At 44.0% G+C, this 57,671-nt stretch carries 50 protein-coding genes (1 of these 50 running past the window's edge); 20 read left to right on the plus strand and 30 right to left on the minus strand.

Annotation, left to right across the window (positions count from 1 at the left end):
* Positions 1-106: 106 nt before the first annotated feature.
* Both B3Q63_RS11985 and B3Q63_RS11990 read right to left on the minus strand, forming a co-directional pair.
* On the minus strand, positions 107-625 hold the full coding sequence (locus B3Q63_RS11985) for a DUF302 domain-containing protein (RefSeq protein ID WP_296177060.1): 519 nt from the start codon (positions 623-625) through the stop codon (positions 107-109).
* 168 nt (positions 626-793) lie between these two features.
* Positions 794-1,675 carry a LysR family transcriptional regulator gene (locus B3Q63_RS11990; RefSeq protein WP_296177063.1) on the minus strand — a complete coding sequence of 294 codons (882 nt, stop codon included), beginning with the start codon at positions 1,673-1,675 and terminating at the stop codon, positions 794-796.
* Positions 1,676-1,870: 195 nt separating this feature from the next.
* Between B3Q63_RS11990 and B3Q63_RS11995 the strand changes: the two genes are divergently transcribed.
* Entirely contained in the window at positions 1,871-2,995 is a 1,125-nt protein-coding gene (locus B3Q63_RS11995) for an S-(hydroxymethyl)glutathione dehydrogenase/class III alcohol dehydrogenase (RefSeq protein WP_296177065.1), read from the plus strand.
* Between the two features lie 106 nt (positions 2,996-3,101).
* On the opposite strand, the gene B3Q63_RS12000 is transcribed toward B3Q63_RS11995, so the two are convergent.
* Positions 3,102-3,350 (minus strand): DUF2164 domain-containing protein, encoded by a 249-nt coding sequence (locus tag B3Q63_RS12000; protein WP_271133619.1) that lies wholly within the window; start codon positions 3,348-3,350, stop codon positions 3,102-3,104.
* Positions 3,351-3,468: 118 nt separating this feature from the next.
* Complete coding sequence (locus tag B3Q63_RS12005; protein WP_296177069.1) at positions 3,469-4,143, minus strand: DsbA family oxidoreductase; 675 nt, start codon at positions 4,141-4,143, stop codon at positions 3,469-3,471.
* A gap of 491 nt (positions 4,144-4,634) precedes the next feature.
* Here B3Q63_RS12005 and B3Q63_RS12010 point away from each other — a divergent pair, with 491 nt between their 5' ends.
* The 5 genes from B3Q63_RS12010 (at position 4,635) to B3Q63_RS12030 (ending at position 11,168) form a co-directional block, all read left to right on the plus strand.
* Entirely contained in the window at positions 4,635-5,786 is a 1,152-nt protein-coding gene (locus tag B3Q63_RS12010) for an acyl-CoA dehydrogenase family protein (protein WP_201624844.1), read from the plus strand.
* A 108-nt stretch (positions 5,787-5,894) separates the two neighbouring features.
* Positions 5,895-7,100 (plus strand): acetyl-CoA C-acetyltransferase, encoded by a 1,206-nt coding sequence (locus B3Q63_RS12015; RefSeq protein WP_296177215.1) that lies wholly within the window; start codon positions 5,895-5,897, stop codon positions 7,098-7,100.
* Between the two features lie 56 nt (positions 7,101-7,156).
* Positions 7,157-9,343, plus strand: a complete 2,187-nt coding sequence (locus B3Q63_RS12020) for a 3-hydroxyacyl-CoA dehydrogenase NAD-binding domain-containing protein (protein WP_296177072.1) — start codon at positions 7,157-7,159, stop codon at positions 9,341-9,343.
* Positions 9,344-9,413: 70 nt separating this feature from the next.
* Positions 9,414-10,481 carry a CaiB/BaiF CoA transferase family protein gene (locus tag B3Q63_RS12025; RefSeq protein ID WP_414706353.1) on the plus strand — a complete coding sequence of 356 codons (1,068 nt, stop codon included), beginning with the start codon at positions 9,414-9,416 and terminating at the stop codon, positions 10,479-10,481.
* Between the two features lie 165 nt (positions 10,482-10,646).
* Positions 10,647-11,168 (plus strand): HdeD family acid-resistance protein, encoded by a 522-nt coding sequence (locus B3Q63_RS12030; RefSeq protein ID WP_296177079.1) that lies wholly within the window; start codon positions 10,647-10,649, stop codon positions 11,166-11,168.
* Positions 11,169-11,287: 119 nt separating this feature from the next.
* On the opposite strand, the gene B3Q63_RS12035 is transcribed toward B3Q63_RS12030, so the two are convergent.
* The 6 genes from B3Q63_RS12035 to B3Q63_RS12060 all read right to left on the minus strand — a co-directional run bounded on the left by B3Q63_RS12035 (position 11,288) and on the right by B3Q63_RS12060 (position 15,872).
* Positions 11,288-11,947 carry a class I SAM-dependent methyltransferase gene (locus tag B3Q63_RS12035; RefSeq protein ID WP_201619701.1) on the minus strand — a complete coding sequence of 220 codons (660 nt, stop codon included), beginning with the start codon at positions 11,945-11,947 and terminating at the stop codon, positions 11,288-11,290.
* A gap of 432 nt (positions 11,948-12,379) precedes the next feature.
* Positions 12,380-12,994, minus strand: coding sequence for a hypothetical protein (locus B3Q63_RS12040; protein ID WP_201619700.1), 615 nt, complete (start codon positions 12,992-12,994; stop codon positions 12,380-12,382).
* A gap of 54 nt (positions 12,995-13,048) precedes the next feature.
* Positions 13,049-13,675 carry a hypothetical protein gene (locus B3Q63_RS12045; protein WP_201563180.1) on the minus strand — a complete coding sequence of 209 codons (627 nt, stop codon included), beginning with the start codon at positions 13,673-13,675 and terminating at the stop codon, positions 13,049-13,051.
* Between the two features lie 136 nt (positions 13,676-13,811).
* Complete coding sequence (locus B3Q63_RS12050) at positions 13,812-14,561, minus strand: PhnD/SsuA/transferrin family substrate-binding protein (RefSeq protein WP_296177084.1); 750 nt, start codon at positions 14,559-14,561, stop codon at positions 13,812-13,814.
* A gap of 3 nt (positions 14,562-14,564) precedes the next feature.
* Positions 14,565-15,059 carry a PAS domain-containing protein gene (locus B3Q63_RS12055; protein WP_201619697.1) on the minus strand — a complete coding sequence of 165 codons (495 nt, stop codon included), beginning with the start codon at positions 15,057-15,059 and terminating at the stop codon, positions 14,565-14,567.
* 450 nt (positions 15,060-15,509) lie between these two features.
* Positions 15,510-15,872: a roadblock/LC7 domain-containing protein gene (locus B3Q63_RS12060; protein ID WP_010201036.1), complete on the minus strand. Its 363-nt coding sequence runs from the start codon at positions 15,870-15,872 to the stop codon at positions 15,510-15,512.
* Between the two features lie 691 nt (positions 15,873-16,563).
* On the opposite strand from B3Q63_RS12060, the gene gdhA reads away from it, so the two are divergent.
* The 4 genes from gdhA to B3Q63_RS12080 all read left to right on the plus strand — a co-directional run bounded on the left by gdhA (position 16,564) and on the right by B3Q63_RS12080 (position 20,746).
* A complete protein-coding gene (gdhA, locus tag B3Q63_RS12065) occupies positions 16,564-17,910 on the plus strand; it encodes an NADP-specific glutamate dehydrogenase (protein WP_201619695.1) in 1,347 nt (448 codons plus the stop codon).
* 440 nt (positions 17,911-18,350) lie between these two features.
* The gene (locus tag B3Q63_RS12070) at positions 18,351-19,187 is read left to right on the plus strand and encodes an amino acid ABC transporter substrate-binding protein (protein ID WP_296177091.1); all 837 of its coding nucleotides are present in this window, start codon (positions 18,351-18,353) and stop codon (positions 19,185-19,187) included.
* A gap of 53 nt (positions 19,188-19,240) precedes the next feature.
* On the plus strand, positions 19,241-19,924 hold the full coding sequence (locus B3Q63_RS12075) for an amino acid ABC transporter permease (protein ID WP_201624882.1): 684 nt from the start codon (positions 19,241-19,243) through the stop codon (positions 19,922-19,924).
* A 78-nt stretch (positions 19,925-20,002) separates the two neighbouring features.
* Positions 20,003-20,746 carry an amino acid ABC transporter ATP-binding protein gene (locus B3Q63_RS12080; protein ID WP_296177095.1) on the plus strand — a complete coding sequence of 248 codons (744 nt, stop codon included), beginning with the start codon at positions 20,003-20,005 and terminating at the stop codon, positions 20,744-20,746.
* 156 nt (positions 20,747-20,902) lie between these two features.
* On the opposite strand, the gene B3Q63_RS12085 is transcribed toward B3Q63_RS12080, so the two are convergent.
* The 10 genes from B3Q63_RS12085 to uraD all read right to left on the minus strand — a co-directional run bounded on the left by B3Q63_RS12085 (position 20,903) and on the right by uraD (position 29,878).
* Entirely contained in the window at positions 20,903-21,850 is a 948-nt protein-coding gene (locus tag B3Q63_RS12085; protein ID WP_296177098.1) for a DMT family transporter, read from the minus strand.
* Between the two features lie 262 nt (positions 21,851-22,112).
* A complete protein-coding gene (locus B3Q63_RS12090) occupies positions 22,113-22,775 on the minus strand; it encodes an anthranilate synthase component II (RefSeq protein WP_296177101.1) in 663 nt (220 codons plus the stop codon).
* Positions 22,776-22,808: 33 nt separating this feature from the next.
* Positions 22,809-24,227 carry an anthranilate synthase component I family protein gene (locus B3Q63_RS12095; RefSeq protein WP_296177103.1) on the minus strand — a complete coding sequence of 473 codons (1,419 nt, stop codon included), beginning with the start codon at positions 24,225-24,227 and terminating at the stop codon, positions 22,809-22,811.
* 72 nt (positions 24,228-24,299) lie between these two features.
* Positions 24,300-24,605 carry a Trp family transcriptional regulator gene (locus B3Q63_RS12100; protein ID WP_296177106.1) on the minus strand — a complete coding sequence of 102 codons (306 nt, stop codon included), beginning with the start codon at positions 24,603-24,605 and terminating at the stop codon, positions 24,300-24,302.
* 195 nt (positions 24,606-24,800) lie between these two features.
* Positions 24,801-25,322, minus strand: coding sequence for an ureidoglycolate lyase (locus tag B3Q63_RS12105; protein WP_296177108.1), 522 nt, complete (start codon positions 25,320-25,322; stop codon positions 24,801-24,803).
* Between the two features lie 152 nt (positions 25,323-25,474).
* On the minus strand, positions 25,475-26,311 hold the full coding sequence (locus B3Q63_RS12110) for a bifunctional allantoicase/(S)-ureidoglycine aminohydrolase (protein ID WP_296177111.1): 837 nt from the start codon (positions 26,309-26,311) through the stop codon (positions 25,475-25,477).
* A 107-nt stretch (positions 26,312-26,418) separates the two neighbouring features.
* Positions 26,419-27,399, minus strand: coding sequence for an allantoinase PuuE (gene puuE, locus B3Q63_RS12115; RefSeq protein WP_296177112.1), 981 nt, complete (start codon positions 27,397-27,399; stop codon positions 26,419-26,421).
* A gap of 106 nt (positions 27,400-27,505) precedes the next feature.
* Entirely contained in the window at positions 27,506-28,864 is a 1,359-nt protein-coding gene (locus B3Q63_RS12120; RefSeq protein WP_296177114.1) for a urate hydroxylase PuuD, read from the minus strand.
* 66 nt (positions 28,865-28,930) lie between these two features.
* Positions 28,931-29,299: a hydroxyisourate hydrolase gene (gene uraH / locus B3Q63_RS12125; protein WP_296177116.1), complete on the minus strand. Its 369-nt coding sequence runs from the start codon at positions 29,297-29,299 to the stop codon at positions 28,931-28,933.
* 57 nt (positions 29,300-29,356) lie between these two features.
* Positions 29,357-29,878: a 2-oxo-4-hydroxy-4-carboxy-5-ureidoimidazoline decarboxylase gene (uraD, locus tag B3Q63_RS12130; protein WP_296177119.1), complete on the minus strand. Its 522-nt coding sequence runs from the start codon at positions 29,876-29,878 to the stop codon at positions 29,357-29,359.
* Positions 29,879-30,271: 393 nt separating this feature from the next.
* Here uraD and B3Q63_RS12135 point away from each other — a divergent pair, with 393 nt between their 5' ends.
* Complete coding sequence (locus B3Q63_RS12135; RefSeq protein WP_201624863.1) at positions 30,272-30,946, plus strand: TetR/AcrR family transcriptional regulator; 675 nt, start codon at positions 30,272-30,274, stop codon at positions 30,944-30,946.
* A 205-nt stretch (positions 30,947-31,151) separates the two neighbouring features.
* Here the strand turns inward: B3Q63_RS12135 and B3Q63_RS12140 are convergent, their stop codons facing one another.
* Positions 31,152-32,585 (minus strand): nucleobase:cation symporter-2 family protein, encoded by a 1,434-nt coding sequence (locus B3Q63_RS12140; protein WP_296177123.1) that lies wholly within the window; start codon positions 32,583-32,585, stop codon positions 31,152-31,154.
* 726 nt (positions 32,586-33,311) lie between these two features.
* Between B3Q63_RS12140 and B3Q63_RS12145 the strand changes: the two genes are divergently transcribed.
* Together B3Q63_RS12145 and B3Q63_RS12150 are read left to right on the plus strand one after the other, a co-directional pair.
* Positions 33,312-35,408 (plus strand): TonB-dependent receptor domain-containing protein, encoded by a 2,097-nt coding sequence (locus B3Q63_RS12145; RefSeq protein WP_296177126.1) that lies wholly within the window; start codon positions 33,312-33,314, stop codon positions 35,406-35,408.
* A gap of 156 nt (positions 35,409-35,564) precedes the next feature.
* Positions 35,565-36,917, plus strand: a complete 1,353-nt coding sequence (locus B3Q63_RS12150; RefSeq protein ID WP_296177129.1) for a PepSY-associated TM helix domain-containing protein — start codon at positions 35,565-35,567, stop codon at positions 36,915-36,917.
* Positions 36,918-36,934: 17 nt separating this feature from the next.
* Here B3Q63_RS12150 and B3Q63_RS12155 read toward each other — a convergent pair whose 3' ends face one another.
* The 4 genes from B3Q63_RS12155 to B3Q63_RS12170 all read right to left on the minus strand — a co-directional run bounded on the left by B3Q63_RS12155 (position 36,935) and on the right by B3Q63_RS12170 (position 41,327).
* Positions 36,935-37,705, minus strand: a complete 771-nt coding sequence (locus B3Q63_RS12155) for an ABC transporter ATP-binding protein (protein WP_271134551.1) — start codon at positions 37,703-37,705, stop codon at positions 36,935-36,937.
* Between the two features lie 169 nt (positions 37,706-37,874).
* Positions 37,875-38,852 carry an iron chelate uptake ABC transporter family permease subunit gene (locus B3Q63_RS12160; RefSeq protein WP_227692294.1) on the minus strand — a complete coding sequence of 326 codons (978 nt, stop codon included), beginning with the start codon at positions 38,850-38,852 and terminating at the stop codon, positions 37,875-37,877.
* A 251-nt stretch (positions 38,853-39,103) separates the two neighbouring features.
* Positions 39,104-40,204, minus strand: coding sequence for an ABC transporter permease (locus tag B3Q63_RS12165; RefSeq protein WP_296177132.1), 1,101 nt, complete (start codon positions 40,202-40,204; stop codon positions 39,104-39,106).
* 70 nt (positions 40,205-40,274) lie between these two features.
* A complete protein-coding gene (locus tag B3Q63_RS12170; protein WP_296177134.1) occupies positions 40,275-41,327 on the minus strand; it encodes a siderophore ABC transporter substrate-binding protein in 1,053 nt (350 codons plus the stop codon).
* 421 nt (positions 41,328-41,748) lie between these two features.
* Here B3Q63_RS12170 and B3Q63_RS12175 point away from each other — a divergent pair, with 421 nt between their 5' ends.
* The 3 genes from B3Q63_RS12175 to B3Q63_RS12185 all read left to right on the plus strand — a co-directional run bounded on the left by B3Q63_RS12175 (position 41,749) and on the right by B3Q63_RS12185 (position 44,109).
* Positions 41,749-42,717 (plus strand): TonB family protein, encoded by a 969-nt coding sequence (locus B3Q63_RS12175; RefSeq protein ID WP_296177137.1) that lies wholly within the window; start codon positions 41,749-41,751, stop codon positions 42,715-42,717.
* 175 nt (positions 42,718-42,892) lie between these two features.
* A complete protein-coding gene (locus B3Q63_RS12180) occupies positions 42,893-43,600 on the plus strand; it encodes a MotA/TolQ/ExbB proton channel family protein (RefSeq protein ID WP_296177139.1) in 708 nt (235 codons plus the stop codon).
* Between the two features lie 107 nt (positions 43,601-43,707).
* Entirely contained in the window at positions 43,708-44,109 is a 402-nt protein-coding gene (locus B3Q63_RS12185) for an ExbD/TolR family protein (protein ID WP_296177144.1), read from the plus strand.
* 240 nt (positions 44,110-44,349) lie between these two features.
* Here the strand turns inward: B3Q63_RS12185 and B3Q63_RS12190 are convergent, their stop codons facing one another.
* On the minus strand, positions 44,350-44,889 hold the full coding sequence (locus tag B3Q63_RS12190; RefSeq protein ID WP_296177146.1) for a DUF2799 domain-containing protein: 540 nt from the start codon (positions 44,887-44,889) through the stop codon (positions 44,350-44,352).
* A gap of 341 nt (positions 44,890-45,230) precedes the next feature.
* On the opposite strand from B3Q63_RS12190, the gene B3Q63_RS12195 reads away from it, so the two are divergent.
* The gene (locus tag B3Q63_RS12195; RefSeq protein WP_271134556.1) at positions 45,231-45,791 is read left to right on the plus strand and encodes a hypothetical protein; all 561 of its coding nucleotides are present in this window, start codon (positions 45,231-45,233) and stop codon (positions 45,789-45,791) included.
* Between the two features lie 282 nt (positions 45,792-46,073).
* Positions 46,074-48,743: a type I DNA topoisomerase gene (gene topA / locus B3Q63_RS12200; RefSeq protein WP_296177149.1), complete on the plus strand. Its 2,670-nt coding sequence runs from the start codon at positions 46,074-46,076 to the stop codon at positions 48,741-48,743.
* A 130-nt stretch (positions 48,744-48,873) separates the two neighbouring features.
* Here the strand turns inward: topA and B3Q63_RS12205 are convergent, their stop codons facing one another.
* From B3Q63_RS12205 to lon, 3 genes are all read right to left on the minus strand, one after another.
* The gene (locus B3Q63_RS12205) at positions 48,874-49,431 is read right to left on the minus strand and encodes a superoxide dismutase family protein (protein ID WP_183620600.1); all 558 of its coding nucleotides are present in this window, start codon (positions 49,429-49,431) and stop codon (positions 48,874-48,876) included.
* Between the two features lie 171 nt (positions 49,432-49,602).
* Entirely contained in the window at positions 49,603-50,679 is a 1,077-nt protein-coding gene (locus tag B3Q63_RS12210; RefSeq protein WP_290187756.1) for an META domain-containing protein, read from the minus strand.
* A gap of 142 nt (positions 50,680-50,821) precedes the next feature.
* Positions 50,822-53,440: an endopeptidase La gene (gene lon, locus B3Q63_RS12215; RefSeq protein ID WP_296177153.1), complete on the minus strand. Its 2,619-nt coding sequence runs from the start codon at positions 53,438-53,440 to the stop codon at positions 50,822-50,824.
* 331 nt (positions 53,441-53,771) lie between these two features.
* Between lon and B3Q63_RS12220 the strand changes: the two genes are divergently transcribed.
* The gene (locus B3Q63_RS12220; protein ID WP_296177156.1) at positions 53,772-55,133 is read left to right on the plus strand and encodes a Na+/H+ antiporter family protein; all 1,362 of its coding nucleotides are present in this window, start codon (positions 53,772-53,774) and stop codon (positions 55,131-55,133) included.
* A 140-nt stretch (positions 55,134-55,273) separates the two neighbouring features.
* Here the strand turns inward: B3Q63_RS12220 and B3Q63_RS12225 are convergent, their stop codons facing one another.
* Entirely contained in the window at positions 55,274-56,251 is a 978-nt protein-coding gene (locus tag B3Q63_RS12225; protein WP_296177160.1) for a 5-formyltetrahydrofolate cyclo-ligase, read from the minus strand.
* A gap of 141 nt (positions 56,252-56,392) precedes the next feature.
* Here B3Q63_RS12225 and fumC point away from each other — a divergent pair, with 141 nt between their 5' ends.
* Positions 56,393-57,671 carry the 5' portion of a class II fumarate hydratase gene (fumC, locus tag B3Q63_RS12230; RefSeq protein WP_296177163.1) on the plus strand. Its footprint extends 125 nt past the window's final position, so the window shows 1,279 of its 1,404 coding nt (coding positions 1-1,279); it begins with the start codon at positions 56,393-56,395; its stop codon lies beyond the right edge, outside the window.

Here is a 57,671-nt window from a genome sequence, read left to right on the forward strand (position 1 = left end):
TGAATTGAAGACACGCTCTAATACGTGAATCTTTTAAAGGCATAGAAAAGGTGGGTTATGCTTTTGCATCCCACCTTTTTTATTTGTTCAGATTTGCATTTATAGCTTATTTTGCAATAGCTGCTTTACTAACACCATCAAGGGCTTTTGCGATGTTATCAATAGCAGTATCACAACCTTTTATATTATGACGCTCTTTGAGATATTCAGGATTGTTGTACGACAACCAAACTTTTTTATCGGCATCTTCACTGATGAGGATTTTTTGCGGTAAGTCAATGGCGACGCTTTGCTCGCAATTCATCAATGGCGTGCCCGCTTTCGGATTACCAAACATAATCACTTGCGTCGGTCTTAATGTTAAATCAACACCTTGCGCATTTTTCTGATGATCGACGCGCGCAAATACTTTCATGCCTTTGCTTTCGATAATCGCCGCCAGCTTATCAGCGGTATCTTGCACGGAGTGATGACTTTGCATCGTCACCAAACCCTTTTCAGTATTGATAGCAGTCATCGTTTTTGGCGTTGACTGCCCATTATCCGGCGCGTTTAAAATATTTTCAACACTGGCGCAAGAGGATACGGCCAAAGCTAGGGCCATAATAGAGATGATTTTAAGCATAAAAAGTCCTTTTTTATGGTGGTTGTTTATTCAGCGATTGATGGTTAGCAACATCGAATATTCATTGTGAGCTATAACATTACGCTTCATAGCATTGTGCGTAATAAACTGCGCATAGTAAAGGGTCGCATTACCACACCTCTTAAAGAATTAATAAGCCAAAACTAATTACACAGTCAAACGCTCTGCCAGATAATCTACGAGCAATCTAATCTTTGGCGATAAATGACGATTATGCGGATAAATAGCCCAAATGCTTTCTTCAGGCTCTCTATAGTTATCCAATAAGCTGACCAGCTCGCCTAATGCTAAGTACTGTTGCACATAATAGTCAGGCAGCTGCACGATACCCAGACCTTTTAACGCCGCATCGACTAGACTGTGACCGCTGTTATATTGCACCGTGCCAGACACGCGCAGGTTTTTTTCTTTATCAGCGTTCTTACCGTTTTCTATAAAATGCCAATAATCACGCGTGCCAAGTAAGCAGTTATGTTGACTCAGATCGCTCAAAGAATGCGGTGTGCCGTATTTTTCAAGATAAGCAGGTGCGGCACAGACAAAGTTGGTACGACGGCTGAGTTTTTTTGCCATCATGGTTGAGTCGCTTAATTTACCAATGCGAATCGCCAAGTCATAACCGCCATCAATTAGATCGATTTTTTGATTGCTCAAAAAAGCCGTCACTTCGATATCACTATATTGCACCATGAAATTATTGATTAGTGGCAACAGTTGCTGCTCACCATAAGTGACAGGGGCGGTCAGTTTAATCCTGCCTTGCGGCTTTGCTTGTAAGTTACTCACTGCTTGCTCAGCAGCATCCAGGCCATCGAGCACACCGCGGCAGTGCTGATAAAACACGCGGCCTTCTTCTGTCAGTGATACCTTGCGCGTCGTGCGATACAGCAATTTAATATTTAGTCGTTTTTCTAAAGCGCTTATCTGCCGACTAACCTGCGCGGTAGAAATGCCCAATTCTTTTGCGGCACGCGTAAAGCTCTCGTGTTCTGCTACATAGACAAACTCGCTAATACCATCCCAGCGCATGATTATTACCACTGTGTAAAAGATATTTGCAAATATAGCACATTGTTATCATTTCAGAAACGACTATAATGGTCATTATAAAATCAAACTTTTTACAGACCGCAACAATGGTGGCTTGCCTCTATTCAATAAGCCCTATAAGCTAAATTGGTCTGCGCTTAGTCAATGATAAAATTAATTAAAAGAGAGAATATTATGTCAGATAAATTTATTAAATCTAAAGCCGCCATCGCTTGGGGCCCGAACCAACCACTATCTATCGAAGAAGTGGATGTGATGCTGCCACGTAAAGGCGAAGTATTGGTAAAAATCATCGCCAGTGGCGTTTGTCATACCGATGCCTTTACCTTATCTGGTGAAGACCCAGAAGGCGTATTCCCAGCTATCTTAGGTCACGAAGGTGGTGGTATCGTTGAGCAAATCGGTGAAGGTGTTACTAGCGTGCAAGTGGGCGATCATGTCATTCCTTTATACACCGCAGAGTGCGGCGTCTGTAAAATGTGTACTTCAGGTAAAACCAATTTGTGTTCAGCCGTACGCGAAACCCAAGGCAAAGGCTTAATGCCAGACGGTACCACGCGTTTTTATAAAGATGGTGAGCCTATTTATCATTATATGGGCTGTTCAACCTTCTCTGAATATACGGTGTTGCCTGAGATTTCCTTAGCAAAAGTCAATAAAGAAGCACCGTTAGAGGAAGTTTGCTTACTTGGTTGTGGCGTCACAACTGGTATGGGCGCAGTGATGAACACCGCAAAAGTCGAAGAGGGCGCGACCGTTGCTATCTTTGGTCTAGGCGGTATTGGACTATCGGCGGTTATCGGTGCACAAATGGCAAAGGCCAGCCGTATTATTGCGATTGATATTAACGAAAGCAAGTTTGAGCTTGCCAAAAAATTGGGCGCAACAGATTGTATTAATCCAAAAGATTATGACAAACCAATCCAAGACGTTATTGTTGAATTAACCGATGGCGGCGTTGATTATTCGTTTGAATGTATCGGTAATGTCGATGTCATGCGTTCAGCACTTGAGTGCTGCCATAAAGGTTGGGGCGAATCGGTTATCATCGGTGTTGCTGGTGCTGGGCAAGAAATCTCAACCCGTCCATTCCAACTAGTAACTGGTCGCGTCTGGCGCGGCTCAGCATTTGGCGGTGTAAAAGGTCGCTCAGAGCTGCCAGGCTATGTTGAGCGTTATTTAGCAGGTGACATCCCACTACAGGATTTCATCACCCATACCATGCCATTAGAAGACATCAATGAAGCCTTTGATTTGATGCATAAAGGCGAGAGTATCCGCACGGTTATTCATTTTTAAGCATCATTATTAATTATAGGGATTGTAAATTTAGCCTTATAAAATAACAGTGTTATAAAACAAAAATGCCGCTCTTATTATGGGGCGGCATTTTTATGTTTATCGTTTAGTCTTTCTTAAAGCTATGCATATCTTCTAGCACTGCCGTGAATCTATCGTATAGCCAAGGTTCAATATCATCAATCACTTGACTATATAAATGTGGACCTATGGTTTCGATAATAAAGTCTAATAAAAACTTAGCGGGCAGATTACCAATATCGACATCAAACTCCGCGTTCATATAATCTCTCAGCTTATCCAAAACGATTTCTTCTGCTTCATCTGATAAGGTAATCAGTTTGTCTTTGCTCATATAAAACTATTCCTAAGAGACATGCCAATGACGATGTCCAATGTTTAAATGTTTACTGAAATTTCAATGACAGCTAAATGTTAAATAACCGTTAAATTAAGCAGTGCTCCTTTATTATCTACTCTTGCATAGTGGCCAATTGCTCTAAAATATTGACGTAATTTTCCACGCCCTGCGCGCCGCTGACCAAATGTCGCTCGTTAAAAATCATCGCCGGTACACTTTGAATGCCTTGCTGTTGCCAATGCTGCTCTTCTGCGCGCACCTCTTTAGCAAAACGCTGCTCTTCTAATACCGCGAGCGCCTCGCTACGATCAAGTCCTACTTCCGCGGCAATATCAGCAAGCACCGTATGGTCAGAAATATTGCGACCCTTGGTAAAGTGAGCGCTGAATAACGCCTGCTTTAAATCATGCATCGGCTTTTGCCCTTGCTGACCTGCCCAGTACAGCAGCTGATGCAGATTAAAAGTATTGTGCATGCGGGTATCGTCATTGAAATTAAACTCAAAACCGACTTCAGAGCCTGCCTCAGTCATTCTAATGCGGCTAGCGTCCGATTCTTCCTTGCTTGAGCCATATTTCTCCATGATATGCTCGCGCAAGTTTTGTCCTTCGCTTGGCATATTGCTGTTTAGCTCAAACGGATGCCAATGTATTTCATGTTCGGTATTGGTTTGCTTAAGCGCCTCAGCCAATTGACGGTAGCCGATAATACACCAAGGACAAACCACGTCTGAAACGATATCGATGCGGAGTGGCTGGTTTGATAATGTCTGCTTTGAATTTTCCATAAATTTCTGCCTATTTTATTGTTGATGTTTTATTTGTTTATAAAGGGTTTTTATAAGGCGGCTTATAAATAATTGGGTTAAATAATTGAGAATATCTGCTGTGCCAAATTATCGTAGCCTGTCCTAATACCTAATAAATGTGGATAGCGAGTAGAGGTTATATTAACCCAAAGAAGTCAGATAGTTTGACTAAAACACACAACCCATACACTCAAGAATTTAGCGCAAAACCATCATAAGAGATATTGGTTATCAGTATAAAATTTCTGAGATACCTGATATTGCTAACTGATTAGCGCTAAGCAGCCGAGGATTGTTAGCCAAGAAAATGCCGATAGTTATCAATCAATAACTCAGTTATGATATTGATAAGCCCGAATAGCCTATTTACGCTCAAAATCGTGGCTCGCTTGATTAATAATGAAAGCACTATCAAGCTTATACCTATTAATAAATACGAATGATGACCAATTAAAACCAAGGATGGATCAATGACTATTGCCTGCTTTAAGCCAAAATGGATGGACGAAGAGATTGAGATGCTGCATGAGAGTGCGCTTAAAGTCTTTAGAGATTGGGAAGCGCATGATGAAAAATGGCGTGAAAATGGCATGCTCGATCGTGAGGCTTGGCTGGAAGCTGGCGAGATGGGATTTTTATGTGCTTCAATGCCAGAAGAATACGGCGGCGCCGGTGGTGATTTTCGCCATGAAGCGGCGCTGATTTATGCACAATCTGAAGCCAATCAAGCAGGTTTCGGTGGCTTTTTACATTCAGGGATTGTCGCGCCTTATATTTTACATCACGGTACTGAAGCGCAAAAGCAGGCATGGCTACCCAAAATGGCAACCGGCGAATTAATCGGCGCAATAGCTATGACTGAGCCGGGCACAGGCTCAGATTTGCAAAACATCAAAACCTATGCAGTCAAAGACGGCGATGACTATATTATCAACGGCTCAAAGACTTTTATTACCAATGGTCAACTGGGTAATTTAATCATCGTTGCCTGTAAAACTGACCGCTCCCTTGGCGCTAAAGGCGTCTCCTTAATCGTCGTCGAAACTGACAATGCGCCGGGGTTTGAGCGCGGCAAAAAGCTTAAAAAACTTGGCATGGCATCACAAGATACTTCTGAGTTGTTTTTTAATAATATGCGCGTGCCGCAAGCCAATTTATTGGGTACGGTCGAAGGCTTAGGCTTTGCACAATTGATGCAAGAGTTACCGCAAGAGCGTTTAATTGTGGCATTAGCAGCGATTGGGGCGATGAAACTGGCATTGGACTTGACCATTGACTACACCAAAGAGCGCACCGCTTTTGGCAAGCCTGTTTGGAGCTTCCAAAATACCCGCTTTAAATTGGCCGAATGTAATAGCCATTATATTGCCTCTAGTGCCCTTTGCGATGCTGCTATCGAAGCCTTGGTAGAGAAAAATCTGACAGTACAGCATGCTGCTTTAATTAAATATTGGGTAACCGAAAAACAATGTATCGTCATGGATGAGTGCGTACAGTTATTTGGCGGTTATGGCTACATGATGGAGTATCCGATTGCGCGCTTATATGCTGATGCGCGGGTGCAAAAAATCTACGGCGGTACCAATGAGATTATGAAAGAGCTGGCGTCACGCTTTATGTGATTTTTCATTTAAACCAATCTTTAAAACTACAGGTTTTTAAAACTACAAGTTTCTAAGATTACAGGCTTCTAAGAATACAAAAATTTAAGACTATAAGGACATAGCATGATTCAGACGGCTTATATTTACGATGCCATTCGTACCCCGCGCGGCAAAGGCAAAGCAGGCGGTAGCTTAAACCAAGTAACGCCTATTTGGTTAGTTCGTACCTTACTTAATGCCATGCAGCAGCGCAATGATTTAGATACCAGTTTGGTCGATGACGTGGTGCTCGGCTGCGTGACGCCAGTCGGTGAACAAGGTGCAGACATTGCCCGTATTGCGGTCATTGATGCAGGCTGGCATGAAACCGTCGCTGGATTAACTTTATCGCGTTTTTGCGCCTCAGGGCTTGAGTCCATTAACTTGGCAGCCAGTAAAATCATGTCGGGAATGGAAGATATGGTAGTGGCAGGCGGTGTAGAATCGATGAGCCGCGTGCCGATGGGCTCAGATGGCGGTGCGTGGGCAACCGATCCGCGCGTGAATGCTGCCACGGGCTTTGCGCCGCAAGGGGTGGGTGCTGATACCATTGCAACGCTTGAAGGCTTTAGTCGCACGGACGTTGATGCCTTTGCCACCGAATCGCACGCGCGTGCTGCTAACGCATGGGCTGCTGGTTACTACGATAATGCGGTAGTGCCTGTACATGATTTAAATGGTCGTTTGCTACTTGATAAAGACGAGACCATTCGTCCTAACACCACAGTTGAGACGTTAGCAGGATTAAAACCGTCTTTTGCCAAGCTTGGCGCGATGGGCTTTGATAGTGTATTGCTAGATAAATACACCAGTATCGAGCGTATCAATCATGTCCATCACGCGGGTAACTCCTCTGGTATCGTTGATGGCGCTGCGCTTTGTTTATTGGGTAGTGAAGCGGCGGGTAAAAAAGCAGGCTTGCGTCCGCGGGCGAAAGTCATTATGGCGTCCGTCATCGGTTCTGAGCCATCTATCATGCTGACTGGTCCGACGCCTGCTTGCCAAAAAGCGCTGAAGAAAGCTGGTATGACCGCCGCTGATATAGACCTCTGGGAGATTAACGAAGCCTTTGCTGCGATACCGATGAAGACGGCAAAAGATTTGGGCGTTTCACTCGATAAAGTTAACGTCAATGGCGGCGCGATTGCGATGGGTCATCCACTGGGTGCAACAGGTGCGATGCTGCTCACTACCGTCCTTGAGGAGCTTGAGCGTCGCGACCTCAAAACCGCTATGATTACACTTTGTGTTGGCGGTGGTATGGGCATCGCGACCATCATTGAGCGTGTATAAGTTGTCATTAATACTAGTGATTAAATAAGATATTTGAATGTAAAAAAGGAAGAATAATGAGCATGGACTGCACCCAGATAATGAATGAGCTGGCAAACTTTTCTGCTAAACGTGATGATGAAGGTATTGTGACCGTCACTATTGATCAAGCTGATCGAAAGATGAATGTGATTGATGATAATTTTAATCACTCGTTTGCAGCTTTGAGCGACGCTTTTATCAATGATGAATCCGCTAAAGGCTTAATTATCACCTCAGGTAAAGACAGTTTTATTGCGGGCGCTGATATCGATCAGCTGGCGAACATTCAAACCCATGAGCAAGCTTTTGAGCTGGTTGAGAACCTCAAATCAAGTATGCGTCAACTTGAGAAATGCGGTAAACCTGTCGTTGCTGCGATGACTGGCACTGCGCTTGGCGGTGGCCTTGAGGTGGCATTGGGCTGTCATTATCGACTCGCTATCGATGCGCCTACCGCCAAATTTGGTCTGCCTGAGGTAAAGCTAGGTCTATTGCCCGGTGGCGGTGGTACTCAACGTCTGATGCGCCTCATCGGCATGCAAAAGTCGCTTGAGATGATGACCCAAGGTCAGATAGTCAGTGCGAGCCGGGCAAAGGAACTGGGCTTTATCGATGCATTGGCAAGTAATAAAGCTAATATGCTCAGCCAAGCTAAAGTATGGATTAAAGCCAATCCTAACGCGCAGCAGCCATGGGATATCAAGGGTTTTAAAATTTCAGGGGGCAATGCCAATCAACCAAAAAACGCGCAAATGCTCTCTATTGCCCCAGCCATGGCCTATCAAAAATCACATGGCAATTATCCCGCTATTATTCATATTATGTCTTGTGTTTTTGAAGGCAGTTTGCTCGATATCGACGCTGGGCTTGAAGTGGAATCCAGTTACTTCGTCGCTTGTGTGCTGTCGCCCGAATCGAAAAATATGATTACCTCGATGTGGACGCAGCTCAATCAAATTAAAAAAGGTCAGTCACGTCCTAAGGGTTTTGAGCGTCAAAAAGTAAATAAGGTTGCAGTACTTGGCGCCGGCATGATGGGCGCGGGGATTGCTTATGTTGCTGCCAAAGCTGGCATCGATGTGGTGCTATTAGATACCAGTATTGAGAACGCCAATCAAGGCAAACAATATTCAGAAAAGCTATTGGATAAAGCCATTGACCGAGGTTATGCAACCGAAGCTAAGAAAGTGGCGTTATTAAGTAAAATCCAAACCACGACATCTTATAACGATATTGCAGGTTGTGATTTGGTCATCGAAGCGATGTTTGAAAATCGTGATATTAAAGCCAAGTGCACCGAGCAGGCCGAAGCGATTATTCCTGAATCAGTCGTCTATGCGTCTAATACCTCAACCATTCCTATCACCAGCTTAGCGGTAGCAAGCAAACGTCCGACGCAATTTATCGGGCTGCACTTTTTCTCACCCGTCGATAAGATGCCCTTGGTTGAAATTATCATGGGCGCGCAGACCGATGATGCCACTTTAGCCAAAGCCTTTGATTTTGTGCTGCAAATTGGCAAAACGCCTATCGTCGTCAATGACAGTCGCGGTTTTTATACCTCGCGTGTGTTTGATACTTATGTGTCAGAGGGCATCGCGATGTTAGGCGAGGGCGTGCATCCGCGCCGTATCGAGGTCGCAGGTCTTAAAGCTGGCATGCCGATGCCGCCACTGGCGCTGGAAGACGAAGTCTCGCTTGATTTATCGATGTTGATTATGGCGCAGTCTAAAAAAGATACGCTTGCTGAGGGTAAAGAATGGGTCAGCCACCCTGCAGAAGCGGTACTTACTACGCTGGTAAAAGACCATGAACGTTTGGGTAAAAAAGTCGGCAAAGGTTTTTATGATTATGCGCAAAATGCTGAGGGTAAAAATGATAAGCAGCTATGGCCAAAGCTGACTGAGCTATATCCGCCACTCGCTGAACAGCCCGATATGCAAGAGCTGATTGATCGCCTGCTTTATATCCAAGCCAATGAGTCAGCGCGCTGCTATGAAGAAGGGGTTTTGCGTTCTGTCGCTGAAGCTAACGTAGGCCCTATCTTTGGTTGGGGATTTGCCCCGCATCAAGGCGGCACCTTACAATTTATCAATGCCACAGGTGTAGAGAAGTTCGTTGAGCGTAGTCGCGAGCTTGCCACAAAATATGGCGCACGTTTTGAGCCTGCCCAGATTTTGGTTGAGATGGCTAATAAAGGCGAGGTGTTTGCAGATGGTTAATAGTGATTCAATGCCTAGCTCTTCAATACCCAGTTATTCAACGCCCAGCTCTTCAATGAACAGTCATTCAATGACAGATATGATGACTGATTGCTTACATGGTTTAAAGGTAGTCGATTTGACGCGTAATCTACCCGGTCCATTTGCCACCAGATTACTTGCTGATTTGGGAGCAGAGATTGTCAAAATCGAACCAGAAAACGGTGACCCAGGACGGGCGTTTGGTGAATTGTTTAAAGCTTTAAACCATGGGAAGTACTGCGAAAAAATCGATTTTCGCAGTGCAGCAGGGATTGAAACTATCAAAGCCCATATCAAGGATGCCGATGTCATGCTTGATAGCTTTCGTCCTGAAGTGCTGCTAGGTATGGGTTTAGATGCTGCCACTTTACATGCTATCAATCCAAAGCTCGTCATGATATCTATCACTGGTTACGGGATTGCTGATGCTCTTGATGAAACGGCTGAATCTTGGACGGCCAAAGCGGGTCACGATATCAATTTTATGGCGATGAGTGGGACTTTGGCACAATTAAAGACCGCTACAGGCGAGCAAGCCATGCCCAATATGCAGTTTGCCGACCTGGCTGGTGGCAGTGATACTGCCGTCATTGCCTTATTGGCCGCGGTATTTGCTGCCAAAAACACGGGGCGCGGGCGCCATATCGCCGTCAGCATGACGCACAGCTTATATCATCATTTAGTAATGCCAAAAGCGACTGCCGATATGATGGAAAACATAAATGGACAACGCCCAGAGCCTCAGAATGATTTTTTAGGCGGTGTGTTACCTTGCTATCGATTGTATAAAACCCAAGATGGTCGTCATATGGCAGTCGGCTCGTTAGAGCTAAAGTTTTGGCAGTTATTATGTGCGACATTAGAGTTAACTGAATATAGTAATGCGCATTGGCAGCGCGGCTTTATGCCAAATACCGCTGAAAGTAAAAAAGCCGAGCAAGCCATGACAGAAAAGTTTGCCAGTCAAACATTAGCGCATTGGCAAATGGTATTTAGCGACGTCGATGCTTGTGTGACGCCTGTACTCACGCTTGCAGAAGCGCAAAGCCATCCGTTATTCGCCCATCAAGATACATATCAGGCAACGGCTGGTTGGCAAGTGCTTGCGATGGCGTAATATGGTATTAGATAGTTAAAAGATAGCAGATATCAGGCTTATGATGACAATGCAATAACCAAACTTAAATAGTAACAGGGCTACTCGAATCTATTACTACCGTCATACAAGAGTGTAAATGCTCTGCGATATAATTTAATTTTTATTAAATAGGAGGAGAGTATTATGAGTCGTACATTGTGGCTGGTGGTTGGTATCATTAGTATTCTTGGCGGTATCTTTGCTTTTTTCAATCCTCTTAGCGCCAGTTTCGCTGCTGAACAACTGGCTGGGTTTGTATTCCTTCTTGTTGGTATCTTACAGTTTATTGCCCTGTTCCGTGCTTATACCACGACGGGTAAAGTGCTAGCGGCCATTGGCGGTGTGCTTGGCATATTTATCGGTATTGAGCTGCTACAAAACCCGCTACAAGGTATTTTAACTTTGACCATGGTAATTGCTATCTTATTTATGGCAACAGGTATCGTCAGAGTAATAGTTGCTTTTGGTTTACGTAGAACCGTTGCTTTTGTGCCGATATTAATCTCAGGGCTTATCTCGATTGCGTTGGCTATCATGATATTTACCAGCTATCCGCAGTCAGCGACCTATATTCTTGGCGTCCTATTAGCCGTTGAGCTGATATCTAATGGCATCTCATTAATCATGTATTCACGTGTGCAACCACCTTTGGTTAGACCCTTATAAACTTATAAACTCGTAAACATATAAATGACACTAGCAATAAATCACGCTATAAAATGCATAAAAAAGACGCCGTGAAATGGCGTCTTTTTTTATTATATAAGTTATTGGTTTTTCAGATTTTAACGCGAAAAGGTCAAAATATGCCCTTTAAAGGGTAGCTCAAGATAAGTGGTGTCCTCAGGTTTAACGTGCTTACTGCTAAAACCAAATTCAACCATCTTATTGGTCAACTTGTTTTTGCGCCCGCGCCCAGGGTCAACGACAATAACTTCACAAGTTGGCAGTGCATGACGTTCGATAAACTCCGCCAAGATATCAATATGCTGGTCTTCATACAGCAAATCGCTACCGATAATGATATCAAACTTACCAAGATGGCTATTGTCTTCAGCCCAGTCTAAGCGCTCAAAGTTAATCTCTTTATTATTATTTAGTGTGGTATTTCTATCAAGGAAATACTCAACTGTTGGATGATAATCAGTCGCTGTGATGTCAGCATGTCTATGGTTGAGTAGCAGACTAGAGAGCGCCATACCGCAGCCAACTTCTAAGATACGCTTGCCCGCAATATCATAATCAAGCATATGATTGGCGAGCACCAAGCTTGATGGCCAAATCACGCCAAACATCGGCCATGACGCCGAGCAAATACCGAGGTCTGATGCCTCATTATCAGGGTCACTAAATTGTTGATTGTCACGTAAAGTACAAATGTGGATGTCGGTGCTGCCAATTTCAATCGTTTGATAACGCACGCGCACGGTGGTCAGCGAAGTCATAAACTGTCCTAAAAAATAAGCAAGAATGCAAGGTTTGGCAAAGGCTGCCACTTTCGGGGATGGTAATTAGTAAAAGGGTGGGTTAACGCTTGGAGATGGGAAAATGTAGCAATATCTAAATATAAGAATGTAGAAATGTTATAACAATCTGTATAGCTATACAGTATGCAAAATAATCAAATGGTTGCCGCTAGTATGACCTAACATCTGACAAGTTGTTGTTAATTCTAAGGGTATTATTATTACTGTGTGATTTTATAAAAATAGAAGCCGATTTTAGACAGATAGTTATTATTATAATGTTTAAGCTATAGCTATAAAAATGCACCGCTTATGGTTAAAGGGCGCATTTATATGAAGCAGATTAGTTTTATTGAGTACAGATTTAATTAATGATAGTGTTAATAATGATGGCTTTAATAAAGAACGGGTTTAATTCGTAAATCTAAGCCCAGAGGTTTTTAGTGCCCATACCAGCTCAACAAAGGCGCGATTGTTGGTCAAAGGTTCGCCATCGATGATAAGCACGTAGCCTGAGCCATCAATCCATAAAAATACAAAGCTGGTTTCAGGAATCAGCAAATCGACTTGCTGAAAGAAAGAGATAGCTTGGCTTTCTACTGCCCAGCCGCGTTGTTTTTGGCGCAACATAAAACCTGAAAAGTCAGCCGCCGCCACACTCAGCATATCGGCTTCTTCTTGGCTATAGCCAATCCGCGCCAAACAAAACCCTTCATCAGAGCCAATTGCCGCACGGCGTTTCCCAGACAAGCTTGAAACCACATAAGGTAAAAACTGGTCTAATGGCAAGTTTGGCGCAGGCAAAAATAGCGACAGCTTCTCAATCCAGCCATGTTCCAAAAAGCTGTCTAGCCATTGGTCAGAATAACGCTCGAGCCAATCAGCGGCTAACAAAGTTTCGTTATAGGACAATAAGTCTTGTAGTGATAACTGCTCAGCCGTTGGTTCACTTTGCGAAAATGCCTCAAAAATGCCGGCTGGGGTCAAAGTCAGATAGGTTTTATCAGCGTTTAAATAAGAAGACATAGCGGCTACCCGTTAGATGGATTTTTTATGATGGGGTTAAAAATGATTGAGGCTTTAAGCGTCTTGTACATTTTTAGTTTGGTCAAGTTTTTGCTGACAATGATTCCAGCGCTCATCGAATTGCCAATCACTTTTGCCCAAGCGAAACCACACCAAGGAGAACGCCAGACGGTCATGACGAGCGATACAATGGGCAAAAAACTCGTTTTCGATTTGCTCTATGGTGTCCCAGTCTTGATTATCGCGCGCGAGCATCAAGTCGCTAGTGATATCTTTAGCGATTTCTTTGGCGTCATCACTACTGATGCGCAGCCGCTGGCTTTGTTCATTTAACGATGGCGATACCAGTACGCTCCAGCGCGTTGCTAGCATGCTGTTTTTTTGAATATAGCTTTTTTTATCAATACAATCGCGAAAGCCTTGTTCGATATGCGGCAGCATGCGACCTTGCAAGCGGGTAAACATATTGGTGACATCATAGGGGATGTCATACCAGCAGCCATAAAAGAAATCGGCCACCGCGCCTTGCAGCGGCTCTTTTTCGTTTAGCAGTAGCGCGGCATTGATACGTTGTTCGTGAAAATGACGATTATTGGGGGCGATAAATATCTTACGTGAGTAAAGACGATAGACGCGCCGCGCCGCCATTTCACTTTCTTTGATGAGATCTAAATCAGACATAAGCGTGTCCTGTTAGTCATAGCTGTTATTCAATAAGTGCGGTTTAACAGTTATTGTTTAGCGCTATTAAACAACCACTATGACTTAAGTAAGATGCCAATTAACCATGAATCATGAATCATGAACAATGAATCTGCTAATCAAGTAAGGTTTGCATTAAATCAATCATAAATTCAGCGTCTTCTTCGTCCATGGCTTCAAAACCTTGCGGCATGCCAAGTTCAGCCAAGGCTTCTTTACCATCATCATCGTTATGCAGGTTAAGAATCGCATCCATCAAGATATCAGTATCAGGGAAGCCGTCTTTAATCAATAAGACGTGGCTGATATCTGCCAAATCACTCTCAATTAGCACTGATAGCTGTGCTTTGGTTAGACGTGAAAAACTATGGAAAATCTCCGCCATAAAGAATGCCACTTGCGCATCACCTTTAATCACTTGGCGCGCTGCCGCTTGATAAGTCTCAGTCACCGTCCAATTAAGGTCGGCTTCTGCTATATCGACCGCTTCAAGCAGGCGTAAACCAATCAGCTTGACATCACGATTATCGGCCATCGCCACGGTAGCGCCAGCTTTGATGTCCTCTAGGCTATTGATATCGCTATTGGCGGCAGCGGTGATGACCATCTCATCAGATTTGCCGATAGGGCGCGCAACCGCACGGTAGCCTTGCTCACGGATAAGGGTCGCAGCATCAAAAGGATTGGCATAAATAACCTGAATATCGCCTTGATTGATAATGCCTTGTTGCTCAGCCTGCGAGGCGGGTATGTTTAGGTGCATATTGAGATTGGCACGCTTTTGAATCAAAGTGTTAAACATGTGCCAGCCTGCAAAACGCTCAGGCGAAAAATCAGGGGCGATTAACATATTATGTGTCGTCATGATTTAGCCTTCCTCGTCTTGTTTCATTTGGGCATATTGAGCGATTGCCGCATCAATCTTGCTGCGTGATGGCTTACGGCGCACCGAAGTATAGCCAACGGTTTCGCCGCGGCGCACGTTTGGCACCACAGTGGCATACACCCAATAATGGCTGCCATCTTTACATAAGTTTTTCACATAGCCATGCCATTTTTGCCCAGCAGCAGCGGTCGCCCATAAGTCTTTATAGGCCGCTTTTGGCATGTCAGGGTGACGTAAAATATAATGCTGCTTGCCAATTAATTCATCGACGTCATAGCCGCTAATCTCGACAAAGGCATCATTAACGTGCGTCAAAACGCCGTTTAAATCGGTACGTGACACAATCAGCTTACCATCAGGGTAAGGGCGTTCGATACCGGTATCATAAACAGTGCGCGAAGTGCCATCGTGATAAGTCATGCTGACTTGTTCGGCAGGCATCTCAGGCTTCATGGCGTCGGGGAGTGGAGAACCCATTGTAATCTCCTTTATTTATCATTATTTTGATAATTATTAAAAAGCGGATTTGGTTTCAGTTTATGGCCTGACATCTATCGTTAAAATTTATTACGTAAGCCGCTGTCTGAAACCAAATGGTTAAACTCAAATAAAACACTTAACTGCTAAAACAGCTAAATAAGGCTCGATATATGCTCGATACTGGCTTTATAGTGATGAATCTTGCAAAGTCGCCCAAAGCTAAACAGGTATCAATGTTAATCATCTATATCAACAACCACCTATTCAACAATCAGCTATTCAACAATCAGGCATTCAATATAAACAGTGTGCATTACCTTAAATAATTTTTATAAGACAGAGCGTCAATTTTCATTTAAAGTGTTGTTTATTAAAATATTGTTTCTAAAGCGATTTATCGTATGAATGTGGTATAACACTGTATCGACAAACCTTTAAATTTAGCAGTTAAATCAGTTTTGCAAGGGCTTCAGAGGCCCGTTTAATGTCTAAGAAAATCAAGCCCAGTTTGGCATTTGGTTTTGCCATAATGGTTAATACCGCTTCATCGCCTGATGAAGTCATAATCACGTAGCCTTTTTCGCCTTGGATCATAATACGGTCGATGCTACCACGAGCCAATTCACGACCTGCGCGGTCACCCAATGACAATAAAGCGGCAGACATCGCGCCAACACGGTCTTCATCAACGCCTGTCGGCAAGGCTGATGCAATCATAAGACCGTCGTTAGAGATAAGGGCAGATGCTTCCACATCGGCTGATGAGCTGTTTAGGTCTTCTAAGATTTGCTGGAATGAATCTGTACGCATAACAATTTCTCTGTAACGAGTGATTAAATGGAAAAAGTGACACAATAAGAAGGAATAAAATCTTCAATAGTCTTTGATGAGCGGGCAATATTATAAACCCTTACTATTAGCATTGATATAGAGAAACTCTCGTTAAAGGCTGAAAGTTGCTTATTTTTAACCTTTGAGTGCACTTTTTTGACCGTCTATTTTAGACAGTCTTTTATTAGTAAATATAAGTTGGTTATTATTAATGTGTTTTACCAGTTTGAATCTTTTCTAATAATCTCAATCGTTAAATAAAACAGTGAATGCCATGTCATCGTCCTATGTTTTGTCGGTGCACTGGCATTAGAAAAGCCAAATAAATGTAAAGGTTTTTTGACCGATGAGTTTTCACGACCACGTCGTCGATAGCCTATAATGAGAAAAATGTCCATTATAACTTTTCATGATGGCGATATTTACTAGACTTATACACCAAAAAAATGATATATAGTTATGAGATAAAACTTGTTTGTGCTTCTGGGTTTATGATTTAGAAACACAATCAGTTGGCTTCTAATCCCACCAGTTCCTATACCTAGCACCCAGCAGCGTATAGGCACGATTTCAATCCCACGCTCGCGTTTTGCATCCCATCGTTTGCGGTTAAGCGATAAAACGCCGGTGTAAATCAGCATGATTACAATTTTTACCCTAAGGAACCTATATGAGTATCAGTCAGGCAATCGAAAAAGTCGAAGCACGTTACGCCCACCAACCTGAGTTTATTCAGGCGGTAAAAGAAGTTGCAATCACCATTGCTCCGCTATACGACGCCCACCCGGAATATGATACTTTTAAAATATTTGAGCGCCTGGTTGAGCCTGACCGTGTTTTCGCTTTTCGTATCAACTGGGAAAACGATAAAGGTGAAGTACAGGTAAACCGCGGCTGGCGTGTGCAGTTCAGTAATGCCTTGGGTCCTTATAAAGGGGGCGTACGCTTCCATCCTACCGTCAACCAATCGGTACTAAAGTTTTTAGGGTTTGAGCAGATTTTTAAAAATGCTTTGACAGGTTTACCAATGGGCGGCGCTAAAGGTGGTGCTGATTTTGATCCTAAGGGTAAGTCTGACAGCGAAATCCGTCGTTTTTGCTACGCCTTTATGCGTGAGCTGCATCCTTACATCAGTAAAGACATCGATGTGCCGGCTGGTGATATCGGTGTCGGCGGACGCGAAGTCAGCTATATGTTTGCGATGTATAAGAACCTGACGCGTGAACACGGCGGTGTCTTGACTGGTAAGGGCGTGGGTTTTGGTGGTAGCTTGATGCGTACCGAAGCGACTGGCTATGGCGCGGTTTATTTCCTAGAGAGTATGCTTGCTGCGCAAAACGACAATATCAAAGGCAAAAAGGTACTGATATCAGGTGCTGGTAACGTGTCACTACATGCTGCTGAAAAAGCGCATATGCTGGGTGCAACGGTACTGACCGTATCTGACTCACAAGGGACGCTTTATGATGCAAATGGCATGGATCAAGAAAAAATTGATTGGCTAAAACAGCAAAAAGCCCAAAGCAAGCCATTGTGTGACTATGTCGATGTGTATGGTGGTGAGTGGTTGGCCAAGCAAAAGCCATGGCATATCAAAGGTGATATCGCCATTCCATCAGCGACCCAAAACGAAGTCAACGAAGACGATGCCAAGTTAATGGTTGAAAACGGCATCAAATATATTGCCGAAGGCGCTAACATGCCATTGACCGCTGAAGCGATTGATTACGTTCGTCTGCACCGTGTGCACTATGCGCCAGGTAAAGCGGCCAATGCCGGCGGCGTTGCCGTCTCTGGTCTTGAGATGTCGCAAAACTCAGTACGCCAATATAAAACCTTTGAAGAAGTCGATGAGCGCTTAAAGTGCATCATGAAAAACATCCATGACTGCGCCGCTGAAGCGTCAGAAAATTATGGTCAGACTGATAATGGCTATATCGACTATATGACCGGTGCCAATATCGTTGGCTTTAAGCGTGTGGCTGATGCGCTATGTGCTTATGGGATTTTGAACTAAGCATTTCTTAAAAACTAACGCTGTCTCTTAAAAGCCGCGCTTATCTTATATGATAGGCGCGGTTTTTTTATAGCTGGTTTTATTTAAAAGTTGAGACATAAATATTTATCAGCCAGTAGATGCTAGCAATCTTACCCATGCTCACTGTTTTTGTACGTTTATCCTTACCCAATTACGTTAGTATAGGAGTAAGTCAGTGTTGCATAATCAGCATGGTCGGTTAAAATTATTATTAATGTTAACCGTCACTTAGCGTGACCTATGCAACATAATATAAAAACAGTATTGAAAAATATCTTTAGCATCCTCAAATCGGGAAGCCAAAGCCAAGCATGACAGTCAATAGGCGCGATTTTTAGTCAAAACTGTTTGCTCGTTTTCTCCCTATTTGTTGGTCTGATATTTTTTTGCATTATTCACCTACTTTATAAGGACGTCTTATGAAACGTCGTACTCTTTTAGCCCTTGCCGCCAGCACCTTACTGCTTGCCGCTTGTAATCAGTCACCTACTACTGACGCCGAAACCAATGCAGCTGACAGTGCCGCAACAGGTGGTTCTGATTTGCTCCAGCGTATCAATAATGGCGGCACCATCAACGTCGGTACTGAAGGCACTTATCCGCCGTTCACGTATCATGATGAGAGCGGTAAGCTTACTGGTTATGATGTCGAAGTGACGCGTGCCGTTGCTGACAAACTAGGCGTTGAGGTTGAATTTAAAGAAACCCAGTGGGATGCGATGCTGGCAGGACTCGACTCCAAGCGTTTTGATATGGTCGCCAATCAGGTCAGTCTAACCACCCCTGAGCGTTTAGCAAAATATGATAAAGCGACCGCTTATAGCTGGTCAGGCGCGGTAGTATTAGCACCAACTGATGATAATCGTTATAGCTCGTGGGAAGGCCTAAAAGGTCTACGTTCAGCGCAGTCGCTTAGCAGTAACTATGGCGAGCTAGCCGAGCGTTATGGCGCAGAAGTCGTCCCTGTAGACGGTATGGCGCAAGCGATTCAATTGGTCAAACAAGACCGCGCTGACTTTACTATGAATGACAATCTTGCCGTATTGGATTATCTAAAGAAATTCCCCGACAGTGCGCTTGAGATTAAACTGACGGCCCCTGTTAGTGAGCAGACCGGTTCGGGATTGGTATTGCTAAAAGGTGATGATGCCGTTGTTGCAAAACTAGACGAAGCCATGGCTGCGCTAATCGCCGATGGGACGCTAACCAAACTTAGCGAAGAATTCTTTGGTGCTGATATAAGTCAACAAAAATAATGCTCGCTTCGATCACGTCTATGTTAGCTGAACTACTGGCACTACTGCCATTTATGGACCCTGCGCGGGCGCAAATTGTCATCAATTCGTTTTGGCCAATGCTCAAAGGCGGTATCTATTTTTCGATACCGCTGGCATTGATTTCATTTGCGATTGGTATGGCCATTGCGCTGACAGTGGCGCTGATTCGTATCGTGCCGCGTGCTGGTTGGTTCCATGAGATTATCTATAGACTTGCCCGCATTTACGTGTCTGCCATTCGCGGCACGCCGATGCTGGTGCAGCTATTTATTATTTTTTATGGGCTGCCAAGTGTTGGCTTAAAGCTTGATCCCTTTCCATCTGCGATTATAGCTTTCTCGTTAAATATCGGTGCTTATGCGTCAGAGACGGTACGTGCCTCGATTTTGTCTATTCCAAAAGGGCAATGGGAAGCAGGCTCAACCGTCGGCTTGACGTATCTACAGACCTTTCGCCATGTGATTTTGCCGCAAGCGTTACGCGTTTCAGTGCCACCGTTATCCAATACCTTTATTAGTTTGGTAAAGGATACGTCGTTGGCATCATTGGTACTGGTCACTGAGCTATTTAAAGAAGCCCAGATTATCACCGCGCGTAACTATGAGTTTATGCTGGTCTATACTGAAGCGGCGGTTATTTATTGGGGTATTTGTCTGTTCTTGACCTTTATCCAAGGTAAGCTTGAAACCCGACTCGACCGCTATGTGGCTAAGTAGTTTATCTGCTCATCTACTCATTTTACGACAGTTTTAGCAATATCTGCATGTAGCATTAACCGCGTAACAGGAACTTTTATGATTCAAGTCAGCAATATTCACAAAGCCTTTGGTAGTAATCAAGTGCTCAAAGGCATTGATTTGACCATTCATAAAGGTCAAGTGGTTGTGATATTAGGACCGTCAGGCTCGGGTAAAACCACCTTTTTGCGTTGTCTAAATGCGCTAGAAATCCCTGATCAAGGGGTTATTGCTTTTGATGATGGTAGCTTGACGGTCGACTTTGCTACTAAGCCTAAAAAGAAAACCTTGCTGGCACTGCAACGTAAAGCTGGGATGGTATTTCAGTCTTATAATTTGTTTCCGCATAAGACCGCGCTTGAAAACTTAATGCTTGGGCCGACGGTGGTACAAGGACAAAGTAAAGCGCAAGCACGCGAGCAGGCTTTAGCATTACTCGAAAAGGTCGGGCTATCGGATAAAGCGGATTTGTACCCGTTTCAGCTATCTGGTGGTCAGCAGCAGCGAGTTGGTATTGCCCGTGCGCTGGCTATTGAACCGTCGTTACTGTTGTTCGATGAGCCAACCTCTGCGCTTGATCCAGAGCTGGTACAAGATGTCCTTGGAACGATGAAGCAGCTGGCCTCTGAAGGCTGGACGATGGTTGTGGTGACCCACGAAATTAACTTTGCCCGTGATGTCGCTGATCATGTGGTCTTGATTGAAGACGGTGTGGTGGTCGAAGAGGGCAGCGCGCAGCAGTTATTTGAGCAATCAAAGCATCCACGCACGCAAGCGTTTTTACAGCGTATCACTGAATAGTTAGAATGATTCAAGGTCTTAATCAAGCTTATATGCTGTAAGTATTCTATTGTAAAATAAGGTTTTTAGACACAGACAAGCGGTTAAGCAAAATCCCCAACTATGATGTCATGGCTGGGGATTTTTTTGTCTTATAAAAACCAATAGAACGTGAGACTAAACCTTTTGCCGTCTCTTTAACCAACGCGGTACACGAGTGGTCGTACCATTTAACACCGCATTAAATAAAGCCGCTAGTAGAATGAGTACCACGCCTAAATATTGAATCCATGATAATGACTGATGCAGTAATAGCGTCGCTAAAGCAATCGCCGTCAACGGCTCAAAGATAGTAAAAACCGATGCACGAGTGGCAGGCAGCTTCTCCAAGGCCTTCATATAGAGGGCAAAGGGCACGACCGTTCCAATCAAAGACAGTCCCAAGGCGTAGCCCCACGTATGCAAAGGCAAAGTTAATAATTGCCCATACGTTTTATAGGTCTCGGGTAGTAAAAGTAATACGCCAGCACTGATAATGATAGAAGTAAAAAACACCAAAGGAGCAGGGTGCGCATAGTGCATCGCGCGCTTGCCGAGTACGCCATAGAGGGAATAACATACGCCTGATAGCAGCCCAAGCACAATGCCCCAGTTGACCTGTGCCGCATCGCCTAACATGGTTAAACCAACACCAAATACTGCCATGAGCGCCAGTAATGCTGACTGCCGAGTAATGGATTCATTCAGCAAAACTGCCGAAAATAATAAGCTAAAAACGGGCGCGGTATAAAGCAAGGCAACGGCAGGACCTGCACCAACATAGATAACGGCAAAGAAATAGCATACCGACATGCCGAGTACGCCAATCAACGATTGTATCGCCAGTCCAAGCCACTGCTTTGGACGCAGCTTAATGAGGTATGGCCATAGCTTTGGTAACATAATGAGAATAATGAAAGCGGCAGTCACAATACGCAAAATAGTAATTTGCCAACCACTAAAGCCGATTTGATTGAGGTAGGTCGAAAATATTCCCAAAGTACCCCAGCAGACAGCGGCTGTGATAATTTGAATGGTGCCTATCCATGACTGCCGTGCTGACATTGCGCTACCGGTATTTGCCATATCGCTCTCTATTTTATTTGCTAGAAAATTCAAACAATAAGCTGTGTCAGTCTTTTAGCTAATGGCGCTTTTTTTGACTTGGTGCTCGTTGCCTATTGCTCCCTGCTCATTGCATAGTACTTAGTACTATGCTGAAATAACAAAAGACAACCTTGTTAAAGGCTGCCTTTTGTTTGTTGTTTTCAATCTATCATTAAAGCGTTAATGAAGGATTAATACAAGTCGATTAAACTTAAAGTTCAATTTACTTGGGCTGCATGGTTTAAACTTGCAGTAAAAAGTTGCTTAGCAAGCGCTTAGCCCCTTCAGTGGCAAAGGACTCTGGGTGAAACTGTACGCCTTGAATCGGATAGTCTGTATGATGCAATCCCATAATCTCATCTCCTGCTAGTGCCGAGTCAGCCAAACTTAAATCACGATGTTCGTCATTAGCAACGACGGCAGTGACGGTTAGGCAGTCAGGTAAGGTATCTGCTTGCACCATTAAAGAATGATAGCGCATGATTTCTATCTGTTGTGGCAAGCCTTGATAGACACCTGCATTATCATGGCGAATGGCTGAAACCTTGCCATGCATCGGCACGCCAGCTCGTACCACGTCACCGCCAAATACGTGGGCGATACCCTGCATACCCAAGCAGACGCCAAGCAGCGGCGTTGTTTTGCCCATGACTTCTATCACCTCTGCACAAATACCGAAATAAGCAGGGTCATCAGGGGCACCAGGACCGGGTGAGATGATGATACGGTCAAGATTCATCGCCTGCACATCGGCCAAGGTAATCTCGTTATTACGCTTGACGATAACGTTGGCTGCTTCTTTAGTACCGTCTTTATCACTGTCCATGGTTTGCAGAATCTCACCGATATATTGATAAAGATTAAAGGTAAAAGAGTCGTAGTTATCGATAATTAAAACATTCATAAGTCATAAGCTCTTTGCTGAAATATAGGGAGTTTAGGCTGTCATAAAGCTGTCTAAGACCACTTTCATGGCAGAAAGCTTACGCTGAATTTCTAAGTATTCATCAGCAGGGTTGGAGTCATAAACATTGCCGCCGCAGGTTTGCGCATAGGCGGATTCGCCATTAATAAATAAGCTACGAATAGGAATGGCAAAGATACAATCGCCATTAAAGTTAAACGACCCAAGCGCACCGCCATAAGCACCGCGACCATCAGGTTCTAGCTCGTTAATGACTTTGATTGCTTCGACTTTTGGTGCGCCAGATAAGGTACCAGCGGGGAAGTTGCTGGCAAGGGCGCTAAACATGTCCTCATCAGGATGCAAAATCCCAACAATTTCAGAGGAGATATGTTGGACGTGTGAGAAGCGTTTGATATCCATTAAACTACGTACTTTGACCGTACCAAAACGTGCGACGCGACCGATATCGTTACGATGCAAATCCACGAGCATATTGTGCTCGGCTATCTCTTTGGCATCGTTTAGCAAAGCGCGGGCAAGCTTACGGTCCTCTACTATATCGACGCCGCGCTTGGCCGTACCTGCCAGTGGATAGGTTTCCATCTCACCTTGACGTAAGCGAAACAGCAGCTCAGGGGAGGCGCCAATGATGCACTGCTGAGCAAATTTCATAAAGTACATATGCGGTGACGGATTGACCGCACGCAGCTTTTCATAAATCGGCATCTTGTCGCCTACAATGTGGTATTTGGATTTAAAGCCAACCTCACACTGAAAGATACGCCCAGAGATGATGTCTTCTTTGACTTGCATAACGACTTTGGCATGCTCATTTTGGCTCATACCATCACCCAAAAACTCCACGGTTGGCGGCTCATAGCTTGGAATGGGCGCATCAAGTAAGGCTTTGATTTGCTCGATACGATTGTCTTGCTGCGCGGTCGGATAATAGAAATAGAAAATCTCACCGGTCATCTTATCTAGTGTCAGACCATCTAAATAAACACCAAATTTAAACGGTTCAAAGTCGTCACTGGCTTTAGCATTGAGACTTGGCTCAAAGAAATTAACACTGTCATAGCCTAAATAGCCGACCAGTCCACCGCTTTGGTCACGGGCGATAACGTGCTGCGGGGTGATTTTACGTAGTAGCTCATAAGGGTTGCCCGTTTGATAGTGACTGGTTTCAGCGGTTTTATTGTCAGTAATCGCTAATGTGCTACGGTCCAATGCAGCAATGGTCATAACAGGGTCAAAACCAATGGCATGATGGCGCGCCATATGACCGTCTTCACCCAATGATTCAAGCAAATAACAAGTTTCAAAAGCGCGCTCAATACGTTTAAATAGTGCGAAAAAATCGATATCCTGCGTGAGTTTAATGCGCTGTGGCTTACTAGGAATATCAATGGCAGCAGGTTGGTTAGGCTTGGAGGTAGCAGAGGTCATAACAATGTCCAAAATAGTTCAATGATTTATCAAATAAAAATAAGGCAGATTAACATCATAATTTTTAACGAGTTAAGCGTCTTTAGTAGGTGTGCTTTTTATAGATGTACTTTCTCTATGAGTCTTTAATAAAGCGCTCACATCATGTGCTTGCATTGCTTTAGCACCGCGCGAGACAGTGGCGATACCAACTCCCAGTTGCTCAGATATCTCACGCTGGGTCACACCGCGTTCAAGAAAATCAAAAATACGGATACGATTGGCGATTTCTTGCTGCTCTTTATCGGTCAATAACGCACTGAATAGCCGCTCAATAGCGGCACTGTCACTGCAATTTGCGAGATGAGTTAATAAACTGTGGTAGGGGTTAGTGCTCATAGTATGTAATCTTTATAATAGTCGGGCAAATAATATCTTGTTTCAGTATTCTAGTACAGTAGTACAAGAAAAACAAGTAATCTGACTTAATGTTTCGACAGTAATCGATATAATGTTTTTTATTGAACAAGTATCATTTGTTAAATCTGAGCTATTAAGCATACAAAGCCAACTAATCGCCATTAGCTGGCTGGTCTATTCTGCAAGCTCAATTTGTACCCGCCAATCATTGATATCGAGATCATAACAGTTTTTGCCTTCACCGTTGATACGGTCAATCACTAAAAAGTCAGAATCACGACCAAGTGCGAGCAGGGGATGATGCCAAACATTGGCGTCATATTGTACACCTTGATGCGATTTGGCATGAAATACAGTCAAATCATCAGCAGACTGTGGCGGCTCGCCTTTAGGCGCAACCACGATAATATAATCCTGACCATTCATCGAAAAGAAAGCCTGAGTACCAAATGGGTGATATTCCATTACTGATAAGGCGATAGGAAATTCGCGCTTTTTGGCACAGAAAATACTCATACCAACACTGCCACCATCGAGCTTAGACTCAGCGATAGCATGATGGCGCTTGGCGTAGCCATTGTTAATCTCATAACAATTTTCAGGCGTTTCTTCGTCTTTATCATACGGCTCAATAACCTTACCATAGGGCGCAAACTCAGCTTTAGTCAAAGGTTTGGCTATGATTGTAGTACTCATGAATTCACCTTAATAAGGGTTAATAACGTTAGTTGAGTTAGTAACGTGAGTTAATTGATAGGGTCGTTTAATTGGCAGTAGCAGTAAATTTACCATAGACCCGTACTCGCATTAACGATTATGCTTTTATACTATTTATTGTTGCGGATGTCTTATCGTTCCGGGCGAATAAATGGCATATGTCTATTCACATCTTTATATAGTAAATATCTAAATGGACCGGGTCCGCCGGCGTAACAAGATTGTGGGCAAAATGCGCGCAGCCACATAAAATCACCCGCCTCGACTTCTACCCATTCACCGTTTAAGTGATATACCGCTTTACCTTCTAGCACATACAAACCATGTTCCATAACATGCGTTTCATCAAATGGAATCACGCCACCGGGTTGAAAAGTGACTATGTTCACATGCATATCGTGACGCATATCTGATTGCTCGGTGAATCTGGTGGTTGCCCAGACACCATTAGTACCGGGCATCTCAATCGCTGCAACATCGTGATCGCTGGTGACAAAAGGTTCGGGCGCATCAATACCGTCTACAAACTGATAAGCTTTGCGAATCCAATGGAATTTAACGTGCTTGTCGCTATTGTTTTTCAGTGTCCACTTACATGCCGGTGGTAAAAATACATAGCCACCCGCTTCAAGATGATGCGCTTCGCCTTCAATAGAAATATCCATTGCACCTTCAACGACAAATAATACGGCTTCTGCGGTGGTATCCAGCTCAGGCTTTTCTGAGCCGCCATTTGGTGCGACTTCAACAATGTATTGTGAGAAGGTTTCTGCAAAACCGCTTAAAGGACGGGCAATCACCCACATGCGCATGCCTTCCCAAAACGGTAGGTAACTAGTAACAATGTCGGTTAGTACACGTTTGGGGATAATCGCATACGCTTCGGTGAAGATAGCGCGATCGGATAATAGCTGTGTTTGCGGAGGCAAGCCGCCAGTTGGTGCATAATAAGTGCTTTTTATTGACATGGTTAATAATCCTTAATGGTTTTGTGCCGCGATAAACTGGTGTCTAAAATTGGTGTCTGAACTTATTATCTGAACTTATTATCTGAACTTATTATCTGAACGTAAGGTTACATCCAGTCAGCGGTATTATCAGCCGTGGCGGGATGGTTTTCATACCAGTGCTTGGCAATCTCATCGCGGCGACAGACCCAAACATCGGGCTTACTAGTAATATATTTTAGAAACTTTTTAAGCGCGGTGATGCGACCAGCGCGGCCAATGATACGGCAATGCAAACCGATGGTCAGCATTTTTGGCGTGTGCTGACCTTCTTCATAAAGCGTGTCAAAGCTGTCTTTTAGGTACTGATAAAAGGGTTCGGCATGAGTGAATCCAGGGCTTGATGAAAAGCGCATGTCATTGGTTTCAAGGCTATAAGGAATAACCAGATACGGCTTACGAGCGATTTTATTACCGTCTTCTACCTTAACATTAAGCCAGTAAGGCAGCTCATCAGCATAAGAGTCGGAGTCATAAATATAGCCACCTTGCTCGGCGACCAGCTCACGAGTGTTGGGACTATCACGACCTGTGTACCAACCTAACGGCTGCCCACCAAGCATCCGCTCAAAGATTTCAGTAGCACGGCGCACATGCTCGCGCTCGGTCTCACGATACATATATTGATAGGTAATCCAGCGCAGTCCGTGACTGGCGACTTCGTGACCGTCCTCTAAGACGCGCTCGATAATATGCGGTGTCTTTTCAGCAGCTGCAGCACAAGTAAAGGTAGTAATAGGCAGGCCATAGTCTTTAAACACATCAAGCACCCGCCACACACCGACACGGCTACCATACTCAAAGGCCGATTCGATAGACTGATGACGGTTATTAAATGAGGGTGTGCCTAAGATATCGGACAAAAAACGTTCTGATTCTGCATCGCCATGAATAACGCTGTTCTCAGCACCTTCTTCGATATTGAGAACGAACTGCACAGCAATTTTTGCACCGCCCGGCCAATTAGCTTTCGGTGGATTGCCTGCATAGCCTTTTAGGTCGCGTGCATAGGTATCGTGATTAAAATCGCTGGTTATTTTTTTATTCATTGTAAATATATCCTAAATATTTTAAATAAACTAAAGCAACTAAAGCAACTAAAGCAAAACAAGGGTGAGCCTTGCTGAATAGCTACTTAGCTACTAACATTTAAAGCTACAAACCTGAGGTATAAGCAACGATTTGTTGGCGTTCTGCATCAGTCAATTGAGTCAGATTGCCGAGTGGCATATAGCCTGTTTGTACCGCCGTAATGATTTTATCTTTATGGATTTTCATATCTGACGGTGTTTGGATGATAATACCTGCTGGCGGCGCTGCAAATCCTTGCTGAGTTGGCTGCGCGGCATGACAAGTACTACAGCGCGTATGCACAACATTCATGATGGCATCGTCAGCTGAGGCCGTCACTGGAATTGCTGCGGCGGTAACGTTTTCATTAGACTTAACATCAGAGCTGGCATTAGAACTGGCATCAGAACTGGCATCAGAATTAACCGCGTTACTTGCTACGTCATAGCCAGCCGTTGGTGGCGTGCTGTCATTCGCTGTAGGCGCGGTAGCTACTGGGGAACTAGCAGCAGGTAACGGCTCAATTGGCGCTGGACGCATCCAAATAATCAATAAAACGGTTAAAACAGCAGGGATAACCAAATAGCGCGGCTTATGATTGTCCAAATGCTTCTGGTTAAAGTAATGGCGAACAATCGCCGTGATGATGCCGACGTAGACCAATACCAACCAGCCGTGTGCATGAGAATACATCATCGGATAGTGGTTACTAATCATGGTAAAGATAAGCGGTAAGGTAAAGTAGTTGTTCATCAATGAGCGGTTTTTTGCTTGTAATGCTAAATCGGCGACTTCTTTACCTGGCTTTTCGCCGCGCCGCACACAATCTACAAGCGCACGTTGAGCGGGCATAATGCCAAAGAAGACGTTGCCTGCCATGACCGTACCCAATATGGCACCGATATGGATAAATGAGGCTCGGTCACTAAATAACTGATAAGAACCCCAACAAGCAATGACTAATAAGATAAAAATAATGGTACTAAAAATAAACGAGTTTTTACCTAAGTGACTGCGAACAATCACCTCATAAATAAAGTAGCTGCCAAATAAGAATAATAAGCTGGTTGATATGGCACCGATACTACTACCAAAAGCGACTTTGCTAGGATCAATCAAGTAAGCTGTTGCATTGACATAATAGACGATAGCAAGCATCGCCATACCAGTCAGCCACGTGGTATAAGCTTCCCATTTAAACCAGTGCAGGGTCTTTGGCATCTCTTCAGGTTCAAGCTTGTATTTGGCAATCTCATAAAAGCCGCCACCGTGTACTGCCCATAAGTCACCCGAGATACCTTTATCGGCTTTCCACTGTGGCGGTTTTCGCAAGCTTAAATCCAACCAAACAAAATAGAAAGACGCGCCAATCCATGCAATCCCAGCGATAACGTGAAACCAGCGAAAAAATAAAGCTACCCAATCGAGAAGATATGCGCCCATGTGGCAAGTGTCCTTTTGTCCAATGTTCTTTCATCCAGTGTGCTTTTAAACGATAACGTAATACCTTTACGAGCCGCGATATGTGCTGTAGCCATGCGCGCTAAGTAGCAGCGGTACATGATAGTGACCGTTATCACTTATGATAAAGTCGATGACTACTTGCGGATAAAAAGCCGTGAGGTTTTGTGTATCAAAGTAAGCTTGAGTATCAAACGTTAAGGTATAACGTCCAACATCTAAGTGATATTCAGCAATATCAATAGTAGGGTTAAATAACCAGCTGTCTGGTGTCACGCGTCCATCAGCGTTGGTGACGCCATTGGCTAATAATGAGGCCTCACCGCTTGCGCTTATGCGGTGTAGCGTTACCGCTATGTCAGCGGCAGGCTTGCCAAGATGGGTATCTAAGATATGGGATGAGAGAGTACCTGACATGATAATTCCTTTTATATAGTGAACCAGTAAGGCAAAGTTTAAATTAAAGAATGTACGTTAAGCGGCGCCCAGCAGTTTTTGTAAGCGTAAACGGGTAATTTTATTTTGCTCAGCAGCGGCATTGACCAGCTCAGTAGCGCGATCGTTTGGCAAGCGTGCTAACAGTAAATCCAGCATTTGCTGCGCACTCTTGCCAGTCGCAAACACGATAAAGATAAAACCGAATTTATCGAGATAATCTTGATTGCCTTGCGCCAAGGCGGCAATCACCTCATCCTCAGCGCCATTTGCGCCTGATTGCTCATGCGCGGCACTGTCTTGAGTGTTGCGGTATTTTTCTTTTAGCGAGTCGACGTTGCCGATTTGCGGGTGGCCGTCAAAGGCCTCAAGCAAATTGGCCTCGTTGGATTGTGCTTGTTGCCACGCGTTGTCACTATGAGTAAGTAAGTTATCTATATCAGTGAAAGGACGGTTACTGACTAATTCTGTTGCCCACGCTGTACTGGTGCAACAGGTCAATAGAAGTGAGGTCGCGTCGGCTGGCGCTAGGTGGTTAAATTGCTGTAGCGATAATTTCACAGTGGCATCCTTTTCCTTTGTCCCCAATCCATAGGGCTGAATAAGCTGATATTGATGTATAGCGGCATGCTAATATCTATTGATTAGTATCTATTGATGAAAAATCTCATGCTAAATGGGTATGCATCAATCAGTAATTGCTTTAATATTAACCATTCTCCTAAAACCTGACCATTTGGTCAACTACTTTATGCAAATAATTTACATTAGTGAATTATTTTTCATAAAAATCAGGCCATAAGCCTTACGCTTTATTAAAATATAAACCTACATTGGCGCATCGTCACTCATTGAACATCATTACAGGCGTTACTAATCATGGCCATCAGCAATACAATTAAAAGTGTTATAACTAAAAAATATACGAATAAAAGTGTTACAACTGGAAAAGATATGGCGCACGAGAACGACGTTAATACCTCAGAGAGCTCAGAAGTGCTTGTAGAGCAAAATGTCCAGCGCAATCAGCAAGACATTCGTGCGCACAATCAGGCTGTCATTTTGGCAGCCGCAGAAGAAGAGTTCGTGTTACAAGGATTTCGCGGTGCGACGATGCAAGGTATTGCTGACAGAGCTGAGCTGCCAAAAGCCAATATTCATTACTATTTTAAAAATAAAAAGAACCTCTACCAATCGGTACTGCACTCTATCATCCAAGAGTGGAATGAGGGCTTGGTGACCATGACAGTCGAGAGTGACCCCAAGGAAGTGATCGAAAAATTTGTGCGCACGAAACTGCATCAAGCATTTGCGCACCCAAACCAACATAAGCTGTTTGCACTTGAAGTCATTGGCGGAGCACCGCACTTGCACGACTTTATGTCAACGACGATGCAAGAATGGGCAGTTGATAAAGCGCAGGTCATGAAAACTTGGTATGAACAAGGCAAGATTGGTGTTAGCGATCCATTACAATTACTAATTTTGATTTGGGCCACGACGCAACGCTATGCCGAGTTTGAGACAGAAATCGTCGGTTTAATGGGTAAGGATAAATACGATAAGCAAGATGAAGCGCGTGCTGCTGATTTTTTAGTGCCATTTATTTTGCGTGGTTGCGGGCTTTAATATCTTATATAGTCTATTCAAAATAAAAAAGTACGTACAGAAAATCGCCTTAACGATAAAGCGTTATGACGACTTTATCGTTAAGGCAGTGATTGAAAAGCAGAAAAAATCTCTCACTGCGCTCAATGGAATTTTATAACAATCATGATATCTGTTATGACAATCATGATATCCGTTATCAAAACTATGATATCCGTTATGACAACTATAATATCTGACCTTCAATAGCACTCTCAGATATTTTACGAACAGGCGTTAGCTTTTCTTCAGCGTGTTGCTCTGGCTCATCAAACTCGACACCGTAATTTTTTGGCAAAATCATATCGAGAGCGATAGCAACGATACCTGACATCGTCACGGCAGAACCAAAGATATTGCGGAATAACTGGGGCGTTTGGGCGAATACATCCGGCACAAAGGCCACACCCATTGATAAGCCTAGTGATGTTGCAATGATTAAAATATTACGGTGGGTAAACTCAACTGTCGATAGGATACGAATACCAGCAGTGGCAACGGTGGCAAACATCAGCAGTGTTACACCGCCAACGACTGGCTTTGGCAATTGCGTAAAAATTGCGCCGAGGATAGGGAACATGCCCATGGTAAATAAGATAGCACCTACATAAAAGCCGACATATCGGCTAGCGATGCCGGTCATCTGAATGACACCATTATTTTGGCTAAAGGTCGTCACCGGGAAGGTGTTGAATACCGCCGCTATCAGCGAGTTAACCCCGTCACCTAACACCCCACCTTTGATACGTTTTTCATATAACGGGCCTTTAATGGGTTCGCCTGAAATCATCGAGGTCGCCGTCAAATCCCCTGAGGTTTCAATACTGGTAATAATATACATAAAAGCAATGGGGATAAACGCTTGCCACTCAAAGCCAAAGCCGAATTTAAAAGGAACAGGTAGGGTAAAGATAGGGGCTTCAGCGACCAATGAGAAATCAATACGTCCCATAAACATCGCGGCAATCAAGCCTAGCATTAACCCAATAAAGATGGCACTTGAGCGAATAACTTTATTATCAATAATACTAATTAGTACCACGCTGACCAGTACACCACCACCGAGCAATAGGTTCTGCATACTCCCAAAGTTCTCTGCTCCGACGCCGCCTGCCAAATCGGTCAGACCCACTTTAGTCAATGAAAGTCCGATAGTGACAATCACGCAACCCGTCACGATAGGGCTCATCAAGGATTTAAGCTTGGTAATAAATTGGCTTAAGAAAATCTCGACGAATGCTCCGAGAAACGAGACCCCAAAAATCACAGAGAGAATTTCCTCTGGACTACCGCCTTTGTTTTTTACCACAAAACCTGCTGCCAATACCGCCGCTAAAAAACCAAAACTGGTACCCTGTAGCGCCATCAATCCAGAGCCTACGGGTCCAACTTTGTGGGTCTGAATAAAGGTCGCAACCCCTGATACCATCAAAGACATACTGATGAGGTAGGGGATGTGTTCTCCTAAACCTAGTACGCCGCCTATAATTAGTGATGGCGTAATGATGCCGACAAAGCTCGCAAGTACGTGCTGGGTTGCGCCTAAAAAGGCTTTTGCAGGGGCGGGGCGATTGTGCAAACCATATAATAAATCGCGGTTCCCTTGAGTGTGCTCACTCATCTTGGCTTCCTCCTGAAGTGACTTTTAGTCCAATCTCTGCGGCATTTACTCAGCAATATCATAACTACCTAGAGTCGATAAAAATAATGTCATCGCTAGAGCAATTCATATTGCTTATCTATTCAACAGCCAATCGCCAACAGAAAATCGCACTTATCCTTGTGCTAATAAATAACCATACCTAACCATTATTTATCAAATTGCCAATCATTGTAATAAAAACCTGACTAATTGGTCAGCTATCTAAAGGGTATAGTGAAAGGCTCTGCTATTGCAACGTTTTTTTTCATACTCGTAGATTTATTTATATCGCCATAATGATAGCTTAAAAGCGCACAGTCCAAGCTCTCTGGCTAAAAACCCTGAGATTATCAATTGTTTATAAGGAGTGGATACTTACTATCTTTTGCCAGATTACATTCACAACCTAATCATTGAAGTGAATTTCTCACATTATTTATTGCCAAATTGTTAATACTTCGTTATTATGCCTGTCATAATTTAAATGCTAATAATTATCATTAACTTTACCTATGTGATTCGCAATACAATTTGCAGATTAATGAGTATTACAAGTTTATAGGTGATACAGATTTTTTTAGCGCAGTGGTAGAGCGGTCGTTGTAGAGTAAAGTCCTTATAAGCTTTATAAAAACCTTCTTAAATAAATTCTCAAAAGTGGCTCTTAATTCCTTCAATCCTAATAGTAAGTAAAGTGAGTGTGTTATGCGTGAAGTTAAGTCAGCAACATTTTCTAATCAATTAACGGTCTTATCCATGACGGTTTCAGCTATTTTATGGTCACAGATGGCAATGGCGGCGGAGGAATTGCCTAGTACCACCTTACAAACCATCACGGTGACCGCCAATAGCTCAGTCCGCGAAAAAGTCCAAGAAGATGGGGTTTATGTCGAAGACTATACTCCAGCGCAGCAAGCAAGCCATTTGAGCGATTTTTTGAATGTCGTTCCTGGGGTTACCGTAGGTGGCACCTCAGCAGTCAATCAGCGTATTCGTATTCGTGGTCTTGAAGACAGCAACCTAAAAGTCACCATTGATGGCGCGCGCCAAGAAGGCAAGCTGTTCTATCATATGGGCGATTTGACCCTTGATCCTGACTTGCTCAAGCAAGCGGATGTGGCGGTGGGCAACAATTCTGTCACGCTCGGTAATGATGCCATTGGTGGGGCGGTGGCTTTTACAACCGTTGATGCGGCTGACTTGCTAAAACCGGGTCAAAGAATCGGTGCTAAAGTTCACGCAGGCTATGCCAGTAATAATGATGAACTGCTGACGTCAGCCACGGTGTTTGCCGCCCCAACGGACAATGTTGATTTACTGGCTTATTATGGCAAGCGTGATAGCGATTCTGGCGAAGATGGTAACGGTCGTGAGCTGTTTGAAGACAGTAAAACTGAAAGTATCTTATTAAAAGCGGGTGCTTATATTGCTGATGATCATCATATTGGTGCAAACTTTAGCAGTACTGAAAAGAAAGGTATTTTCCCATTCCGTCCTGACTTTCCAAGTAGTCCTAATACTGGAGGTCTTAAGGTAATCCCACAACAAGTAAAGCGCGATACGTATGGTATTGATTATAAGTTCAATCCTAGCAATCCATTGGTTAATGTAGATACCAATGTGTATCAGACCAAAACGCAGATTTTACGTGATTCCTCCTATGTAGGTAGTTTTGATTTTAACGCTGAAGTTCAAACCACAGGCGCAAAAATCCAAAACACCAGTAACATTGCTACCAATGTTGGCACCCACAAGCTCGTATCTGGTATTGAGCATTATAAAAAAGAATCTGAGATGGAGCGCAACTTCGTCAAAACAGGGTCAGACGAAGCAACAAATACCTCTGTTTATCTAGAAGACCAATGGACAAACGGCAAATTTAGCCTAACGCCAGGCGTGCGTTATGATCGTTACAAATCGCCTGATTTTATCGCTGGTGGCAAAACCTATGACAACGTCGTTGGTGCTTTGGCAGCTAGCTATGAGATTGCACCACTAACGCAAGTATTCGCTAGCTACACACAGTTATTTAATGGTCCTGATTTAAGTCAAACCATCTTTAATTCAGATGGTGATAAAACGTACGTTAATAATAACTTAAAAGCAGAAGAAGGGTCTAACGCTGAAGTAGGAATCGTCACAACCTTACGTGACCTAACGGTAGCTGGTGATGCACTGCAACTAAGCGGTAAATACTTTGAAACCGATATCGAAAACTATATTGAATTTGTGAGATCAGGTGGTACGCGTCCAGGTCTGAATTGTGAGAGTGGAGCACCATTCCAAACTTATAACAAAGCTGACGATGGAAACCGTTGTCAAGGTACTGTCAATAGTACTGAAGACTTCAATATTAAAGGTATTGAGCTTGCCGCTGATTATAAAATGGATAACTTTAGTATGGGTTTGAGCTATTCACGCGCGCGCAGTAAAGGTGAAGACACAGGCTACAGCATTCCATCAGTGACCGGAAGTAGCTCAGAATCAGGTGATAAATATATGGTCAATCTGGCTTATGCCCCAACAGAGACCACAGATATTGGCTGGCGCAGTACGTATGTCGCTTCAGTGATGCCAAATACTGGCGCAAATGATATTGAAAAACCAAGCTATGACGTCCATGATATTTTTATGAACTATTCGCCAAGACAAATTGAAGGACTAAAAGCGACGGTCGGCGTTTACAATCTTTTCGATGAAGCTTATGCCAGTCATTCATCAAGATTGGATCCTTTAAAAGATGATAGCACTGACTTTGAAAAAGGTCGTAATATTAAAGCATCATTGACGTATCAGTTTTAAGCCCGCACTTATTTTTTAGTAGCAAAAAAGCCAGCTTTCTATAAAAAAGAGCTGGCTTTTTTATCGCCCTTTTTTAGAAATTAAGCCTTCTTTTTTAAAAATGGCGCTTTGGCTATCCCACCATTAATCATATATTCTCATAAAGAATCAGCACTTATGACCTCATTTTTATTGTCTTCTTTTGCATTTAACCTGCGCCGTATTTGCCTTTGGATTCATCGTTACACTGGGCTTATGATGGCAGGCTTTTTAATCATGGCTGGCATTACTGGCTCATTATTGGCTTTCCATGACAAGTTAGATGATATGTTTAATTATCAATTGGTTCATATTGAGCGCCAAAATACGCCTCATCTCCCTATTGCAACCCTGCATGATAAGGTGATTAGCGCCTATCCGAAGTACCGTTTTTCTAGTATGCCAACGTCATTAGAAGCGGATAAATCTGCGGTATTTTCGGTCGATAGAGTTCGCGGTGAAAGTGCCAAAAATCAGCCCAAAGCGCCGTTTCAAGAGGTTTATATAAATCCTTATAATGGCAATATATTAGGGACGCGTGATAAAGATGAATGGGCGTGGCGCAATACTATGTGGAAGGTGTTTTGGCTACACCGTGATTTATTGCTTGGCGATATCGGTAAGTTGCTGCTAGGTGTGATTGCACTGCTATGGACGATTAATTGCTTTATAGGCTTTTATTTAACCTTGCCACGTACCGTGAAGAAGAGTCATGAAACCCATCGAAAAACAGTTAAAAAACGCGCGTCTTTTATCAAGCGCTGGCTATCGGCGTGGAAAATCCGCCGCAAAACCAATACCTTTAAGCTCAATTATGATGTGCATCACGCCTTTGGTTTATGGCTGTGGCTGATGCTATTTGTGATTGCGTGGTCGAGTGTCGGTTTTAATTTGCAGCAAGTTTATAAACCAGTGATGCAAGCGGTGGTAGGACTTGAAAGCAGAGAAGGTAAAGAAGGCAAAGAAGGCAAAGAAAGAGAAAAAGGTAAGTCGCATAAATCGGATAAATTTAGCGCGCAAGTTCTGCCAAATGTTACGCCAGTTATCAACGCAACTGCTGATATTGTCAATAAAGCCAATAGTATTGAGTATGTTAGCAAGCAGGCGAATATTGCCGCGCAAAAAAACGGGGTAACCGTACAGAAATTATTGGGCATACGCTGGGTAGCAGAGGACAATCAATGGCAGATGCGCTTTAAAACCGACAAAGATATCGGCACTCACGGTGGTGCTTCATCTATCACAGTGGATGCGGCGACTGGCAAAGTCGAAAAGGTTAATTTCGGTTATCAAAGCTCATTTGGCACTAAAGCTGACCAATGGTTATCGACGCTGCATATGGGACATATCAGTCACGGCGTCAGTCATTTAGCGTATCAAATATTCTTAGCATTGATTGGGTTAGCGGTGGTGGTCTTGTCTGGTACAGGTGTGTATCTATGGGCCAAGGGTAGACAGCAACGTTTGAAGGTTTTACAAAAATTGAGATAAAACTGATGTTTATACCTTTAAACCGTATCTATAATTACTGGCCGACCTTGATGATTTAATACCGTCACATCGACATTATATAGGTCCTTCATCGTCTCTTGGGTAATGACGTCGGCAGGTTTACCAACTGCCATTACCTGACCTGCTTTCATCGTGACCACAGTATCGGCAAATTGCGCCGCTTGATTGATATCATGTAGGACAATCACCACCGTTTTTTGCTGGCTATGACTCAGCTCGCATAGCTCACGCATCAAGCGCCCAGCATGGTACATATCTAGATTATTTAGCGGCTCATCAAGTAATAAATACGGCGTATCTTGGCAGACAATCATCGCAATCAGTACGCGCTGCCGTTGACCACCGGATAATGTCGATAAAAAACGCTCGGCTAATGGTTCTAGCTCAAAGCGTTCGATAATATCCTGCACTTTTTGCTCATCGTTCGCCGTTGGCTGCCCTTGATGATAGGGATAGCGCCCAAACATCAGCAGCTCATGCACGCGTAATCGCCCTTGTACTTGGTTGTCTTGCCCGAGCATGGCCACCGTTTTAGACAGTGTTCGAGCATGACAGCTGACGATATCACGTTCCTCATTATCTACAGCAAAACTTACCCGTCCTGACTGTAGCGGTTGCAGTCGTGCCATTACCGAAAATAAGGTCGATTTACCTGCGCCATTGGGGCCAATTAAAGCAATCACTTGTGCGGGTGGTAAAGACAAGGTAATGTCATGCAGGATTTGTTGTTTGCCAATATGGTGGGAGATATTATCGAGTTTAATCATACAGTTGGTCCGATTTAAAAACGCTATAACGCTACTGGAATAAGTTTTTTTCGCTTGCTGCGCCGATGTAGACAGAGGCTGCAAAAAACTTATCCCAGTAGCATATGCATGTATTTATATATCTTGTCACTAAAATTTTTTTGATTCGTACAGTCTTACTGAGTCATAATTAACGGCGCTGAGTCATAAAAATTAGTATTAAGAAGACCAAGCCGCCTGCCAATTCAATCACTACCGACAGTACCCCTGCCATACCCAGCACTTGCTCAAATACCGTCTGACCGAGTACTAAGCAAATCATCGCTACTAAACTGACCAATATCAGGCGCTCGCTATGATACATGTGCCGCGCGATGCGATTGGTTAAAGCGCAGACTAGTAAGCCAAAAAAGGTTACCGGACCGACCAAAGCAGTTGCCGTGGCAACCAATACTGCGATGACCGTTAACAGCCCAAAGGCTAAGCGTTGATAATTAATGCCAAGGTTAATGGCTTGCGATTTGCCAAGCATCAATACATCACATTGATAGCGCCAGCGCCAGATGAATACAGCGCTAATGACACAAATAAAGAGGCTGATACCCAGTAGCTGCGGATTCACGGTATTAAATTGCGCGTAACTGGCAGACTGCACGACGACGAAATCATCAGGATTAATCAGGCGCGCAATCAGCGCCGATAAGCTGCGAAACAACACGCCAAAGATGACGCCCACCAATATCAACCGCGTCAAATCCTGACTGCTTTTCGAGAACAGCACTTGAAACAACAGTAGGGACGCGCCAAACATCAGGACGATTTCAAGCGTAAACTTGGCAATAGGATTGATGCTGGTAAAGCTCATCGCACCCAAAAAGAACACCAATAAGCTTTGTAGCAAAACATATAGCGAATCAAAACCCAACAGTGATGGCGTCAGAATGGGATTTTGCGTTAAGGTTTGAAACAGTAAGGTCGATACGCCAATCGCATAGCCGACTACCATTAGCGCCAGTAATTTTTTACCGCGTAATGGCAGGGCAAAGTCCCAATAGCCATTGACGTTAAGTGTCAAAAACAGCGTCATTGATATCAATAGGATAATGGTGGCAATTGATTTTGGATGGTTGGCGATAAATGCCCAAAATTGTGCTAAGCGTCCTTGCATAGAAGTATTAGCGTAGCTGTTATTTTCTAAAGTATCATTTTCTAAAGTATCATTTTCTACAACACTCTTTTTTGCCGACCCAGTCTTGGCAGAGTTGTCATTTATAAAGTTATGCTTAGACGATGAGAACATACGTAAATCCTACTATGCTACCTTTAATAGTAACGACGCCAAGCTTATCTAAGCAGACAACAGGACGAATAAATTAAGAAAAGAGTTAATAACAATTAGGGAGCTGTCTTATTGATATATTATTGCTCAGCAGGCGCACGTAATAACAGCCATAAAAACAACACCGTACCGACCACACCAAACACAGTAGCCACTGGCACTTCAAACGGGTAGCGAATAGAGCGCCCGATGATATCGCAGAGCAGTACTGCTGAAGCACCTAGTAGGGCGACAGCTGGCAAGCTACGGCGTAATTTATCACCCATCAATCGGCTGACGATATTGGGCACGACCAAGCCAATAAAGGGAATCATACCAACCGTCACGACGACGACAGCGCTCATCATCGCCACCATACCGACGCCAAGCCACGTGACTTGGCGTTTGCTAATTCCTAAGTTCAGCGCAATATTATCGCCTAGCCCAACGATTGTTAGCTTGTCGGCGATAATATAAGCCAGTACGCACAATCCACCTGTCAGCCAAAGCAATTCATAACGGCCCGCTAATACAGCCGAGAAGTCACCAAACTGCCAAACGCTAAGCATCTGTAACGACTCAGTTTGATAAGCAATAAAAGTTGTCACCGCCTCGATAATGCCACCAAAGACAATACCAATCAGCGGAATCATCAAAAAATCCGTCGGCGGAATACGGTGAATGAGCAGCATAAATAGCATCATGCCAAACATTGCAGTAATGGTCGCGACGCCCATTTTGATAAGCAGCGCACTCGCAGGAAACAGTAAGCTGACGACCAATAATCCCAATGCCGCACTTTGAGTGGCCCCAACCATCGAGGGCTCAACAAAGCGGTTCTTTAGCACCACCTGGATAATCATCCCTGCAACTGCCATGGCGATACCAGTCAAAATAATGGCAATGGTACGCGGTATGCGGCTAACCAACATTAATGAGCTGTCAGAGTTGGCGCTATGATTGATAATGCTGTGCAAGATACCTGACCACGAAAAATCTGCCACCCCAATGGATAAACTTAATAACACCAAAAGCCCCATAATAATGAGGCTGGCTGTGTTTATTAACCACGGTGGTATGGCGGCACGTTGATGGTTAGGACTCAAGTCACTGCGGGTCTTTTTTTGCCAACTTGATGTTGCAGCTGGCAAAGCAGGACTGGCTTTGACACGGGCATGAGCGCGATTGGAAAATAACGACATAACGTCTACTGGCTTAGAAATGGATGATTAAAAATGCAATCAGTAACAGTTGCTTGAACAGTAATAACGTTTATTTTGCACTCGCAAAAGCATCTTTAATGGTGGTCAAGTCCTGCATCCATTGATAATAACCACCGAATGCTAGGTAAGAATCTGGGCTGAGGTAAACCACTTGATTTTTACTCCAAGCATTGGTTTGCGCGACCAATGGATTGTCCAATACTGCTTTTGCACCAGCGCCATCTTCCCCAATTGCTGCACTGCGATCGACGACGAATAGCCAGTCTGGATTGGTTTTTTGTAGATACTCAAAAGATACTGGCTGACCGTGACGCGCATCGGCGATTTGGTCATCGGCCATCGGGATATCTAATACCGTATGAATAAAGCCATAGCGCGACTTATCACCATAAGCGGACAGCTTATTGCCATTCACCATAACCACTAAGCCTTTGCCTTTATCTTTGGTTAAGGTTTTAGTGTCAGCGATAAGACCATCAATATTGCCTTGTAGTTTCGCTGCCTGAGCACTTTTACCAAATAAAGCGCCCAAATCATGCAGGCGTTGCTTGCTCGACTCATAAATATTTGCCGTATCAATGGTCATATCAAGCGTTGGCGCGATTCTTGAAAGCGCGTCGTATTTTTCTGCCATCCGTGAGCCGACCAAAATAGCTTGTGGCTGCATAGCGTTCAAGGCTTCAAGGTCTGGCTCAAATACCGTACCGACTGATTTTGGTTCAGGCTGAGTTTTTGAGTGTAAATTATCTAAATGAAGCCCACTTGGCATGCCATCGACCGCCACATCAAGTGCCGCCAAATCTTGCATCAAGGTCATGTCATAAACGACCAATGGTGACGGATTCATTGCCAAGTCGACCTTACCTTTTGTCGTATCGACGGCAATGGTCGCCACAGAAACATTGTCATTATTGGCAACGTTCGAGGATTTGTCAGCCGTTTGGTTCTCAGTCTTGGCATCTGCTGGCTCAGAGTCATTGGATTCAGGCGAACTACAACCTGCCATGCCAATGCTGGCAATCAGCGCTGTCATCATGGCAGCTAATAAAGGACGCTTAAAAAGGGGGCTAGCGTTGTGGTTTGAGCATATAGTAGTAGGCATAAATAACTCGGTTTATCAAAGGGTTGGGCAGTCTTATAGGAAAAATACTAAATAAAAACTGCTAAATAATGAATCAACTTATAACTTATCAAGGCTGTTTTCTATCGTTGCTTTATAATTGGTTTTTTATGATAAATTGCTTATATAAGTATCATAAAACAGCCATCATGATAAATTAATTGAGACTTATTATCAATAACAATGATAATGGGTTTTATTAACGTTGACAATTTTTACTATATTAATCTTATAAAATGCTTACGTCATAAGGTGTCAGTAATTATTTATATTGGGTTTTGCTGATCAGGATTTTCTAGAATATGAGAGATTAGACTAAAGATATTGGAAATTTACTATTGATAATAATTATCGTTTGCATTATTATCGACACCATTCTATGACGGTTAAATGTTAGGGTGTTATGAGTTCAACGGATTTAGACGCGCCACCACTGAAAGCAATACTTATCGCTATTATCGTTGTGGTGGGATTACATGTGCTCACGGCCGTTGCTTTGGTAACGATAAAACCGTCTGAGCCTAAAATTGAGCCAGTAAAAGAAACGCCGCCTATCGAGATAGAGTTCGTCTCATTGCCTGCTCCAAATACCGAGCTTGAGGTAGAAGCGGGGCAACCAGCCGCTCAGCAAAAGCCTCAGCCAAAAGTAAAGCCTGAACGAATAGAACCGCCTAAATCGCAGCCGCAACAAAAACCAATAGCAGAACCGAAGGCTAAAGTAGTGACAGCAAAGCCAACAGAGATAAAGAACAAAACGGCTGATGTCGAACCTGTTGCTAAAGTAGAAAACAAAAAGCCTGACGTTATTAAAAAAGAATCCCCTAAAATAGATACATCGATGGCCGATGAGCAACGTAAGATAATAGCGGCACAAGCGGAAAAATCCGCTCAAGACGCCCACGCTAGGGCAGTTGCAGACGCCAAAGCTGCTCGCGAGGCACAAGCTGCTGCAGATGCAAAGACTGCAAAAGAGGCCGCTCAAAAAGCAGCACAGGCAAAGGCTGAAAGGGAAGCAGCAGAGGCGGCTGCTCGAGCAAAAGCAGATGCTGACGCCAAAGCGGCGGCGGCCAGTAATGAGCCGGTCAATTTTACCGCCAGCAATGCCAATTGGGCGTCAGCACCGAGGTTTAGCTTTCCTGAGCGTGCAGCGCGTAGAGCCCGCTCAGGTGATACTCTTGATGTCGTATTGGTATTAAGAGTGAATAAACAAGGCGGTATCGATAGCGTGCGAATTGCTCAATCATCAGGCAATGCGATAGTCGATAAAGAGGCGCAGCGTCAGGTACGCTCTGGCAAATTTAAGCCCTTTACTCAAAACGGCGTGCCAGTGGTTGGTAATGTGACTTTACCCATAAGCTATGCCGTGCCTTAGTGATTCGGTTTCACTGTTCAGTACTGGGCTCTGTATTTGAGCTGTTTGACAAAAACTATATAAAATCTAGTCATTTTGAAATGATGGATTCAGCAGATTTATAACATTTATGATGGTGCTAGACTGAATGTGCGCAGCGCCATCACATGGTTGCATCAAACCTAAGGACTCTCACATGGAATTTACAACCTACTGGCAGTATAGCGATATGGTGACTAGGACTTTGTTCTTTTTACTACTCGCCTTATCTATCATTTCTTGGGTGACTGGTATCATTCGTGTATTACAAAGTCGCAAGCTGGTGGCTAGTGTCGCCGATGATTTGAGTGCGCAGATTCATAGCAAGCAGGCACGTTTGATTGATACGGATGGTGCGACACGGCGTTTGGTGATTGAGCAGACCTTACTTAAGCATATCGGTCGCTACCGTTTTGCCAGTGAGCGCGGTCTACCTATCCTTGGTACAACGGCAGCAATTGCGCCATTTATCGGATTGTTTGGCACGGTGTGGGGTATTTTTCATGCGCTGCATAATATTGGCGTCAGTGGGCAAGCGGGCTTGGGGCAAGTAGCAGGGCCAGTTGGTGAAGCTCTTATTATGACGGGTTTGGGTATCGCTGTTGCCATTCCAGCGGTGGTGTTTTATAACCTAGCGGTGCGTATCAACCGCCGCGTGATGTACCATGCCAACGATAGAGCGCATGATTTACTGGCGCAATCTGCCGATATTGCGGCTTCTCAGCAATCATCAGCTCAGCAATCAACAGCAGACAGTACGTCTAGTGCGACTCAAACCCAATCAACCAAAAGTATGAGCTCTGAGCAAAAAGCCGTTCAGTCATCTGAACCTTATCATAAGTCAGCGCCATCGCAGCTGTCATGATTGTTTAACAATAAAGCGCTAAGCTAAAGCAGTTTAAAAAAAGCAACGCGAAAATCAGTTGGAAGCACGAGCGGCAAAGACGCTAATTAAAAATATTGAGAATAATTATGGCATTTCAATTGGGTGATGATGACGTTCAAAGCATGAATGAGATGAACCTTATTCCGCTTATCGATATCATGCTGGTATTGATGATTATCTTTTTATTGACGGCGACGGTGCTAAACCCAACCGTCCCCTTAGATTTACCAAAGACCAGTGCTGAGCTAAACCAAGCGCCGCCAGAAGCCATTCAAATTAGCATTGATAAAGATGCGGGTTTATTTTGGGATGATGAGCCTATCAGTATGGAAGCGTTAGCAGCGCGTCTGCAAGCGCAGTCGGCGAGCGGTAAGGATCCGTCTATCCAGCTGCGCGCTGATAAAGAAGGTAAGTATGATACCGTGGCGCAAGTATTGGCGGTTGCCAGCCAAGCGGGGCTAAGTAAGATTGCTTTTGTTAACGAGTAATTTTTTAAAACGTGCAGGACTTAAAAGTAAATGCGCTATGAAAAACAGTCTCTAGAAAAACAGACTGCCAAGATAAACCAGTAGGCTTATTAATAAAAAAATAACCAAGACAATAACAAGAATAATTAAAATAATAACTCTTTTCTCCGGCCTCGCTTGGGCAACCTTGCGAGGTTATCTTTTTTTCAGCTGCCTTTGAGCTAAGCGAATAGCTTATAAGTTGAATGCTTTATATAGCGATTACCAGCCATAGCCAAATGGGCGATAACCATAACCTAAGCGTCCAGAGCCATAACCAAACGGATAGGGCGAGCGCAGATAATCAAGGTCACGCTGGCGGATATAATAGTAACGCCCTTGGGAGTACGCTTCCTCGAGCTTTTCGATACCTTCGAGCGGACAGACAGGCTGCCAATCATAGCCTTCGCGGCCAAGCTTATAAGCATTGAGCTCAGTGCAGTAGTTTTTCAACCCTTGCTGGCGACCTTGTTCCCACAATACGCGGTTTGGCGTTGCGCCAACGACACTTGCGCATTGATTGGTATAGTGCCCAAAGTAAGCACCTGAGCGCCCACGGATACCATCGGCATAGCCGACTTCTTGCCAATTGCTGCTTTGACATTGTTCGGGCGTTAGGTTTTGGGTCGTCGCACAGCCGGATAATGTAAACAAAGCCGCGCCTATTAGCGAGATAGCAAGACGCGGTTTACGCATGATTTTACCGACGCATTTACCTACTTGTGAGGCGGTCGATGAGTTTCGCTTAAGATGATAATTCATAATAAACCTGCGCGTGTTTAAAATTATGGTTTATCATAGCACTTTTTTAGGCGGTCAACTTTTTGCATCTTGTTATCGAATCAGTGGCTTTCTGTACTAAGTATTTGATATGCCACTATAAATAATAAGGCGTTGCTAAGTGTCAGGTTTGCTCAGCATTTCGCTAGTTATCAACGATAGCATTTCAGGGCGCTTGATTTTTAATGGTTTGCGCTCATTATAAGCACCCAGCTAGCAGCCGTTTGTATTTAAGTTTTTTATATCAATAACCACGCTTATAGGTTATTAGCCCTATTTTAATTTATAGCATTACTTCATTTAAGCTAAAAGGTCAGACTGTTATGGGAATATGGATTGCGATCGCCATTGTACTATTCGTATTAGGGAGTATGATGGCGCTCAAACCTAGCGGAATCGACCAGCGTTTGGATAAGCTGCGTATGACGGCGCGTCGCTTACAACTCAATCCCAAGTTAGTTACTTGCCCAGATTGGGTAAAGGGCAAAGACAATGAGTATGGTCGCGGCATGATTGGGCAATATGGTTTGGTGCTGGAGAATATAAAACTGCCACTGACGCGCTATCAGGTGATAGATGGACAATGGCGTCCGGCTAGCAATGCCAGCAGTCATGACATTAATAATAGCGGCGACAATAAAAGCTTACCCGTACAAGCCAATTTTAGCTTAGATAAAGAGCCTTTAGCGCTGCCCGTTGGTATTGAGCCATTTGTAAAAGCATTATTGGTTAAGTCGAATAGCATTATTATTTATTGGGAAGATATTGCCTATGTGCGCCCCATAACCAACCCTGCTTATCAGCAAAAAGCCATTGAAACCGACTTATTAATACTGAAAGAAAACCTTGAGAGATGGGCATTACAGATGCAAAAGCAGCTATAAAAATCGTTGCAAGCTAGCAAATTACTTTTTCGTCTCCATTAAGAGGCAATATGCAAGTCCTTTTGGCAAACTCTCAGTCATTTTCAGTTGACAGCTTAATGCTTAGCAGTGTAACGTCTTTATAACTGTATGTATGCGTTATGGTTATTGTTTGTTTTATAACCGTTTTTATCAGCAGCCCTTACTACAATAATTCGCTGAGCCATTATAACTAACTATTATAAATTGCCATGCTGCTGAATTTATCCTTATTTTAATTTACTTATTATGGTGTCGTCACTTATGGCAAAACCCGCAACCAAAAAAAGTCCAGCTGCGGCTGCTGACAAAACTAAAGACAGTCCAAAGGGCAAGTCTTTGGTGATCGTAGAATCACCCGCCAAAGCAAAAACCATTAACAAATACTTGGGCGATGACTTTATCGTACGCTCAAGTATCGGTCATGTCCGTGATTTGCCAGTGGGCGCGAGCAAAAGCGCGAAGAAGCCAGCGGCGAGCAAAAAAGATGACAGCCTGAGCAAAGAAGAAAAAACCCAACAAGCATTGGTCCGGCGCATGGGCGTTGACCCAGAACATAACTGGGCGGCAGTCTATGAAGTATTGCCTAATAAGACCAAGGTCATCAAAGAGCTTAAAGCCTTAGCCAAAGACGCTGATAAAATCTATCTCGCAACGGATATGGATAGAGAGGGGGAAGCGATTGCTTGGCATCTAAAAGAAGTCATCGGCGGCGCAGACAGTAAGTATGAGCGCGTGGTCTTTAACGAGATTACCAAATCCGCCATTCAAAATGCCTTTAAGCAACCATCAAAACTTGATATTGACCGTGTGAATGCGCAGCAAGCGCGGCGCTTTTTAGACCGCGTGGTTGGTTTTATGGTATCGCCGCTGCTGTGGCAAAAAGTTGCTCGCGGTCTGTCAGCAGGTCGTGTCCAGTCCGTTGCCATGCGTTTGGTGGTTGAGCGTGAGCATGAGATTCGCGCCTTTATTCCAGAAGAATACTGGCAGATTCATGCTGATACCCATATTGCCGATAGTAAAGCCACAGACGCTGAGCAAATTGCGATTCGTTTAGAGGCAACCAAGCAAGGCGGCAAAACGCTAAAGCTTGTCAATAAAGAACAGACCGATAAAGTATTAGCAGTGCTTAACTCAAGCGACTTTATTGTTAAAGAGCGCGAAGAGAAGCCAACGCAATCGCGTCCCAGTGCGCCTTTTATTACCTCGACATTGCAGCAAGCAGCCAGTACGCGCTTAGGTTTTTCAGTTAAGAAAACCATGATTTTGGCGCAGCGTTTATACGAAGCCGGTCATATTACTTATATGCGTACCGACTCGACATTCTTGTCGGGTGATGCATTGGCTGCTGTTCGTGGATATATCGAAGACAGCTATGGCGCAAAATATGTGCCAGAAAAGCCAAACTTCTATGGCAATAAACAAGGCGCACAAGAGGCGCATGAAGCCATTCGTCCGTCTAACGTCAATATGAAATCAACCCAGCTAAAAGGTGTTGAGCGCGATGCAATCCGCCTATATGAGCTGATTTGGCGTCAGTTTGTGGCTTGTCAGATGCTGCCAGCAAAATACCTGTCAGTAAATCTATTCGTCGCTGCCAATGATGTTGAGCTAAAAGCCCGTGGTCGTACCTTAGTGTTTGATGGCTTTACTAAAGTCATGCCACCAGCGAAGACTGACGATACGTTGCTTCCAGATGTCAAAAAAGGCGACAAATTAACGCTAGATAAGCTTGATCCTAGTCAACACTTTACCAAGCCGCCACCGCGCTATACCGAGGCAAGCTTGGTCAAAGAGCTTGAGAAAAAAGGTATCGGTCGTCCATCGACTTACGCCTCTATCATCTCGACCATTCAAGATCGCGGCTATGTGAAGCTTGAAAATAAGCGTTTATTTGCCGAAAAAATGGGCGATATCGTCACCGATAGATTGACGGCAAGTTTCCCAGATTTGATGGATTATACCTTTACCGCCGCATTAGAAGACAAGCTTGACCATGTCGCTGAGGGCGATACCGACTGGAAAGATGTCCTCGATAACTTTTATGGCGACTTTAAAACAACCCTAGATCGTGCCAAAGAAAAAGACGGCATGCGTCCGAATGATCCAACCGATGTGCCCGATGTACATTGCGATATTTGCGATCGTCCGATGCAGCTGCGTACCGGCTCAACGGGTGTGTTCTTAGGTTGTACTGGCTATAACTTACCACCAAAAGAGCGCTGTAAAGGCACTAAGAACTTAATGCCAGTCGAAGCGTTTGCCAATCTTGATGATAGCGACAGCGATGATGAAGCGGCTGAAGTTAAAGATTTGATGGAAAAGAAACGCTGTCCGAAATGCGGTACGGCCATGAACGGCTATATCGTTGATGGGGGTCTTAAGCTACATATCTGCGGTAATAACCCTGATTGTGACGGTTATATCTTAGAAGAAGGTAAGTTTGAAGTACCGGGCTCAGATGCTCCAACCATCGATTGTAATAAATGTGATGGGCAGATGGAGCTAAAAACCGGGCGTTTTGGTCCTTACTTTGCGTGTCAAAAATGTGACAATACCCGCAAAGTACTTAAAACCGGTGAAGCAGCGCCGCCGCGTATGGATCCTATCCATTTGCCAGAGCTGAAATCGACCAAGCATGATGATTACTTTATCTTGCGTGAAGGCGCGGCTGGGATGTTCTTAGCAGCATCTAAGTTCCCGAAAGTACGCGAAACACGTCCGCCAAAGCTTGCTGAGTTACGCGAAATCAAAGATAAAATGGAAGATAAGTTCCAGTATCTGTTCGCAGGTCCAGACGAAGACCCTGATGGCAATCCAACCATTTTGCGCTGGTCGCGGAAGAAAAAAGAGCAGTATATCGGCTCTGAGAAAAACGGCAAAGCCACGCGCTGGGGTGTGTACTGGCGTAATGGTGAATGGGTAGAAGAGTAAACCTGTTTTACTTTTACCATAAATTGCTTTAAATAAAAAAACCTCTTAGATAATCTAAGAGGTTTTTTTATGCTATCAATTTTAATAAAACTAACAGTATTGAGCTTTAAAAGTTATTGGCTAAATACGATTAGTTCTTTTCGATGATACCGCAAGCAACGCGATCGCCTGCATTACCAGCTGGCTGGCTAGTATAGTCGTCAACACCGCTGTGCACGATAAAGGCTAAACGGTTAACACTATATTTACCGGCATCAGCAGCGGAGATTTTCTTATTTACAAAGTTGATAGTAGCAACACCATCGGCATTGGCGGTTAAGTTCGGCAAGTCGCCCGCATGACCATTCATATCATCAGGGTTAGAGTGCGGTTTATTATCTGGATTGAAGTGACCACCTGCCGCTTTACCCATATCAGCACAGCTACCCGTTTCATGGATGTGTAGTGATACCGTTTTACCTGGTTGCAGGTTCATGAGCTTACCGTAGACTTGTACGCCGCCATCAACTGGACGTAGGAATACTTGACCCACTTCATTTTTATTACCAGCGACTGCATTGATAGTAGATTTTAGCGCAGGTTGGCTAAGTGGATTACCGGTTTGCATTTGACCTTCGACGGTTTGACAACCCGTCATTACCAACGCTGAACCACATAATAGGGCACTTGCAAGCATCGTCTTATTCATTATTATCTCCATTTATATTTAATCGTTATGATGAGTTTCTATAGTTTTAGTTAAGATATTCAAATATTGTCTAATACCGCAACCAGTATAGCCAAGCGTTAGATATAGTTATTCATCAAATGCGCAACAATCGGTTAATAAATGTAAGTATCGTATGGGTTTGAAAGTTGTTTACGGTATTTTCTTTACTTCGTTTTGCCATACTAAGGTTGCGCCTGTATCGAGTTTTTGAGTCAGTAAATAATGAGGTAGGCTTGAGGCGTCGAGATTGGTGTTTAGTAATCTTTGCAAGGTTAATTGGCTTTTACTTAACTGTTCAAGTTCTCTAATTTTATCTTCAGCAGCTTCACGTTGAGGACTACAGCCCATCATTGTTTGCGGGCTTGATCCAATTAATAACTTATTGTCAGGCGTTAAAATGTAAGAACCACCAACACCATTACAATCAGAGCTAAAGCCAACATGATGCTCATCGTTATACACTGGGTAAGCAAAATAGGCAGTCACTGGAAAATCTGGACGACTAAGCTCAACGATGGTTTTTTGATTGCTATCGACTGCGCTTACCAATCGCCATTGATATTCTTTTAGAAACTCATAAGTAATGGGTAGTCCCGTTACTGGTCGTAGGGTCTTAAGTGTACCTTCAAATACAAGCTGCTTGTCCTGAACATTTAAGACCAGCTCATAAGGCGTTGGTTTTTTTGGAGTAAGTTTATTCAAAAATGAAAACGATTTTGTTTGTGTAGATGGAGAAGTGATTCTAAGGTTAAAACGTCCTCTGCCGTATTCAGGAAATAATCGTTCTAAATACTGAAAGATATTGTGAGCTGCTTGTTTATCAGTTATTAAGCAAGAAGGCTGCGTAATGGTAGTTACGCCGTATGAGCTGTAAGTGTACTCTTGATAACCATCATGGTTTAAGCGATAGCGCTGGCAGTCATATTTAAACACTAAATTGCTAGGACGCACGTCAAGCATTAACGGCGGTACGGTATCGACATCATTAACAATACCTTGATTGTCTATCCAGCGCACCAATTTCCAATCAAAGCGATTGACACTTTCAACATTTATCACTTGCTCAGATAGTATTGGAGCAGAAGTGCTAGAGCCAGTCACTATTGAGTTAGCAGGTGTAGAATTATCTTTTGCAATATTAGACTGACAACCTATTAATGCTACCGGAAGCGAAGCAGTAAGTAATACAGATAGAGTTAAGCGATTTGAAGTCAGGTGGTTTAACATTATGGCTATTACCAAATAAACATTTGTCTAAAATATAGCACAAGGTCTTAACCAAATTGTTTTTATTATTGCCAAAAAAAAGCCGCCCATCATATGATGAGCGGCTTTTTGATTTATAAGACTGAGTTAATAACTTTTTAGATTAGTTATGCAGCGCTTTGCTTGAGGTTTTATCAACCGTCACTTTCGTAGGCTTAAGCGGCGTTGGCATACTGACCAAAGCAACTTTTAATATCTCATCAATCGTTGCCACTGGCTGAATGGTTAAGCCTTCTTTAACGTTATCAGGGATATCGGCCAAGTCGCGCTCATTACTCGCTGGAATCAAGACGTGCTTGATACCACCACGATGCGCAGCTAACAGCTTCTCTTTGAGACCACCGATGCGTAGGATTTTACCGCGTAAGGTAATCTCGCCTGTCATCGCAATATCTGGGCGAATGGCAATACCTGTCAAGGCAGAGACCAACGCTGTGGTTAGTGCACCACCAGCCGATGGGCCGTCTTTGGGCGTCGCGCCTTCTGGCATATGCACGTGGACGTCAGTAGTCTTAAAGGTCTCATAATCGATACCTAAGCTGTCACCGCGGGCACGCACCACACTCATCGCTGCACGAATCGACTCTTTCATCACATCGCCGAGTGAACCGGTAAAGCTTAGCTCGCCTTTACCTTTCATCGCCACCGCTTCGATGGTTAATAGCTCGCCACCGACTTGTGTCCAAGCAAGACCCGTAATACGACCAATCTCAGGCTCTTCTTCTGCTAGACCGTAGTCGTACTGATGGACGCCTAGATAGTCATCGATGTTTTTGTCATCGACCACGATTAGCTGACGTTCTGCTTTCTTCGGAGCACGTGCGCCATGGGTTTCAACCGAACCGCGAACGACTTTACGGCAGATTTTATTGACTTCACGCTCAAGGTTACGCACACCGGCTTCACGGGTATAGCTACGTACGATGCTATGCAATGCCGCTTCTACAATCTCAATTTCACCTTCTTTGAGACCGTTGTTTTTAATCGCTTTTGGCACAAGATATTTCTGCGCAATATTGACCTTTTCTTCTTCGGTATAACCCGGTAGACGAATGACTTCCATACGGTCAAGCAGGGCAGGCGGGATATCCATGCTGTTGGCAGTACAGATAAACATCACTTGCGATAAATCTAAGTCCATATCTAAATAATGGTCGTTAAAGGTATCGTTCTGTGATGGATCGAGCACTTCAAGCAAGGCTGACGCTGGATCGCCGCGGAAGTCTTGCGCCATTTTATCGATTTCATCTAATAAAAATAGCGGGTTTTTAACTTCGACTTTAGCCAATGACTGCACAATTTTACCCGGCATCGCGCCGATATAAGTACGGCGATGACCACGGATTTCCGCTTCATCACGGACGCCGCCAAGCGCCATACGCACAAACTTACGACCAGTAGCGCGCGCAATCGACTCACCCAACGAGGTTTTACCAACACCCGGAGGACCAACTAAACAAAGAATCGGACCGCGCAGTTTTTTCACCCGCGACTGTACAGCGAGGTATTCTAAGATGCGGTCTTTTACATCTTGTAAACCATAATGGTCTTCGTCTAATACCGTTTTAGCTTTTTCTAAATTAATCGAAACTTTGGTCGTCGCATTCCACGGCGTATCCAAAATCCACTCAATATAGTTGCGCACCACTGACGATTCACTCGATGCAGGTGGCATCATTTTGAGTTTCTTCAGCTCTTGCTCTGCTTTTTTGCGCACATCTTCTGGCAAGTCAGCATCTTCTAGGCGCTGCTCAAGCTCAGCTACATCGTCTTCACCATCGAACGCACCGTCATTCATATCTGACAGCTCATTCTTGATGGCTTTCATTTTCTCGTTTAAGAAGTACTCACGCTGGTTGTCTTCCATTTGCTGACGAACCGCATCTTGGATATCTTGCTCGATATTTTGCTCAGCGCTTTGCTTCACTAAGTACTCGGTCAAGGTATTGATGTGGGTTTTGATATCGTCTTCTTCTAAAAACGATTGCTTAATATCCAAATCCATCGACACGCGGGTTGAGATGAAATAGACCAATTCAAGCAAATCATCGATGCGTTTTGCCACACGAGTTAGCTCACGAGCATTACGTAGACGGGCGTCGGCATAGCCTTCAAACAACGTTGTTAAGGCTTGGATGGTGTTTTTTTGCTGGCTCTCATCCATACTGACATCGAGGTCAGCACGGTCAAAGCTTGCCATCAATAGCTCGTCATGATTTTCAATGTTATTGACGCGCGCGCGGTATTGACCTTCAATCAATACTTTGATGCAATTTTCATCGCTATCATGCGGCATGGTGCTGACGATGCGGCACACAGTTCCGTACTGATACAAGTTGTCTTGATCAATATCTTCGGTCAGCGAGTCTTTTTGTGCCACGACCAATACTTTATTACCATATTCGGCTTGTGCCAATTCAACGGCTTTTACCGAGGGCGCACGACCGACAAACAAGGCAATCTGCATATGCGGATAAACAACCACATCGCGTAATGCCAGTAGCGGTAGATAGTTTTCTTCAGCGTCTTTAGCTTTAATGTCTTCAGAATAGCTGTCTTTACTCTCACTGTCTTCGACAGTTTCGTTTTTAACCGTTTCAGACGCCGACTCGTTTTCCAACATATCGTCAGATGAGATATTTAGCGCAGTATCATCAGAAACGTTAGATGAAACGTCGACATCGATGTCGATATTGTCTTGGGCAATTTTATGTTCACTCATATATTCTTCCTCGTTCACCAGACTTGTAAAGTCAAGTTAGTGGTTCATGTTTAGATAAATGGTGCTGCTAAATGAAATTGCAAGGCTATATGACCAACCGCAAGGAGAATATTGCGCCTTTATTTGCATTGTCGCTGATGTCTGCTAGGTTTTGCGCGTGGGCTTTATGGCTAAAATCAGGTAAAATGACGCGCGTCTTAACCGCTCCGTTCAAATAGCAACTATATGGATTAACGTGTGAGTTAAAACGCTAGGGCGAAATAAATAGGTCGGCAATGTGACAATAGCGTGTCAATAGCGGGCCACAAAACATAGGGTAAGGGGCGAGAATATGACCATCAATGCGGTGCTACTAGCGGTAGTCGTCATGCTAGGGCTGTCTTTAGCGCGGGTACACGTGGTACTCAGTTTATTAATCGGGGCGCTGGCAGGTGGGCTGATTGCTGGTCTTGGCATGACCGATACCTTAAATGCTTTTCAAGAAGGTATCCGTAATGGCGCGCAAATTGCGCTGTCTTATGCTTTATTGGGTGCTTTTGCAGTAGCGATTGCGCATTCGGGCTTGCCGCAATCCTTGGCAGGAGCGGTCATCAAGCGCATTGATGCCGGTGGCACCAGTGGCATGATTAAATACATGCTGTTTGCCGGTCTGGTTACCATGAGCTGCTTTAGCCAAAACTTAATCCCGATTCATATCGCCTTTATTCCACTGCTTGTACCGCCTTTATTGCTTGCCTTTAACCGCATGCAAATCGATAGACGCCTGATTGCCTGTCTGATTACTTTTGGTCTGGTGACCACTTATATGTTTATCCCTTATGGCTTTGGCGATATTTATCTTAATCAAATCATGCTTAAAAACGTCGGTGAAGCCGGTATTGATGTATCGAATATTTCGGTCACCAAAGCCATGGCGATTCCGGCACTTGGCATGCTCGTTGGTTTGCTAGTGGCGGTATTTATCAGCTATCGTAAGCCGCGCCAGTATCAGCAGTTGGCCATCGATAAACAAGCTCGCGATGCGGTAGTAGAAAAAGATGCTTTAAGCAAAACAGCAGCCGGCGCACAAACGCAAAGTAAAATGAAAACGATTGTTGCGCTCATTGCTATCGTCACCGCTTTTGTCGTACAGCTCTATACTGATTCATTATTGCTAGGCTCAATGTTTGGTTTTGGCGTCTTTATGGCAACCGGCGTGGTTAAATGGCGTGATGCCGATACCGTTTTTAATGACGGTATCAAGCTGATGGCGATGATTGGCTTTATTATGATTACCGCCCAAGGTTTTGCCGAAGTCATGAAAGCGACCGAACAGATTCAACCATTGGTTGATGGCGCGGCGTCATTGTTTGCGGGTAATAAAGCGATGGCCGCATTTATTATGCTATTGATTGGCTTGATTGTGACCATGGGAATTGGTTCGTCATTCTCGACCATTCCTATTTTGGCGGCGATTTATGTACCGCTATGTATCTCTTTAGGGTTCTCACCTTTAGCAACCATTGCGATTATTGGTACAGCCGGCGCGCTTGGCGATGCCGGTTCGCCTGCGTCAGACTCGACGCTTGGACCAACCTCTGGTCTAAATATCGATGGCCAACACGACCATATTAAGGACAGTGTGGTACCAACCTTTATCCATTACAATATTCCGTTATTGGTATTTGGTTGGATTGCGGCGATGGTGCTTTAATCAATAATCTAGACTTTGACAATAGATATAAAAAAGGCGAGTGATTTTATAATCATTCGCCTTTTTTGATTTTTTATAAAAGTTTAATTTATATTTTTCTCAGTTGCGTAGGGCACACCCTACAAATTGCTCGATATTATTCATTTGCCACTATCAGTATTATCCTCATCAAAATCCCCAATCTCACCAGTTAAACTATTTAAAAAAGCATCACTGTCAGCCAGTAATTCATTTAAGCGTTTCTCATTAATCACCTTTGCCAATTCGTCGGAGTTGAAGGCTTGTTCTTGACTGTAGTAGAGTTTCTCTCTAGCGTCATCATTTCCCAATGCTTGTAAGTACGTATCAACACTATCAGCGCTAGATGCTTTGTCGTTGGACATTTTGATCTGATTTCTTTTAAACCACCTTAAGCCACTTGGCGTAATTAAGCCATCTAGCGGCACATCCCACACTTGGCGCTCAAGCTGCTCAACCATCTGAAAGTCGTAGCACCAGCCAATTTTTAACGGTTTTTTTAACCCTGCCTGATGGCTTTTGCCAAGCGTTGTATCATAAAAACCGCCACCCATGCCCATACGATTGCCATTTTTATCAACCGCCACGAGCGGACAAATAATCATATCTAACTCACGCGCCCAAAGTAACCTGCGATGATGGTTTTGCTTCATACCTAAGCTATGGATACGTGACGGTACATTCAATAGTTTTTTATGATAAATAGGCACAAAGCGCAGGCGTTTATCATCATTACCATTTCTAGTACGACCGAGCGAACCAACCACTGGCAAGTAAGGTAAATAGCCTAAGCGTTTACACCAGTCCAACAGTGGCTGAGTGGGCAGCTCACCAAAGCCATCATAATATAAGCCAATACGCGCACGCAGCGGTAAGCGTTGTTGCAATTTAATTAAATGTAAACTTGCCATGCGCGCATATTGTCTACGTTCGCCAGCCGTTAATTGCCGACGCTGGCGGGTAAATTGTCGTCTAGGCGGATTACTTAAGCTATCAGCGGTTTTGATATCGTTTTTAGAGCGAGCGTCATCAGTCGCGAACTGAGATAAAGAATCAGATAATGCAGTAGCAGAATGTTGTTCGCTGGTGTTTTTAGACATCAGTTAGCCTCACGGACTTGGAGAAATTTGTGATAAGTCATGCTATCATAACGCCACTTTACATCGTATTTTCCTTTATGTGCAGCGTGTGTTGCACTTTTTTCAAAGCAGCTATACAACAAACCATCAAAGAGGGTAGTTATGTCGACACAGAATCAGGCAACTCGTACCGAAAAAGATACCATGGGCAACGTGGAAGTCCCAGCTGACGCTTATTGGGGTGCGCAAACTCAGCGTAGCCGTGAGAACTTTAAAATCGGTGGCGAGACGTTGCCACGTCCGATGATTGAAGCAATGGCGCTAGTGAAAAAAGCCGCTGCGATTACCAATGCGAGCCTTGAGCGTATCGAAGGCGATAAGCGCGACTTAATCGTCCAAGCTGCTGACGAAGTCATCAACGGTGGTTTAACCGATCAGTTCCCATTGGTTGTATGGCAGACGGGTTCTGGTACGCAGTCAAACATGAACATGAACGAAGTATTGGCCAACCGTGCTAATGAGATTGCTGGTAATGAGCGCGGCAGCTACACGCCAATTCATCCAAATGACCATGTCAACCATGCACAATCTACCAACGACAGCTTCCCAACGGCGATTCGTGTTGCCGCTGCTCGTGAAATCAATAGCCTGCTTATTCCAGCGGTAAAAGCATTGCGCGATACACTAGACGCCAAAGCCAAAGAATTTGATAGCATCGTTAAAATCGGTCGTACGCATCTGCAAGACGCGACTCCTTTGACCTTAGGCCAAGAATTCAGCGGTTATGTGAGCCAGCTTGACCATTCATTGACTCGTATTGATAACGCGTTACAAGGTCTATATGAATTGCCACTAGGCGGCACTGCGGTTGGTACTGGTTTAAACGCTCACCCTGATTATGCGGTAAAAGCAGCTGAACAGTTATCAACCTTGACTGGTCTGCCGTTTGTCACCTCACCAAATAAATTTGAAGCACTAGCGGCTCGTGATGCTGAAGTATTTGCTTCTGGCGCATTAAAAACGCTAGCAGGTAGCTTAAATAAAATCGCTAACGACGTACGTTGGTTGGCATCAGGTCCTCGTTGTGGTCTAGGCGAGTTGACGATTCCTGAAAATGAGCCAGGCTCATCTATCATGCCGGGTAAAGTAAACCCAACCCAATCAGAAGCAATGACCATGGTTGTCGCGCAAGTGATGGGTAACGACGTTACTATCAGCATGGCTGGCGCGTCAGGTAACTTTGAGCTTAACGTTTATAAGCCAGTGATTGCCTTTAACTTATTGCAATCTATCAAATTGCTTGGTGATGCGTGCAACAGCTTTAATGAAAACTGTGCCGTTGGCATTGAGCCTGTCAAAGACAAAATCGATGACTTCTTGCATAACTCATTAATGCTAGTCACCGCATTGAACCGTCATGTTGGTTATGAAAACGCAGCAA

This window comes from Psychrobacter sp. UBA2769 (genome assembly GCF_002352555.1).
GTDB classification, from domain to species: Bacteria; Pseudomonadota; Gammaproteobacteria; order Pseudomonadales; family Moraxellaceae; genus Psychrobacter; species Psychrobacter maritimus.

What these genes read in the sequence shown, in the direction of transcription:
- B3Q63_RS11985 (WP_296177060.1), bottom strand. Translation starts at nt 625, where the DNA reads ATGCTTAAAATCATCTCTATTATGGCCCTAGCTTTGGCCGTATCCTCT.
- B3Q63_RS11990 (WP_296177063.1), bottom strand. Translation starts at nt 1,675, where the DNA reads ATGCGCTGGGATGGTATTAGCGAGTTTGTCTATGTAGCAGAACACGAG.
- B3Q63_RS11995 (WP_296177065.1), top strand. Translation starts at nt 1,871, where the DNA reads ATGTCAGATAAATTTATTAAATCTAAAGCCGCCATCGCTTGGGGCCCG.
- B3Q63_RS12000 (WP_271133619.1), bottom strand. Translation starts at nt 3,350, where the DNA reads ATGAGCAAAGACAAACTGATTACCTTATCAGATGAAGCAGAAGAAATC.
- B3Q63_RS12005 (WP_296177069.1), bottom strand. Translation starts at nt 4,143, where the DNA reads ATGGAAAATTCAAAGCAGACATTATCAAACCAGCCACTCCGCATCGAT.
- B3Q63_RS12010 (WP_201624844.1), top strand. Translation starts at nt 4,635, where the DNA reads ATGACTATTGCCTGCTTTAAGCCAAAATGGATGGACGAAGAGATTGAG.
- B3Q63_RS12020 (WP_296177072.1), top strand. Translation starts at nt 7,157, where the DNA reads ATGAGCATGGACTGCACCCAGATAATGAATGAGCTGGCAAACTTTTCT.
- B3Q63_RS12025 (WP_414706353.1), top strand. Translation starts at nt 9,414, where the DNA reads ATGACAGATATGATGACTGATTGCTTACATGGTTTAAAGGTAGTCGAT.
- B3Q63_RS12030 (WP_296177079.1), top strand. Translation starts at nt 10,647, where the DNA reads ATGAGTCGTACATTGTGGCTGGTGGTTGGTATCATTAGTATTCTTGGC.
- B3Q63_RS12035 (WP_201619701.1), bottom strand. Translation starts at nt 11,947, where the DNA reads ATGACTTCGCTGACCACCGTGCGCGTGCGTTATCAAACGATTGAAATT.
- B3Q63_RS12040 (WP_201619700.1), bottom strand. Translation starts at nt 12,994, where the DNA reads ATGTCTTCTTATTTAAACGCTGATAAAACCTATCTGACTTTGACCCCA.
- B3Q63_RS12045 (WP_201563180.1), bottom strand. Translation starts at nt 13,675, where the DNA reads ATGTCTGATTTAGATCTCATCAAAGAAAGTGAAATGGCGGCGCGGCGC.
- B3Q63_RS12050 (WP_296177084.1), bottom strand. Translation starts at nt 14,561, where the DNA reads ATGACGACACATAATATGTTAATCGCCCCTGATTTTTCGCCTGAGCGT.
- B3Q63_RS12055 (WP_201619697.1), bottom strand. Translation starts at nt 15,059, where the DNA reads ATGGGTTCTCCACTCCCCGACGCCATGAAGCCTGAGATGCCTGCCGAA.
- B3Q63_RS12060 (WP_010201036.1), bottom strand. Translation starts at nt 15,872, where the DNA reads ATGCGTACAGATTCATTCCAGCAAATCTTAGAAGACCTAAACAGCTCA.
- gdhA (WP_201619695.1), top strand. Translation starts at nt 16,564, where the DNA reads ATGAGTATCAGTCAGGCAATCGAAAAAGTCGAAGCACGTTACGCCCAC.
- B3Q63_RS12070 (WP_296177091.1), top strand. Translation starts at nt 18,351, where the DNA reads ATGAAACGTCGTACTCTTTTAGCCCTTGCCGCCAGCACCTTACTGCTT.
- B3Q63_RS12075 (WP_201624882.1), top strand. Translation starts at nt 19,241, where the DNA reads ATGGACCCTGCGCGGGCGCAAATTGTCATCAATTCGTTTTGGCCAATG.
- B3Q63_RS12080 (WP_296177095.1), top strand. Translation starts at nt 20,003, where the DNA reads ATGATTCAAGTCAGCAATATTCACAAAGCCTTTGGTAGTAATCAAGTG.
- B3Q63_RS12085 (WP_296177098.1), bottom strand. Translation starts at nt 21,850, where the DNA reads ATGGCAAATACCGGTAGCGCAATGTCAGCACGGCAGTCATGGATAGGC.
- B3Q63_RS12090 (WP_296177101.1), bottom strand. Translation starts at nt 22,775, where the DNA reads ATGAATGTTTTAATTATCGATAACTACGACTCTTTTACCTTTAATCTT.
- B3Q63_RS12095 (WP_296177103.1), bottom strand. Translation starts at nt 24,227, where the DNA reads ATGACCTCTGCTACCTCCAAGCCTAACCAACCTGCTGCCATTGATATT.
- B3Q63_RS12100 (WP_296177106.1), bottom strand. Translation starts at nt 24,605, where the DNA reads ATGAGCACTAACCCCTACCACAGTTTATTAACTCATCTCGCAAATTGC.
- B3Q63_RS12105 (WP_296177108.1), bottom strand. Translation starts at nt 25,322, where the DNA reads ATGAGTACTACAATCATAGCCAAACCTTTGACTAAAGCTGAGTTTGCG.
- B3Q63_RS12110 (WP_296177111.1), bottom strand. Translation starts at nt 26,311, where the DNA reads ATGTCAATAAAAAGCACTTATTATGCACCAACTGGCGGCTTGCCTCCG.
- puuE (WP_296177112.1), bottom strand. Translation starts at nt 27,399, where the DNA reads ATGAATAAAAAAATAACCAGCGATTTTAATCACGATACCTATGCACGC.
- B3Q63_RS12120 (WP_296177114.1), bottom strand. Translation starts at nt 28,864, where the DNA reads ATGGGCGCATATCTTCTCGATTGGGTAGCTTTATTTTTTCGCTGGTTT.
- uraH (WP_296177116.1), bottom strand. Translation starts at nt 29,299, where the DNA reads ATGTCAGGTACTCTCTCATCCCATATCTTAGATACCCATCTTGGCAAG.
- B3Q63_RS12135 (WP_201624863.1), top strand. Translation starts at nt 30,272, where the DNA reads ATGGCGCACGAGAACGACGTTAATACCTCAGAGAGCTCAGAAGTGCTT.
- B3Q63_RS12140 (WP_296177123.1), bottom strand. Translation starts at nt 32,585, where the DNA reads ATGAGTGAGCACACTCAAGGGAACCGCGATTTATTATATGGTTTGCAC.
- B3Q63_RS12145 (WP_296177126.1), top strand. Translation starts at nt 33,312, where the DNA reads ATGCGTGAAGTTAAGTCAGCAACATTTTCTAATCAATTAACGGTCTTA.
- B3Q63_RS12150 (WP_296177129.1), top strand. Translation starts at nt 35,565, where the DNA reads ATGACCTCATTTTTATTGTCTTCTTTTGCATTTAACCTGCGCCGTATT.
- B3Q63_RS12155 (WP_271134551.1), bottom strand. Translation starts at nt 37,705, where the DNA reads ATGATTAAACTCGATAATATCTCCCACCATATTGGCAAACAACAAATC.
- B3Q63_RS12160 (WP_227692294.1), bottom strand. Translation starts at nt 38,852, where the DNA reads ATGCAAGGACGCTTAGCACAATTTTGGGCATTTATCGCCAACCATCCA.
- B3Q63_RS12165 (WP_296177132.1), bottom strand. Translation starts at nt 40,204, where the DNA reads ATGTCGTTATTTTCCAATCGCGCTCATGCCCGTGTCAAAGCCAGTCCT.
- B3Q63_RS12170 (WP_296177134.1), bottom strand. Translation starts at nt 41,327, where the DNA reads ATGCCTACTACTATATGCTCAAACCACAACGCTAGCCCCCTTTTTAAG.
- B3Q63_RS12175 (WP_296177137.1), top strand. Translation starts at nt 41,749, where the DNA reads ATGAGTTCAACGGATTTAGACGCGCCACCACTGAAAGCAATACTTATC.
- B3Q63_RS12180 (WP_296177139.1), top strand. Translation starts at nt 42,893, where the DNA reads ATGGAATTTACAACCTACTGGCAGTATAGCGATATGGTGACTAGGACT.
- B3Q63_RS12185 (WP_296177144.1), top strand. Translation starts at nt 43,708, where the DNA reads ATGGCATTTCAATTGGGTGATGATGACGTTCAAAGCATGAATGAGATG.
- B3Q63_RS12190 (WP_296177146.1), bottom strand. Translation starts at nt 44,889, where the DNA reads ATGAATTATCATCTTAAGCGAAACTCATCGACCGCCTCACAAGTAGGT.
- B3Q63_RS12195 (WP_271134556.1), top strand. Translation starts at nt 45,231, where the DNA reads ATGGGAATATGGATTGCGATCGCCATTGTACTATTCGTATTAGGGAGT.
- topA (WP_296177149.1), top strand. Translation starts at nt 46,074, where the DNA reads ATGGCAAAACCCGCAACCAAAAAAAGTCCAGCTGCGGCTGCTGACAAA.
- B3Q63_RS12205 (WP_183620600.1), bottom strand. Translation starts at nt 49,431, where the DNA reads ATGAATAAGACGATGCTTGCAAGTGCCCTATTATGTGGTTCAGCGTTG.
- B3Q63_RS12210 (WP_290187756.1), bottom strand. Translation starts at nt 50,679, where the DNA reads ATGTTAAACCACCTGACTTCAAATCGCTTAACTCTATCTGTATTACTT.
- lon (WP_296177153.1), bottom strand. Translation starts at nt 53,440, where the DNA reads ATGAGTGAACATAAAATTGCCCAAGACAATATCGACATCGATGTCGAC.
- B3Q63_RS12220 (WP_296177156.1), top strand. Translation starts at nt 53,772, where the DNA reads ATGACCATCAATGCGGTGCTACTAGCGGTAGTCGTCATGCTAGGGCTG.
- B3Q63_RS12225 (WP_296177160.1), bottom strand. Translation starts at nt 56,251, where the DNA reads ATGTCTAAAAACACCAGCGAACAACATTCTGCTACTGCATTATCTGAT.